The organism is Sphingobacterium kitahiroshimense, assembly GCF_025961315.1.
Classification (GTDB): Bacteria; Bacteroidota; Bacteroidia; order Sphingobacteriales; family Sphingobacteriaceae; genus Sphingobacterium; species Sphingobacterium anhuiense.
Genome location: NZ_JAOQNK010000001.1, coordinates 5997834 through 6055504, shown reverse-complemented (window position 1 = coordinate 6055504; position 57671 = coordinate 5997834). Strand labels below are relative to the sequence as shown.

The following is a 57671-nucleotide window of genomic DNA, read 5'->3' as shown; positions in this document are numbered from 1 at the left end:
CATCTTTACTATCGATAACCGAATCAAAAGACGTATCCACGGAATCTGTTTTTTCAGTCGTATGCTGTTTATTCGAGGTCTGTTGGCAACCACATGCCAATGCGGACGTCAACAAAATACCATTTATAATTTTACTATTCATATTGTTATGATTTACAATTGATTAATCATTATTACATCTACCAAAAACGCACATATATAGCTGTTACTAATAAGAGTGTTACCACAATCAATACCAAAATCGATGGCTCTACTTTGAACATTTTTTTGTCCAGTACAAATGCCTTTGGATTCTCTTTTGGACCAAATAAGCTAACACCGATCATCAAGGCTAACGTAAAAGCAAAAGCTAGTCCCATACAGATTTGAAATGGAATTTCGTAATGACCACTTTTATTGATGTAGGCTGTATACAGCCAAGTTTCAGGACCAAATACTTTTGTCGCAAATTCATTGAAAAAGATCGATAAACCAAATCCCGAAACCAATCCCGTGATTGCAGCAGGACCAGTGGTACGTTTCCAGAACATTCCCAATAAAAACATAGCAAACACACCTGGACTAATAAAGCCCGTATATTTTTGAATAAAGGTAAATCCACCGGCACCTCCAATGCCTAAGGTATCATTCCAAGTAAACAATACAGCTACAAGAATAGAAACGACAATTGTAATTTTACCTACCCACACCATCTTCGATTCAGATGCTCCGGCATTGATGTATTTTTTATAGATATCCAACGTATAAATAGTAGCAATACTATTTGCTTTACCCGCTAAACCGGCAACGATAGCAGCCGTTAGTGCCGCAAGTGCTAAACCTTTCATACCATTTGGTAAATGACCTAGAATAGCGGAATACGCATTGTCAGCATGAAATACCCCTCCTGGTGCCATCTCCTCTTGCAATGCACCATTTTTATAAAGCACATACGCGGCAATTCCAGGTAGCATGACGATAAGTGGCATCAATAACTTCAAAAGCCCGGCAAATAAAATACCCATACGGGCAGTTTTTAGATCAGCTCCCAAAGCACGTTGTGTGATGTATTGGTTACAACCCCAATAGTTCAAGTTCACAATCCAGATACCAGCTAGGTACATCCCTATCCCTGGCAACATGAGGTATTTGTTAATCTCTTCTTGTGTAGCCCCAACTCCGGGTTTATCCACGATCATTTCAAAATGCTTAGGTGAATCTTCCATGAGTTTATTAAAACCTGCCAAGACATCCTTACCAAGGCCGAAGTGCTCACTTACCAAGGTTAATGCAACGTAAGTCGTAGCGATACCTCCGATAATCAAAACCACCACTTGGATCACATCGGTAAAACCGATGACCCGCATACCTCCTAAGGTAATAATGACGGCAAAAACAGCTAAGGCCACCATAATCAAGTGAAAACTATCTCCTCCACCAGCCATACTCGATATAGCGATTGCGCCCAGGTATAAGATCGACGTTAGGTTGACAAACACATATAAGAAAAGCCAAAAAACTGCCATGATCAGACTGGTCGTTTCATTATACCGATTGTTTAAAAACTGAGGCATTGTAAAGATCTTATTCTTAAGATAAACCGGTATAAACCACACGGCTACAATAATTAAAGCCACAGCTGCAATGAGTTCGTAAGCCGCAACGGCAATACCGACTTCAAAACCATTTCCACTCATACCAATAAATTGTTCGGCAGATATATTGGAAGCAATCAATGAGGCTCCAATAGCCCACCAGGTCAATGAACCCTCTGCCAAGAAATAGTCTTTACTACTATTGTTGGCTGCTGTTTTTCTACTGTATATCCAGAAGCCATATCCGGCTACAATAATAAAGTAGACGACAAAAATAATGTAATCTACTGTTGCAAATTTATCCATAGTATTGCGATTTGCTTATGATGAAGTCCTACTCCTTTTATTAAGAAAGGCGCAGGACCATTCCGTTTATTTCTTCATTAAAAAATAGAGTTCATTCCACTTCAACTGGTTTTCCAGATGCGTTAACGTCGTGTTTTCATCAATAGCGACATACTCCAGTCCAGCAATACGGGCAAAATCTTCCAGATATTCAGGTTTTAAACTCAAACTATAAGCAGTATGATGAGCCCCACCAGCATAGATCCAGGCACTACAAGCAGTTTTCATATCCGGAAGGGGTTTCCATAGAACCCGTGCCACCGGCAATTTAGGCAACTCCTCTTTCACATCGACACCGATCACTTTATTGACGATCAAGCGAAAACGAGTTCCTAAATCAATCAGTGAGGCATTCAAAGCAGGACCACTTAAGCCATCAAACACCAAACGCGCAGGATCAGCCTTACCGCCAATTCCCAACGGATGTACTTCTATTCGAGGCTTATCAGCTGCTAAAGCTGGATCCACCTCAAGCATATGCGAACCGAGTACCATTTCATTCTCAGGATCAAAATGATATGTGTAGTCTTCCATAAAAGCTGTAGTACCCGGCAAACCAGCACCCATTACTTTACATGCACGCACCAATGCGGGTGTTTTCCAATCACCTTCTCCGGCAAATCCATATCCTTCAGCCATCAATCGCTGTACGGCTAATCCAGGCAGTTGTACAAGACCGTGAAGATCTTCAAAAGTATCGGTAAATCCTTTATAATTGCCAGATTCTAAAAACTTCCTCAATCCAAGCTCAATACGGGCTGCCTCTACCAAACTTTGGCGTTGCTCTCCTCCTGCTACTACATTAGCTGCGAGATCATAAGTGGCCTCGTACTCCTGCAGTAAAGTATCAATTTCCGATTCCGTAACCGCATCTACTACCGCGACAAGATCGCCAACGGCGTAGGTATTCACTGAAAATCCAAATTGCGTCTCAGCCGACACTTTATCCCCATCAGTAACCGCAACATAACGCATGTTATCACCAAAACGGACAAATTTCGCCCCCTGCCAATCATGCCAAGCAGCAGCTGCACGTACCCACACATTTATGCGTTCAATTACCTCCTCATCTTTCCAGTGACCAGTAACTACTTTTCTACCGATATTCAATCGGGTCACAATATGACCAAACTCACGATCGCCATGTGCACTTTGGTTTAGATTCATAAAATCCATATCCATCGTACTCCAAGGAATATCACGGTTATATTGCGTATGCAGGTGAAGTAATGGTTTCTGTAAAGCCTGCAACCCTCTAATCCACATTTTTGCAGGTGAGAATGTATGCATCCATGTAATCAAACCGATACAGTTTGCTGCAGCATTAGCTGCAGTTAAAGTACTGTATATTTCTTCACTATTTTTGACAATGGGTTTGTATACTACCTGTACAGGGATCTCCCTATGTGCCGAAAAATATTGAGCTACTTCTTCAGCATGTAAAGCCACCTGTTTTAAGGTCTCTTCACCATATAAATCTTGGCTCCCAGTAACGAACCAAACTTCCAATTTATTTAAATCGATATTCATAGTTTATAATTTCTTGATTGGCTTTAGGTCCAATCTCCTTTCAATTTTATTCGTTTATATTTGATTATTTATTCTTTTTACTCTTGCCCATAATACGAAGCTCCGCCATGCTTACGTTCATAATGCTTTTTGATCAAAGCATCTTTCAGGCGTGGCGCTTTCGCATTAATCTGTTCTGTCAACAAAGCCATTTGTGCCACCGTTTCCAAAACTGCACTATTATATACCGATTTAGCACCGGTTTTCCCCCATGTAAATGGAGCATGATTTCCTACTAAAACCATTTCAACTTCTTTATAATCGAGTTTATGTTCATCAAAATGATTTATAATCTGAAATCCCGTTTCATATTCATAATTCCCCATTATCATTTGATCATCCATGGGTGACGCACACGGAATGTCTGTTGTTAAGTGATCTGCGTGAGTCGTTCCAAAAATTGGAATATCACGTTGGCTCTGTGCCCAAGCAGTTGCATAAGTAGAATGCGTATGTGTAATACCACCTACCTCCGTCCAGTGTTTGTAAAGCACAGCATGAGTTTGCGTATCAGATGAAGGTCTCAGCTTCCCCTCTACCACACGCCCCTCAAAATCAACAATGACCATATGATCTGGAGTCAATTCATCATAGGGTACACCACTAGGTTTAATTGCAAACACGGCACGATCACGATCCGCAACGCTAACATTTCCAAAAGTAAAAAGCACCAATCCCAATTTAGGCAATTGCATATTGCAATGAAAAGCTTCTTCTTTTATGTCTGTATAAATCATTATTTTATAGTTCAAAAAATTAAAAAATCATATATATAAGAAGCGACGAATAAGGCGCTACTTCGCCACAATTAATGTTTGGTTTCTACGATAAAAGCACCAAGACTCTTGTAATGTTCATATCTTTTGGCATAGATTGCGACCATTTCTGGACGAGGCTCATACGTTTTTTCAAAACCCTGTCCCATAGCTTCCATTGCATCTTCAACCTTTGCATAAATACCAGCAGCTGTAGCAGCAAACATAGCTGCTCCCATAGCGCAAGTCTGTTCAGATTTATGAATACGAATAGGCATATTCATAACATCAGCCATCGTCTGCATGATATAAGGAGATTTCTTTGCAACGCCACCTAACCCGATTAATCCCTTCACCGGTACACCTTGCTCAACAAAACGATCTGCAATACTTTTGGCACCAAAACAAGTCGCTTCGACGATTGATCGAAAAATTCGCACTGCATCTGTCCCTAGATGAAGACCCAATAACGCACCTTTTAAAGTCTGATCAGCATCTGGTGTCCTACGTCCATTAAACCAATCTATTGCCAATTCTGAGGATTCTGTGACTGGTAGTGCTTCAGCTTTTCGACTTAACTCAGGAATCAATTGTGTATCAATTAGGTTAGCGATCTTTACTTTATCTGCTGGTGAAATATCATTAGATTGTGCAATTATATTAGCGAATGGCCATGATAGTACTTGCTTAAACCAAGCATAAGCATCGCCAAAAGCCGACTGACCCGCTTCCATACCAATCATGCCAGGGATAATCGATCCAGCCACCTGTCCACATATACCCTTTACAAGGGTTTCACCAACCTCATCATGCGGAGCGACTAACATGTCACAAGTCGACGTTCCCATCACTTTACTTAAATAATACGGCTCAATCTGTCCGCCTACTGCTCCCATATGACAGTCGAAAGCACCTACACCAACAACTACTTCAGTAGAAAGACCCAATCGGGTTGCCCATTCCTCCGAAAGTGTTCCGGCAGATTCGGCTGCAGTATGCGTATCGGTAAATAAACGATCTACCATACCATCTAAATACGGATCCAGTTCTGCAAAAAATTGATTCGGAGGAAGACCACCAAACTCAGCGGCCCATAAAGACTTATGCCCTGCTGAACAGACACTACGCTTAATGTCTTGGGCACGTTTGCCTCCTGTCAATAAAAACGGTATATAATCACAATGTTCGACCCAAGTATAGAGTGCATTGCGCACTTCCTGATCATCACGAAGCACATGCAGTAGCTTTGCCCAGAACCACTCCGATGAATAAATTCCACCAACATATTTTAAATAATCGATATCATATTTTTGAGCATGATCATTAATTTCCTGAGCTTCCCTAACGGCCGTATGATCTTTCCAAAGAACAAACATGGCATTCGGATTATTAGCAAAACGTTCAGTTAAAGCAAGAGGAATACCCTTTTCATCAACTGCTATAGGAGTAGAACCAGTTGTATCAATAGAAATTGCTTTTACAGATTTGGCAATTTCAGCATTACCTGACTTTTGAAGACATTCAAGTATTGTAAATTCCAATCCTTCAATATAATCTAAAGGATGCTGCCGAAATTGACTTGTCACCGGATCACAAAACTCTCCGCTGTTCCATCGCGGATAGTAAAAAACTGCACTAGATATCTCTACGCCATTATCCGCATCTACTAAAACCGATCGAACGGAATCACTACCGTAATCTAAGCCGATCACATAAGCTTTCTTCATTATTTGTGTTTTTGGTTTATAATATTGATTTATAATCTCTTACTTAGAAAACAAACTATTTAAATCCAGCAAGCTGAGTTGTTAATCGGAGTAATTAATGTCAAATTAACATTTATTTTTTTAAAAAATGAAATTTTAATTTATTTTTCGTTGTTTTGTATAGAAATAAAATATTAATCCGTTTATATAAATACGATATAAGTTAATCGTTATAGAATGGTTTTTTATATGAAATACTAGATAGATTGTAACAGGTACGATACATTTTGTATCTTTAATTAATTATAAACGAGATTACTCAATTATGGATTTTTACAAAAATGAGCCAAGCTTATTATTAGCTGTGGATTGTATTATTTTTGGATTTAATGGCGAATCATTAGAAATTTTACTTATTAAAAGAGGATTTGAGCCCGAACGCAATAAATGGAGCTTAATGGGTGGATTTGTTCAACCAGAAGAAAATCCGCAACAAGCATCTTCTCGTATTCTGAAGAAACTGACAGGTTTAGATGGAGTCTATATGGAAGACTGTGGCATTTTTGGCGATCCTGACCGTGAAAAATATGGACGTGTGGTCAGTATCGCACATTTCGCATTAATTGATGTACACCAATATAAACACATCATCAGTGAAGAATTTGAAGCTTGTTGGTTCCCGCTCAAAGATCACCCAGAATTAATATTTGATCACAATCAGATGATTGAGAAAGCGAAACGTGAGCTTCGAGCAAAAGCGGCACTCTACCCTATTCTATTTGAGCTATTACCAGAAAAATTCACGATTCCACAAATTGTATCACTTTACGAAAGTGTCTACGATACCGAATTGGATACACGCAATTTTAGCCGTAAGCTGCTTTCTTCGGAACTGATCATTAAACTAAAAGAAAAAGATAAGGAAAAATCTAAGAAAGGAGCATTCTACTTTCGATTAAACAAGGACATTTACAAAGAAAAAATCATGTCATTCCTAAGCTACTTACCAAGCTGGTCAATAAACAGTTAACGATCAGCTCTAAACAGTTGAATACCTTTTTTTGGCTTAAATTAATAAATGTATTAATAACATTTAAATAATAAAAGTAAGATTAAGTATAAATCTTAAACCAGAAATGCCATGACTTTAAAAAGAATCATTACATACTTTACTTGTATGGTCATCTGCTCATCCGAATTATCAGCACAAACTAAGCCTCAGCTGAACTATTTCGACCTGAACGATGTCCGCTTGCTTCAAGGCCCTTTCAAGCATGCCCAAGATCTTGATTTAAAATATCTATTAGAGATCGATGCAGATCGTTTATTAGCTCCTTTCCTACGCGAAGCTGGGCTACCTCAAAAGAAAGAATCTTATACCAATTGGGAAAATACAGGCTTAGATGGCCACATCGGTGGTCATTATATTTCTGCCCTTGCACATATGTATGCGGCAACTGACGACCTACAAATAAAAAAAAGGTTGGATTATATGCTTTCCAATTTAAAAAGTTGTCAAGACGCTAATGGCAATGGCTATATTGGTGGGGTTCCAGGTGGAAAAACCATTTGGAAAGAAATCGCACAAGGCAATATTCAAGCAAGTGGATTTAGCTTAAATGGTAAATGGGTACCGCTATACAATATTCATAAGACTTACGCAGGTCTACGTGATGCTTACCTTCTTACAGGAAATGAGGAAGCAAAAAAGATGCTGATAAAGATGACCGACTGGGCTATTATATTAGTACAACAACTTTCTGAACAACAAATTCAGGAAATGTTACGTAGCGAACATGGCGGACTCAACGAAACATTTGCGGATGTTGCAGCTATCACACAAGATCCAGCATATCTTGCACTTGCCCGTCAATTCAGCCATCATGAGGTACTAGATCCATTAATTAAACACCAAGATAAGCTTACCGGACAACATGCTAACACACAAATTCCAAAAGTATTAGGTTTTAAGAGAATCGCAGATATTGCTCAAGATGAAACCTGGGAAAGTGCTGTCCGATATTTCTGGGAAAGTGTTGTAACACAACGCTCCATTTCCTTCGGAGGCAATAGTGTTAGTGAGCATTTTAATCCGACCAATGATTTCTCGAAAATGATCCATAGCATTGAAGGCCCCGAAACTTGCAATACTTATAATATGCTACGTTTGACAAAGATGCTTCATCAAACCGATCCAAAGGGCAAATATCTAGACTATTATGAACGTAGTTTATATAATCATATATTATCTAGCCAACATCCGGAAAACGGAGGATTCGTTTACTTTACCCAAATTAGGCCTGGACATTATCGAGTATACTCCCAACCACATACAAGTATGTGGTGCTGTGTTGGATCCGGAATGGAAAATCATTCGAAATACGGCGAGATGATCTATGCGTATCAAGGTAATCATCTATATATTAATTTATTTATACCTTCACGTCTCAACTGGCGCGACCAAGAAGTCGAAATCGTCCAAGAAAACAATTTTCCAGAACAAGCAAGTACAACCCTACACATTCACCCAAAAAAGAATGGCAAAAAATTTGCACTACATGTGCGAAAACCCGCATGGTTGTCCGAAAAACCAAGTATACGCATAAATGGTAAAATCTATAAAATTGATAGAATTGAGGGCGATTTCTTCACCATTGATCGTGAATGGAAAAAAGGTGATCAAGTCGTTATTCAGCTTCCTATGGGTATACATACAGAACAGCTACCAGATCAAAGTAAATACTATAGTTTACTCTATGGTCCAATTGTATTAGGAGCGCGCACATCCGGACCATTACCCGACTTGTTATCCGACGATAGTCGGATGGGGCATGTCGCAAAAGGAATCCAGATTCCATTGAGAGACTTACCAATTCTAACGACAGAACCTTCTGCTATACCAAACCTAGTAAAACCTATTGCATCAAAGCCATTACATTTTTCATTATCGGGTCTTCGTCTTGCAAAAGAAAATATTAACATGGAACTTGAACCATTTTATAAGATTCACGACAGCCGATACATCATCTATTGGCCGCAAGCGACGGAACAAGAGCTTGCTAGTACACAGGAAAAAATGCAACGCGATGAACAAGAGAGTCTCCGTTTAAACACCCTAACCGTGGATAAAGTTGTCTGCGGGGAGCAACAACCGGAATCTGATCATTTTATTCAACAGCTGAATAGTCATGCAGGTGTATTTGACGATACCCGTTGGCGTGAAGCAGATGGCTGGTTCAGTTATATCTTAAAAAAGCAAGATGGCAAAAATGCAGACATCTATATCAAATATCTAACGGAAGAAGGTCCAAGAACGACAGAAATCATGGTAAACGATGTTATCGTTGGAAAGTTAGTGCCAGCAACAGCAACATCTGATATCAAAACAGCACGTTTCACATTGACACAGGGTCTAGAAGCAGAAAAACAATTAAACATAAAAATCAAAGGAGCAGACCAGAATAGAAGCCACAAAATTCTCGAAATTCGTATCCTCAAAAATCAATAAAAAATTGAGATAATTATGTCTATAACTGGCAATACTTTACCTTGCATGATGATATCCTGAGACTCAATACCCCGTCTCAGGGTTCATATTTTTATTGCTCCTCATCCGCCTTCAAATCAATGATTTTTTCCGTAAGCAATTTCAATACGGAATCTATGGCAATTAGATTAAAATTCCATATCTCCTTTAAAAATAAAAAAGCTCCAAGAATTTCTTCTGGGAGCCTACCAATCAACCAATTATAATCATCTTACTTCTTTACTTGCTCAGCAGATAAACCTGTTAAGCGGTCACCGACAATCGGAATCTCATTTAGCTTTGCAGTCAAACTAGTCAAATCTGAAGCGGAAAATGCATAAACAGCAGCCCAAAGATTCTCCTGCAAATGGGCTAATTTAGTTGTCCCTGGAATCGGTACGATAAAAGATTTTTGCGCTAAGAGCCATGATAGTGCCACCTGTGCAACGGTTAATCCACGGAGATCTCCAAATTCTTTAAGAGTGTCAATCAATTTCCAATTCGCAATTACATTTTCAGGCTGATACCGTGGCAATGAAGGCCTGTTATCATTATTAGGATCGTATATTGAACGCTCATTTAAGTATCCCGTAATCATCCCACGACTTAGCGGACTATACGGGACAAAACCAATCCCCAATTCTTCACATAGCGGAATCACATCCTTTTCCGGTTCACGTGTAAATAAAGAATATTCACTCTGCAAAGCTGTTAGCGGTTGCACAGCATGGGCTTTTCTTATATTGTCCACATTCGCCTCACTCATTCCAAAATGCCTCACCTTACCTGTTGCTATGAGATCTTTCACTGCACCAGCGACTTCTTCAATAGGGATATTGGGATCAACACGATGTTGGTACAATAAATCGATGTAATCTGTTTTTAAGCTTTTCAACGAATGCTCGACAACTGCTTTAATACGATCTGGATGACTATCGAGTCCTTCAGACGGTTTACCATTTTTAAAACCAAATTTAGTGGCTATAATGATATCCTTACGAAACGGAGCCAATGCCTCCCCAACCAGTTCCTCATTAAACAGGGGACCATAAGCTTCTGCTGTATCGTAAAAATTCAAACCCAATTCTGGAGAACGTCTCAATAGGTCAATCATTTCCTTTCGATCGGGAATAAAACTCCGATGATAACTCATACCCATGCAGCCTAATCCCAAAGCTGATACTTCAAGACTTTGCTTCCCTTTACCCAAAGTCCTTTTTTCTGATGAAAGATTCATTTTACTTTTGTCACTATGGTTTTCTTTTTCGGATGAACGATTACATCCTACAAGTCCTAAAGAAGAAGTTGCCAATAAGCTCGTTCCGATAAACGCTCCCTTTTTTAAGAAGTCTCTTCGATTATTCTGTTCCATATCATTTAAGTTTATTCTTTACTATTAAAAAAATCCCAAAAGTCGATTCAAGCTCTAAAGAATCCACGTTCTTGCACTTCTTCAAAAATCGACACAAATATGTAGCGTTATAAGATACAAATTACTGTTTAACTTACCATTATTACAGATTACATGCTTTAAGACTCCCATCAGACACACAACATGTTCTACGATTGCATGAATTATCATCCTATTCTTCCGAGATCGCGAGCAATTCAGCAGATAGGCGCTCACCTTGAATGGAGATCTTTGTCAGAGCAACCTCGATTTCGATCAGATCCTCGGCAGTCATCATGACGTTGGGCGCCTGAATATTATCATCAATGTAGTCGAGCTTATCCATTCCCGGGATAGGAACAATAAGACGGTTTTTACTAAGCAACCAAGCTAATGCGAGCTGCACCGTTGATATTCCTTTTTTTAGTGCCAATGCATTTAACATTTTGATTAAAGGCATATTCGCCTGCATCGCTACTTTAGTAAATCTGGGAAAGCTCGCGCGCAGATCAGTTTCAGGATCAAAGGTAGTTTCTGCTGTTATCGTACCGGTCAAAAAACCAGTACCCAAAGGGCCCCACGGTACAAAACCAATTCCCAGTTCCTCACAAAGCGGTAGCACATATTGTTCCGGCTCACGTGTCCAAATCGAATACTGGTTTTGAGCAGCAGTAACCGGTTGAACAGCGTGCGCCTTTCTGATAGTAGATGCACCCACCTCAGAAAGTCCAAAATGCTTTACCTTCCCCTCCGCAATTAAATCTCCCACCGTACCGGCGACATCTTCAATCGGAACATTCGGATCAACCCGATGTTGATAAAATAAATCAATATAATCTGTCCTTAATCGCTTAAGTGAAGCCTCCGCAACCTTACGTATATGTTCAGGTCGACTGTTCAAGCCACCTTCTTCCGAGATCATACCAAACTTGGTTGCGATAACGACCTCCTTGCGAATAGGGATCAACGCCTCACCCACCAATTCTTCATTTGTAAAAGGTCCGTAAGCCTCCGCTGTATCAAAAAATGTGATTCCTTTCTCAAAAGCTCCACGTATCACACGAACACCTTCCCGTGTGCTAACTGCCTTTCCTGTACCAAAACTCAGATTCATACAGCCCATCCCTATTGCTGACACTTCAAGTCCGCTATTTCCTAAAACTCGCTTTTTCATTTTCTTTACCCATTTAATTTGTTTAAATTCATTAGCCAATCATCATTTGTTAAATGACAGGACAAAATTCGCTAGGTTCAGTTGATTCTTGCTTATACAGATTACGGCAATTCTTACCATTATTACTGTTAACAGCCTTAGCCTATCCCGACCTATGCTATAATTGATTAATATTGAATGATAAAAAAAGAGTTATGGAAGAAATCATCAAAATAGACAGTATTGATGCCTACAATAAAATGCGTGGCATAGAAACCTTGCATCCCTTAATTACAGTAATCGACTTATCGAAAACAAAACCGATGCCTGCACAGACTTTTAACTTTGGTCTTTATGCCATCTTTCTGAAAGAATTAAAATGTGGCGAATTGAAATACGGTCGCAACAATTATGATTTTCAGGAAGGAACATTGGTTTTCATTGCTCAGGGACAAGTATTGGGCGTACAGCCTAATATCACAACCTTTCAACCCTCAGGGTGGGCACTCTTGTTTCATCCTGACCTGATCAAAGGAACTTCATTGGGAAAGAAAATCCATGAATATAACTTCTTCTCATATGATGTAAACGAGGCTTTACATCTTTCCGAAAAAGAGCGGCATATTGTTTTAGATTGCTTTACCAAAATCCAATATGAAATGGAACAAAGCATTGACAAGCACAGCAGAACATTGATTACATCCAATATTGAATTATTTTTAAACTACTGTACCCGATTCTATGACAGACAGTTTGTAACCAGGGACCATTCCAACAAGGGTATACTGGAAAAATTCGAAGATATATTAAACGCTTATTTTACCGAAGATAAATCTCAAAAGATCGGACTACCGACGGTAGCTTACTGTGCTTCAGAATTGAACCTATCTCCAAATTACTTCGGCGATATCATCAAGAGCGAAACTGGTATCACTGCGCAGGAATATATCCAAACTAAGGTTATAGATTTCGCCAAAGAAAGAATTTTTGATCACGAAAAATCAATCAGTGAAATTGCCTATGAATTAGGTTTCAATTATCCCCAGCATTTCACTCGTTTGTTCAAGCAAAAAGTAGGCATGTCCCCCTCCGAATACCGATCATTAAACTAATTTGATAAATAGTTTTAATCCACAAGTTTCTCCTCAGGACTGTCTTAAAATGATGCTAAATAAGAAGAAATACAAAAGGAAGTCTATCAAATTCTTGATCAACTTCGTCAATTCGTTTTAAAGAAGACCGCCAACGATTTATATGCATGATGATAAAGTCATTTAGTCAGTTCAATCTCAAACAAATTTCATTAACTTTATAGCTTATTAAGATCGACCATATTACATAAAACAATCTATTGGAAATGAATAAATTTGTTTATTTATCGCTTTACTTATTTGGATTTCCGTTTGCTTCCTTTGGCCAGGAAACAACGTTGACTGCCGATGAACTTTTTGTTAAAGCACGAACAGAGGCTTTTGATCAAAAAAATTATGCGGAAGCGATAAAAATCAGTAAACAGGCTTTGAAACAGGCTCCCGAATATACGGATATCAGTATCTTTTTAGGACGTCTATACACTTGGTCTGATAAAATAGATAGTGCCCGTACCATATTTTCCAAATTGGAAAGTCAAAATGTGCAAGATGAAGATTTGTACATAGCCTATGCTTCTTTAGAGTATTGGAACGATCAAGCGGCCAAAGCAATAAACTTGGTGGATAAAGGTCTTTCTTTTCACCCGACCTCAGAAGATCTTCTCCTTTTAAGGACAAAAATAGAATACAGTAATAATGCGTATGAAAGTGCTGAAAAATCAGTAAATAATCTACTAAAATTAAATCCTAAAAATGCTGAAGCAAGAGCTTTAGCAAAAAGTATCCAGGAGTATACAGCTAAAAATGCTATCGGGCTTAATTATAACTTTGTTCACTTTGACAAACAATTTAACGATAACTGGCATATTGTAGCACTTAGTTATAAAAGAGCGACCCCACTAGGATCAGTAATCTTCAGAACAAACTATGCGAATAAATTTGCTGACAATGGACTACAATTTGAAGTAGAGGCTTATCCAAGATTATCTAAAATGTTTTATCTCTATGTGGCTGGGGGTTATTCCAATAATGTAGGTATATTTCCGAAATACAGAACTGGTGTTTCTTTATATGCAAATTTACCGCACAGCTTTGAGGGTGAAGTCGGATACAGACAGCTATATTTCAGTGACAACATCTGGATGTATACAGCATCAATAGGCAAATATTATCAGAATTTCTGGTTCAACCTAAAAACGTATCTGACCCCAAGCAATGAAAATATATCACAATCATACGCTGGTACAGTTCGATACTATACCAAAGGAGCAAATGACTATTTAGGATTTCTAATCGGAACAGGAATTAGTCCTGAAGAAAACCGGAATAATCTCCTGGACCAGTCCATTTATAAGCTTAAAACATTCAAGATCGGAGCAGAATATAACTTTTCAATTAACCGTACAAATCTGTTTTCTATTTCTTCTACGTACTTCAATCAAGAGTTTAGACCTAATGAGAAGGGTAATCAAATCGATATCACAGTGGGCTATATCAAAACCTTTTAGTGTTTTGATATCGTTTGCTTAAAATAATTCTTAAAAATACTGTCAGGCAGTAGCTGTTTCTTAGTATAGAATTGCTTATTCTGACGCTTAAACAGTTCGAAACGCTTGATGAGCAGATCACGCTCCGAACCCTCAGAAAGAGGTTCCTCATTAAGTGTTGCATCTAATTTATACAACTGGCCATCCGAAATATGGTAGTCACCATAGACAAAGTCAATCAACTGATTCTTACTTTGCATCATCGCTGCTCCATTTCCTTTAGCAGAAGCTCCGATCTCCAGACCACGGCCTATCCAGGTTACCTGTCCTGGGGTATTCACCTGATAATTATTACGATAAAAAGCAAGCAGAGAAGGTGTCACATCAAAGTGACTTACCTTATGACGGAAAGTATGTGCCGCCTTTAGTAATGGTGAATAAATCATTAATGGAACATGATAGCGATCAATTTTACTTTCTAAAGGAATCTCAGGCATAGCGTGATCACCGGTTATAATAAAGATCGTATTAGCGAAATCTGCCCGCTTTTGATAATCCATGAAAAACTGTTGCAATGCATCGTCCAAGTTCAATACAGACACCAGTTGCTTCCGGTTTTGCAAAGCCCATTTTTTGCGATCAGGTGTCAGATCGCCCAGAGCTAACCGCTTATCAAAAAGTTTTTCATAAAAAGCAGCATTATTGATTAGAAAAGGATTGTGGGTAGAGAGCGTTAACAAAAGATGAAAGTAAGGTGTCTGCTGCACTTTCTGTACCTCCAACATTTTTGCGAATACCGCTTGATCCTCATACCCCCAACTTTCTCCCCCTTTTTCGGGAAGCTTTTTATATGGTTCGGCATAAGACCACTGATCGACCAAAGTATCCACTTTACTGTAAGTCATGAATTTTTCCATGAAATCAAACTTTGAATTACCGCCATAGAAAAAACCTGTATTGAATCCATTTGCTTTTAAGATATTGAACAGGTTAAAATGTGCCGGTAGAGTATCCTGTTCTAAGAAGCCATGCGAAGCAAAGGGCAACGATCCTGTCAATGTCGGCAAAACAGAAAAAGTTCTGCCTGAAGAACTTAAATTATTCTCCCAATACAAGGACTTCTTCGATAAAGAATCTAAAAAAGGTGTAAAATTTCCGATATACCCTGAAGGAGAACTATAGGCATGCCCTAATCCTTCGACCACAATAATGACCAAATTTGGGACAGATGAACTTTTTTGAAAGTAGGTCCCTAATATGTCCTTTGTATCTTCATTTCGAAGAAAAGGATAGCTTTGGTTTTCCCCTGACGTCTCTTTTTCTGCTCCAAATACCAACATTCCCGGATGTTCTTCGATATAATTGGTGACATTAGAATTTAGAAAATAACGCCATTTACTACGAGCAGCATTTTGAGCAAACTCATCACCAGATATCTTAAAAACCTTAAAGCGGTCTACAGGAATAAAACTTACAATAACTCCTAAAAATAGCATACTTAGGCCTACATAGGTGCTCTTAATCGTTTTTTTCGACGCTATCCAAAAAGGAATATAGGCACATGCGACGAGCAAGATTAATAAAGCGATATTGGTAAAACTCAGCATACCACTCGCTTCCAAAATTTGCATCATCTCGGCAGTATTATAATAAAACATATCCGCTCCCAACAAATTGCGTGATTCTGCAAAATATAAAAATAAAATATATTGCATTACCACGACAAAAGATAATAACACGATGGATAATATCCTGGCTACTGAAAGATGAACAAGTTGTACTATCAGATACACAAGACCGCAACCACTTAGTATCTGAAAAGCGAAAACGAGATTATTCAAAAGAAGTGGTATTAAACCATTTGATTGACCTAATTGTGGAAATTGCCCGTTATACCACCACCATTCTACAGCGACAGAAAGCATATACAACACTAAAAACACAAGGCTTACAGCACCATAATTTTTCAATCCAATACGCAACTGTAGACCAATCCGTTTAAAAAATGGAATATCTTCAGCCCCTTGCTGAAAACCCTGACGTTTCATATCGCCCCAGCTATGCTGTTTACGAAAATAATCCACCACACCGCGTACACCTGCACCGACTACAATTGGATGGAAATAAAAAGGTTCCAAAATAGCTGTAACTATCAATTTGGAAAGATCTTGTTTCTTGGTATACACCTGGTGACTCACCAAGTCGACCAAAATAGCGTAAATAGAATATAAGATCCCCGATGAAATAACCAGCGCAAAGAGTGCAAAGAAAAATGGCCAGTTTATAATACCGAGAAAAAGAAAAATCAGAAAAATAATATATCCTGAAAATTCAATTACAGGACCAAGGAATTCAAAGAAAAACCAATAGGGCATACTGACCATTCCTAACCGTCCGTACTTCGGGTTGAACATAAGCTTACGGTGCTTCCAAAGTGTTTCCATGGTACCTCTCATCCAGCGATTCCGCTGCTTTTTCAAAATCTCCTTAGACTCAGGCACCTCAGTCCAACATAATGGATCCGGTATGTTGACCACTTCATAAGGAAGTTTCTGTTCTTCCATATAACGGCGCATGCGTACCACCAGTTCCATATCTTCACCTACAGTTTTACTGTCATATCCACCACAGGCTAGTACAATCTGCTTATCAAAAGCCCCAAAAGCCCCTGAAATCAAGATAAGACCAGAAGCTCGGGACCAAGCCATTCTTCCCAATACAAAAGCACGAATATATTCCAAAGCCTGTGTACGTCCAAGCCAAGATTTAGGAAGGTTAACGTCAACTACTTTACCATTTTCTATACGGCAGTTATTAGCTAAACGGATGACGCCACCACAAGCAATGACCCTTTTATCAGTCTGCTCTAGGAAAGGTTTTGCAAGTTTTAAAAGTGCATCCTGCTCTAGTATACAGTCCACATCGATGCAGACGATATAATCGCCAGAAGATATATTTACCCCCACATTGAGCGCATCTGCCTTCCCGCCATTCTCTTTATCAACGACAATCAGCTTTTTGAAAGCGGCATTTTTACTTTTATAAATACCGCGGATCTCTTTGGTTTCTAGATCACCTTGTATAAAAAACGGAACAGATTCTAATGCATAAGCTTCAATAAGCTTTTCCATAGAATCATCACGACTTCCATCATTAACAATAATAATTTCTAGGTTATGGTAGTAGAGCGATAATAACGATCGTACATTTTCAACGACGGTCATACCTTCATTATAGGCCGGGGCGATTAAGCTAAAACGAGGTGCATTGACATTGGTTGCAATGAGATTATAATCGGTATAGGAATTATCATGCTTATAACGTATTACTGCACCATAGGCATAGATACCCACCCACGCAGAGATCAAAAATATAGTGGCCGAATATACAAGAAATATCCAGATCACTACTTCGTAAACAATATGTGAAAATTCTAGCATACTTTTTCCTGCAATGCGTGGTTAATAATATGTTTAAACTCATCCGGCGTGTTCTCATCCAAAGCCATATCCCGTAAATACTGACGCTCCCCTAAACTAACCAACACTTCGGCGGACCAGATTTTGATCGCAACTGCTGGATGCTCCCACAACTGTTTTTTCAAAAACGCATCACATTCCAGACTCTTGGACACCTTCATTGCTTTTAGGATCTCAATTTGAACGGCTAATGTTTCTTCTGGAAAAGCGCTCACCAATTGCTCCATCGTATTATTATTTTCAAAAGCCTCCAGTGTACGCACTACCTGTAGCTTTACAGCAGTATCATTATGCGCTAGTAATTCTAGCACTTCATTATAATAAGACAACATCTGGAATTTACGCATTAAACGCAGCGTAAAAATAACCACAGATGTATTTTCACTTCGCAACCATAAAGTAATATTGACAATTTGCGGATCGGGAATATCAATAATAGAATTTAGTAAACGAAGCTGTTGCCACTCAGAAAGAGGATGCTTCAGGTTGTCTAAAAAACTTAAACCTTCAGCTCCTTTAAAACTGACTATTCCATACTGTGCTTCTAAATATACCTGTTTCTCCCGGTGCTCGAGCAAGGATGTAAATGTAGGTAATGCACGTAAAACACGCATTGCGGTCAGCTCCTGAATCCCTCCTGCTATGTGATATGCTTTCTTTTTAATCAGATTACGCCAAGCCTCATCCTCAAGACTAAACTTATAAAATAAATGTGTAATCTCTTCTCGGGCAACACCAGAAAATTTGCGTTCTGAAGCCACTAAAAGATCTAAAAAAACACTTCTGAACGCTGGTTCCCGCAGATGCATATCAAAGGATTCATCGTTTTCAACAAAATTCTGTCCCAACACTATAGATTCAGTAATCTTATTTTCAATGATCTGTGTCCAGACTTGTCTATTAGATAAAACACGGTATTTATAAAAACTATAAAACAATACCGCAATAATCAATAGCAATACCAGCACAAATACAATAATTATGGCCAATACCAGTTCGTGAAGTGTTATTTTTTGAAACATAATAACCTTTATTTACCTGTCAGACGTTTTATCCGCAGCAGCAGTTCATTTGGACTAAAAGGTTTGACCATAAAATCTGATGCCCCTAAATCAAATGCATCTGTCACAACTTCCTCCTGTCCCATGCTAGAAAGCACAATGACCGGTATTTTTTTTCCTATTGTGTGCATGGCCGACAAAATCTCGATACCCGATGCAAACGGCATCATGATATCGGTCACAACAAGATCAAGATCCAACTCACTGATCTTTTCAATAGCTTCCTTTCCATTGCGTGTTAAAATGACAGTATGCCCCTCTTTAATTAATTTATGTTCTATTGTTCGTAAAATCAATTCGTCGTCTTCCGCTATTAAAATCAACATATTACTTTTCGTTTAAAAGGTTCGTTATTAACTGTAATCCTATTTCAATTTCTTGCTTTATATCATCCAGCAAGTCCAAGCTGGGGTTACTGGATGATAGTTCTTTTTCCAGATTAGATGTCAGTATGCTCAGTTTCTTAAGCCCCGCAGTAGATGCTGTTCCCCGCAATTTATGGAGGATCACTTTCATTCGTTCAATATCTTCCGATTCCCTGACATTTTCCAATTGAAACCATGCTTGCTTAATCTCTTTGATCACAAGATCTAAGAAAAATGATTTAAAACTAACGTCGTCTCCAATCTGCTCCTTAAGTGCATCCATATCTAGATGATCATCAACCACAGCATCTTCTTTTTGTTCAAGCACCTGTTTCTGAATAAATTGCTGCAATACCGTGTACAGATCATGTTGCCTTATCGGCTTAGGAAGAAACTCAGACATACCGGCCTCTAAACATTTTTCTCTTTCTCCACGGACATTTCCAGCAGTAATACCAATAATAGGTATAGCAGCATAACCTGTTAATAGCCTTATTTGTTTGGTCGCTTCGATACCATCTACACCAGGCATCTGCACATCCATTAAGATAAGGTCAAACTTTGAATGTAGGCATTTTTCGATTGCATCCCCTCCATTAGTAACCTCTATCAGTTCAGCATTAGGCATAATAGTCGCCATCATACGCAGATTGAGCGCCATATTTACAGAATTGTCATCGGCTAAAAGAACCCTAGCCTGTTGTTGGTAAACCGTTGTTCCACTATCACTATCCTGTCCCAAATGATTAACATCAGCCTTACTTTGCTGTATAGCTTTACGTAAAGTAAGATAAAGTTCGTCGGATCGAATAGGCTTAAGCAAACAATAGGAGCGTTCTTGTTGCCTGAAAGCAGAAATGACCTCATGCTCCTCCGACGATGTATGCAATACAATGAGTGGAATACTTTCCTCCTGTTTATAAAACAATTCCTTTATTTTTTCTATCGTCTCCAATCCGGAGAGAATAGGCATGTGATAATCCATTAAAATAACATCAAACCTTTCACCGCTCATCAGTAATTGTAAAGCCGCCAGACCATTCTCTGCAAGTACTGAATCAACTCCTCTATAAGTCAGCATATGCTGTATAATCGTACGGTTATTGGCATTGTCATCTACAATAAGAACGCGTTTTAAAGGCAGTTCCTCATCCTCTTCGATGCCACCTTCTTCATAAGCGATTTCCAGATCAAAGTAAAAATCAGATCCTTTATTCAGTTCACTCTCCAGACAAAGTTTACTTCCCATGTATTTCAATAAATTATTGGAAATGGTGAGTCCTAAACCGGTGCCTCCATAACGTTTGCTCACAGAGCTGTCTTCTTGGGTAAAGGCATCAAAAATACGTTGCTGTTTTTCTACCGGAATACCGATACCAGTATCACGAACAGAAAAACGTAATTTAATTTTGCTTTCGTCACTGCTGCGCTTTTCGATCTTAAGTTCGATCTCTCCCTTTTCCGTAAATTTAACGGCATTTCCCAAGAGATTGATCAAGATTTGCTTGATGCGTGCCTCATCTACCCAGATAGAAGCAGGTAATCCCTGCTCAATATTTAATAAGAGTTCGACATCTTTGCGCTGTGCTTGGTAAAGTACGACATTGATTACCTGATGTGCCAAATCATATACATTGAATTTATCGATATACAGTTCCAATTTTCCAGATTCAATTTTTGAAAAATCAAGGATGTCATTGATAATATTCAATAAACTGCTTCCCGACTCGTTAATATAATTGAGGTATTGCTTCTGTACATCGTTCAACGGTGTTTTGAGCAGCAGATCCGAAAATCCGATCACACCGTTCAAAGGGGTTCGGATCTCATGGCTCATATTAGCTAAAAATTCAGACTTTGCTTTACTCGCTAAGTCCGCAAGTTCTTTTGCTTTCTTCAATTCTAAATTTACAGCGACAGATTCGGTGATATTTTGAGTAAAAATAATAATACCGCCAACACTACCATCAGACAAATTCCAAGGTCTTACTTCCCAATTAAAGTGCTGTGGTTCCTCATAGTCATCAACATCAATCAATTCATCGACATTTTTATAAGATTTACCCTCAAGAGCATCATAGTAAATATTTTTTCTATTTTCCGGTATATTAGGAAAGACATCAAACAGATTCTGATCTAGAATATTATCCATATCTTTATGGAAGTCTTCCATCCATTGATGGCTGACGGATACATAACGAAAATCCCGATCAAACATCGCTACAGAAGCCGGAACATAATCCACAAATGCTCGGAGCATCGCTTCCTTACGTTCCAATTCCAGGTAAAGGTTTTTACTCGTATCAATATTTTGTATAATACCGAAAACACGCTTACAGGTTCCGTTATCGAACTCGGGAATTCCTTTAACACGTACCCAAATGATTTCAGCTTCTTGCTGTCTCAATCGCAATTCAACATCAAAAGAACAACCATGCTGCGTTGCTTCCTCAAAAATTCCCATTAGCTTAACCTGACTGTCTTCATCAAAAAATCCGACGGCATGATCAAAGTTAGGAACAAAATCTTTTCCTACTCCATGAATCAATTTTGTTGAATCGGACCAAAAAACCTGATGTAGATCCAGATTAACCTCCCATCCACCGACTTGTGCAACAGTATTCGTCTGCTCCAAAATCTGTTTCGTATGCAGGAGGTCATTTTCAAGCTGTATCCGTTCCGTCATATTAAGTGCAGTACTAACCACATAAGGTTTCCCTTCCGGATCCAGCTCGAGCATGTTATGATATAGCCAATAGATTTTTTCGCCATCCTTCGATTTTAGAATCATCATACCTGAATCCTCCCCATTTTGAAGAATACGTTTGAGATAATCATCGAAAGCCTGCAAGTGATGTGTAGGTACAAGTTGCTTTAGATTGAGATGCTTTGCTTCCTCCTCAGAATACTTTAAAAGATTACGGCCTTTCTCATTTACAGCAAGAATATTACCTTCCATGTCGTGCATACTCATTAAACCGATGGCATTCTCGAAAAAATTGCGAAACTTCCGTTCAGAAACAGCTAACTTTAATTGCTCCTCCCGTTCACTGGTAACATTTCTCCCAAATCCGAAAATTTCTAACGTTGCTGCATCGTACTTGAAGTACCATTCAATCACAACATCACTACCTCCATCCTTCGATGTTACTGTTGTATATTGTATACCTTCGGTAATATTTGCCAGATTTTTCAGACGCTGCTGAAAACTTTCATCATGATTATCCAATAATGTAAAAAAAGAGGCTCCTAACACCTTAGACTTTTCAATATTAAGTGCCTCAGAAAAAGCCGGATTCAGTTCTTTTATCCGATATTGGTCGTCCAATACGCAGATCATATTATTAGTAATATGAAATACTTCCTCAAAATATCCTGCCTGGACCTTTCTCTTTTTCCCTAAGAGAATTTTGGTTACAGCTTTCCCAAGCTGTCCTAAAGAATCTACCTGCTTAAGAGATAATGACTTAGGCTCAAACCCGATGACACAGATCGTACCAAGTGCATGCCCTTCGTCATCCAATAAAGGTACTCCCGCATAAAAACGAATATTTCCCTCTCTGATCAAAGGATTGGTGGCCGATCTTGGATCCTCAAAAGTATCTTCGATGACAAGTACATCTTTACTCATAATCGTGTACTGACATACCGTATTACGTCTTTCAACAGTATCCAACTCCATACCAACACAGCTCTGGATCCGCTGCGTATCTTCCTCCATCATGGCAATAAGTGCCGCTGGACAGTCTGTTATGAGACAGGCTGCCTGCGCAAACACATCAAGATCAGGGTCTTTCCCCAATCCCAATAGCTCATAAGATTTTAATTGGCGGATACGCTCCAATTCATTTTCCGGGACCGGGTATTGCTCCATGCCTTTAAATTATATAGTAAATAGATGTGTTCATTGAGATTGTGAAAATAACAAAAATAGTTCTCCTTTTAAATAAATAACAAATGAAAATCGGCAATAATCTTAAATTACAATATCAGAAGCATTTACTTCCCAAATTTTCAGATTTTATGCTTTGCAGAACTCTAACATAGCAAAGTTATAAAGTGCAATTACACCTTTAAAGCTGTGTAAATTCCATTATTCATGAAAGATTGTAGAATTAAAATTTCAGGTAAAATCTTGCCAATTGACAACTTAAAATCAATTGCATAATATTATTTTTGAAAAATGGAAGACTTGATCAATTATCTGCTCAAATTTGGACAACTCAACAAGAATCAATGTGCTTTAATATTAGCTAAAGCACAGCATAGACAGATCAATAAAGGAGATTTTTTTTCTGAAGCGGGTAAAGTGGCAAGAGATATAGGCTACGTCACCCAAGGAGTTTTCAGAATCTGTTATTACAATAAAGCAGGAGATAGCTTCACTCGTTATTTCGTTTACGAAAATCGCTTCGTTGCCGATACAATCAGTTTCATTGATGAGTTACCTTCAGCAGAATATATAGAAGCCGTAACCGACTGTAAACTGCTCGTTTTCTCTAAAAAAGATTTTATGGAGCTAGCCACCACCATTCCCGGCTGGTCAGACATCTTTTCCAAAATCACCTCTTATGTCCTCGAAAATAAAATGAGGGCAAGCAGCAATATGTTGGTGCAGAATGCACAAACACGCTATTTACATTTCTTAGCGCATTACCCTGGATTAGCCAACCGGATTCCACAACTGATGCTCGCCTCCTATTTAGGCATTACAGCAACATCGCTTAGCCGCATCCGAAAAACCATTAGCTAAAGGTTTTATTGCCAATTGGCAAGTGTAGCCTGACCCTTTCTCCCGAACTTTGTCGTATTAAATATTTGAACATACGATTATGCAAGTTGATGTATTATTAGGCCTCCAATGGGGCGACGAAGGTAAAGGGAAAATTGTTGATGTGTTAAGTGCAGATTATGATCTCATAGCGCGTTTTCAGGGTGGCCCCAATGCAGGTCATACGTTAGAATTTGACGGTAAAAAATTTGTATTAAATACGATTCCTTCCGGCATTTTTTTCGATCATACCATGAACCTGATCGGAAATGGAGTTGTTCTGGATCCGATCAGTTTAATCAAAGAACTGGATATGCTTAAAAAAGCCGGCCACGACTTATTGAAAAAAAGTAACCTACTGATTTCAAAAAAAGCACATCTAATCTTACCATCACATCTTTTGCTTGATGTGGCATCCGAACAAAATCTAGATACGAACAAAATAGGATCTACTTTAAAGGGTATTGGTCCGGTGTATATGGACAAAACAGGACGTAACGGACTCCGAGTAGGCGATATTTTGCTACCAGATTTTAAAAAACGTTATCAAAAATTGGTAACAAAGCATAAAGCAATGCTTGCTTCATTTTATCAGTTAGAAGTGAATACGATTCAAAATGAAACTGCTTTTTTTGATGCAATTGAACACTTGAAGCATTATCCTCTGGTGGATTCAGAACATCTGGTCAATCAGTATCTTCAGGAAGGGAAAAGGGTTTTAGCCGAAGGTGCACAGGGAAGCTTGCTTGATATTGATTTCGGATCCTACCCTTTTGTTACCTCATCCAATACCACAACAGCAGGTGCTTGTATAGGTTTAGGAATTGCTCCAAACAAAATCGGTGAGGTGATCGGTATCTTTAAAGCATACAGCACCCGTGTTGGCGGTGGTCCCTTCCCAACAGAGTTGGCCAATAAAACAGGAGAGCAGATCCGTCAGACAGGCAAAGAATTTGGTGCAGTAAGCGGTCGTTCCCGCCGTACTGGATGGATCGATTTACCTGCACTAAAATATGCCCTAATGCTGAATGGTGTGACTCAATTGGTGATGACAAAGGCAGATGTTCTCAGTGGTTTAGATCACATCTTTGCTTGCACCCATTATCGCCATCATGGTAAAGTGATCGATTATATGCCTTATGAGCTAATTACTCAACAAGCAACTCCTATATTGAAGAAAATAGACGGGTGGCATAAAGATATCAGCACAGTCACCAATGTTTCCGACATTCCACTGAAGCTCAAAACATATATTAATTTCTTGGAAAAAGAACTGCAAATTCCCATTAAATTTTTATCTGTAGGCCCAGATCGGAAGCAAACTTTGAAGCTTTATTAATGTTGAAAACACCTATAAAAATAGGTCATGAATGATAAAAGGGGGGGGGCCAACAATTTAGGACACCCCCTTTTTCAAATCAGAACGATTTGCCAACCCAAAGACATCTTCAAATAGTGCATTTCAAATCGATCGTATTTATAAATCAGGCTTAGACAAAAACGAATATTAATAACAAAAGCAGGTATCGTATGTTGTAGAGGTATGAAGATTGCAATGCTTTCGCCAATCGCTTGGCGAACACCTCCTGTTCACTACGGTCCATGGGAACAGATTACCTCATTACTTACTGAAGAACTTGTAAAATTAGGTATCGAAGTCACATTATTTGCGACTGGTAATTCAATTACCACAGCACGTTTACAGGCAGTCTGTCCTTTAGGATATGAAGAAGACCGCGATATCAATGCCAAAGTATGGGAATCTTTGCATATTTCTGAGTGCTTCGAAAATGCGCGCGAGTTTGACATTATACACAATCAATTTGATTTCCTCCCCCTTTCCTATTCCAGATTGGTGAAGACACCAGTCGTAAGCACGATCCATGGTTTTTCGTCCCGAAGTATTCTACCCGTATATAAAAAACACAATAAAGACGGACATTATGTATCCATCAGCAATGCCGATCGTGCGGAAGAATTGGACTATATTGCTACCGTTTACCACGGAATTGACCTTGGACAGTTTACATTTAACGACAAACCTCAGGATTACTTATTGTTTTACGGCAGAATCCATCATGATAAGGGAGCTAAAGAAGCTATTGCAATAGCCCAAGCCTTGGGAAAACGTCTAATCATGGCTGGTATAATTCAAGATGAAAATTACTTCAGACAGCATATCCAACCCCATTTAAAACCCGGTAAAATTGAATATATTGGTTCAGTTGGTCCGGAAAGACGCAATGAATTACTCTCTAACGCCAGTGTACTGCTACATCCTATAAATTTTAGCGAACCTTTTGGTTTATCGGTCGTCGAATCGATGGCTTCCGGCACACCGGTTGTTGCTTTTAACAAAGGCAGTATGCCCGAACTGATCGATCATGAACAAGATGGATATCTCGCTGAAAACATCGACGAGGCAATTGAAATGGTTAAAAATATCGGTTTCATCAACCGAGAAGCATGTCGGAAAAAAGTGGAGGATCACTTTTCCAAAGAAAGAATGTGTCAGAACTATTTAGCAGTATATAGAGAAATTTTAAACAGATAAATCTTATTTAAAACAAATAACCTCCAGCTTCCACTGTAGTTTCATATAGCGAGGGCTGGAGGCATATTTTATTGATTTGAAACACTTATCTTAACTTCGATATTTCCTCGAGTAGCGTTAGAGTAAGGACATACTTGATGTGCTTTTTCTGTTAATGCTTGCGCTTCTTCCAATGAGATACCCGGGATGTTGGCTTGAAGTTCAGCTGCTAATCCGAAACCACCGTTTTCCAATTGCCCTATACTCACTTTTGCCGTAACAGTGGTCTCCCCTGTTTGCACTTTTGACTGTTTAATCACTAAATTCAGTGCACTGTCAAAACACGCTGCATATCCTGCAGCAAACAGCATTTCAGGATTAGCATAATCGTCATTAGCTCCTCCTAAGGCTTTCGGCATACGCACCTCAAGATCCAACACATTATTTTCACTTTTAACCTGCCCATTTCTACCGCCAGTAGCTTGGGCACCTATTGTATACAAATTTTTCATTACTATATATTTAAATTTTTACTCTTTTTTCAATTCGACCAATCCCTGACAATAGACTTTAAATTCTATATCGGCAAAGATTTTTGCCTCTACTATTAAACAGTACAAACTTAATAAAATTATATTGTGCACAATATAATTTTCAACGACACATATATAGATTTTACTCAACATTGACAATTTTTATCAAAACCTGCATTTGCTAAAGATTTCCATGTACTTTAAGTGAATGAGTTGAATCTTGAAAGCTATCTAATCCTCGTTCACTGCTATTTGATCTATACAGAAAATTCAACAATTTACCCTATTTGTAACAAGTAAAGGCTTATGCATCCGAGTTTTTAAGATTATTAATCAACTTCCATTAGTTTGCAAATTTCATTAGTTGAGCATTTATTGCAGACAACAAATCCTCAACCAATAGCATATTTCATATATATTGCCCCACTTATTATATATTGAAAGGATAAAAAACAGCAAAGCCTCCAGGTTTGGAGGCTTTGTAGCACAACAAGTTAATCGTGTGCAATTTTATGAAAGGTTATGTCAATATAATTATAATCATCAGATAAATAAAAAAAAATCACACATTTTTTTTATTTATTCTTTTGGTTTAATTCGTTCATAAAGTTACTTCTCTACCTGTGGTCGGTGTATCGAATGTTCTGTCAAGAAAACTTTCGAAGAGACTCTTGAGCACCAATTAAATCAGATCATTAACGAAAAAAGTAATTTAACAAGTACCGTCAACAGAGGTAAAATAGTACTTAATTACGGTACGACCATCTGATGGACTTTCAACACATCATACTAGCTATTTGCGGGTTAATGATAAGCACCTTTGGTTATCTGATAGTAGGATGTTACCACAATCTTGATAGAGCTGTTTTTATAACATAATTATACTTAATTGCAAAAGTCCTCCCTCACTAATTCATAAAATTCAAGGAATTATTATACTCGTAAACCTGTTATGTAGTTATAAAGCATGGCATAAGCGTACGTAAAGCGTAGATAAAGCATAGATACAGTGTAAAAACAGCCTGTTTAACACACTTACAACGCACTTACCACGCTCTTACCACATTCCTATACCATGCATAGCCAAACATGCTTTATCTACGCTTTATTAAAGCTTCATAAATGCTCTACAGTTAGTTGAGAAGAGCTGCACATAAAATCTCTTAAGCCTACTTCTTAAAGACTTTATTCGTTTGTTTCAAATAGATTTAAAAATTCCACAAACCATCTTTAATTTATAAACTTAAAATTCCTGTTCAAGAAAGCTTCTTCGGCCTCAGTCACATGCCATGTAATCTTTCTCCTGTACTAATTTGAGATTAAATTATCTTTCTTTAACTGCTTGGCCATTGCCTTTTTATATCCCGCTAAAAAACTATCCAAAGAACCGGGATTATAACTCTCAGATTGAGTCGACCAGACGAGCTTCCCTGTGCGCACATCGTATAAATTTGTTTCGATGTAATAAGTTTTCTCTGTAGTATAGTAGCCATTGTTATAAAGGTTACCGTACCAAAAATCATAATAACCACCAAATGTTCTATAATAGCCAAAGGTGTTCACAGGATAAACAGAAACATTTGGAATGTATCTGGATTCTGACTTAGAATCAATCAGAGCAATGGTCAATATGGCTTCACTATTTGTTCCGGCTACTTTCTGCATAGCTAGATCTGAACGCTTGGGTTCCATACTTGCAAGATTAGGCGGAAAAACATCTATACTCTTTACACTCGTTAAACCTAGTGAAGTGAGTGATGAAGCAATTTCATCTTCCACTTTCTGACGAGCAGGAACATTATCTGTCATAACTGCCACAAATATTCTACTATACTTCTTCAGATCGACAGCGGGATCACGCCAAGATCCTGTAATCATACTGCTGGTTGCACAGCTGGAAAAAATAAGCACTATCGTGCAAATTTGTAAAATGAACTTTTTCATAATTATAAAATTTATTATTTCTTTTTTAACACTAATTCTCAAACTTGATTTCTAACTCATAAATTGGGACAATAGATTAATAATCGACAAATTGTTATAAAATAAATGCATTATTCGATACTTTTCGACTACTATATTTCAATCTAAGAACATAATTTAAGCCTATTTTGTTTAATAATTTTCATTACAGTACCGTCCTAAATAAATTTTAGGGCCATATAAATCCCTATCTGCTGGTGTTTCCATGCAGATTTTATTGTTACTCTCCGAATAAATCCTCCCTGTCCGTTTCAGAAAAGGTTAAACTGTCCATTTTGATCGGGCGGTTTGCCCGAAATAAACGGGTCATCGGCCCATTTCCACAGATCAATCTTCACGAAGATATTCAGCCGTATGAAATTCACCAGATTTGACAGGTTCCAGCTATATTTCGCCCTTTTCTGAATATACTTGAAGAGTAATATCCCGATCAGGGCTGTCCATATCTGGATGTAAACGGCATTCTGGGAGGTGCCTACAAAACTGGTGACCTTCAGCCGCTGCTTGAGGTGTTTAAAGAACGTCTCGATCTCCCAGCGCTCTTTGTAAAGTGCAGCTACGGTGGCAGCCTTCCACTGAAAATGATTGGTCAGGAACTCGTATTCTAAATTTTTGATGCTGTCCCAAACCCGGACAAGACGCATCTTCTTATCTCCGTACCGAGCTGCTGAGCTGCCATCCAAGGCAATAACCTGATCTTCAATCACCCCGGCTTCTTTCAGTTCATCGCTTTTCCAGGACTTCAATACCGTATATTTCATATTGGATTTGCTCCTTGTTACGAAAAAGCAGCCAGTGCTGTCCAAAACGTTCATCCAGGCGTAATCGACATAGCCCCGATCCACCACTACCACACATCCTTTGGGAAAGGATAGGGTCTTTGCCAGGGTGGATTCATGTGTTTTGCCATCGGTAATATGCACGAAGCTGGGCATACAGCCATCGTAATCCAGTACCGTATGCAACTTCACCGCACCTTTGGCACTTCGGAACCTTGCCCAATCAAACACCGACAGGCAGAGCGGGATCACCGTGGCATCCATCAGCAGCACTTTGCGTTTCAGCATGCGCAGTTCTGAGCGAAGATGCGTCTGCTTCTGCCAGAGTGTGTCCAATAACCCAATATACAGGTCGCGGAATAACACGTGGTCACGATGCGCATTCATGTAGGAAAGATTGGACTTGCTGGGCACCCTGCTGATACCCATGTGGTGCATATTGCCCGTCGTACTCCGCAAACCGTTGCTGATGTCCCTGACAGAATCTGCAGACGATAAATGGCAGAAAAGCATGCTTACCAAATGCGTCCAGCTGTTGATCCCCTTGTGGTGCTTGTCTGACTCATGCTTGCGCACCAAAAAATTGAAACCACCGCGGTCGATAAGCGAGAGAATCTGAGAAAATACATTTATATTTACCATGGTGGTGATTTGTTTTAGCAAACTAAATATAGCATTCCATGCTATATCATTCACCACCACTTTTTAAAAAACGTTTAGGACGCTACTGTTTTCATTACTATTATTAAAATGAAAAAATACTGGTTTCAAAAATGGTATCATGACTCTTTAATTTACTAAGTTTTCTAATAATGGATTTTGTAAAAAATTATATTTGTGTTTGAGTGTCACCCTAGAGAAGCTAAATTTACTGTTGAATAAACTCAATCTTTTCTTTCTGGTAAAGTACGATACCCGCCAAAAATACTCTTTTAAGGATTTGTTCTATTGGATACTATTTTTTGTTTGCATCATCTTAACTCAAAAAGTCAACGTTGATACGCTGTACTGAGAACTCTATCCTTACAAAATGGAAGACTAGCTAATCGTAAATCATAAATAGATAAAATTAAGTTTTAGGCTGTTTAAGAAAGACAAAGCCTTGTTCCATTTTATTGAAACAAGGCTTTATTTATGATATAATCACAGATAGAATTATTTTTGATATGTTTTCTTTACAAATGGTGCTTTAAGTAGATAATCTATACTTTGTTTTAGTCCAACTTCTAGATCTGCAGTTGTCTCTTCAAGCTCTACAAATATATTCTCAACACCTGCAATATCGGTATTAGCAAATATCGCATCAAAACCTACCATGCCACTCTGACCAATCTCACGGTGATCTTTAATATGCAAAGTAGTATATCTTCCAGGATATTTTTTAAAATAATCTACAGGACTTGCTTTTCCAATGATCGTCCAATATACATCCATTTCAAAAAAGACATTTTCAGGTTTAGTATGTTCAATCATGTAATCGAGCATAACCACTTTTCCTTCTACCTTTTCAAACTCATGGGCATGATTATGATATCCGTACTTAATACCATATTCACGGCAAAGTTGACCAATCTCATTGAGATATTGACATTCAGTATCAAGATCTTTTATTGTCTTTGGTAAATCTAACCATGGGGTAACGATATATTTAATTCCTGCTGCTTTGTGTGCAATGATAGTCTCTTTCCACCATGTTAAGGCTTTGGAAAAATCGCCTGAAGCTAATTCCTCTTGCGTTAAAGTTCTTGACGCATGTGAAGAAAGAACTTTCATGCCTGCTTTTTCTACATTTTTTTTGAATACTTGCGGTGTGGTATTATAAAACATACCGTCCTTATATCCTGCAGACTCAACTGATGTATAACCCATTTTAGCCAATTTTTGTAAAACTGAGAAATAATCAGCATTATACGTATCTGGCTGTACGTGACTTCCAATCATACTTCTAACAGAATATAACTGTAAACCTATTTCTTTTGTTCTTATTTGTTCTTGCGCCTGTACATTATTGAAAGTAGTACCCATACCCGTCACAGCTAAAAGAAGTGAACAGGTTAAAAATTTAAGTTTCATATATTAAGTTTTATTTTTTTTTGTCTTAAACCAATGTTATCGGTTGGTGCCTAAATTCGTCTAAGCTCTTATCTGTAGTGGCTAAATTGGTAATCAATACATCAATTTGTTCTACATCACATACTTTAAAAGATTCTGTAACTCTTAAACGATCCTGATTTGCAAGAGCTAATACATTCTTTGCTGATGCCAGCATTGCTAACTTAACTTCTGCATCTTCTTTAACTACTGCAGATATGCCAAATTTCGAATCAACCCCACATGTCCCCATGAAATACAGATCTGCAATGTAACTTCTTGCCTCATTACAAGTTGTCTGCCCTACCGTGCTTGCTGTTTGTTTATGGTATTTCCCGCCCAATAAAATCAATTCAATATTGGGATAATTTTCTAGAATTGGAATAAGCATGGCATTGCTTGTTATAATTCTAAGATGAATATCCGCAGGCAGGTAATTAACAATAGCACATATTGTTGTTCCTCCATCCATAAAAAGAGTCATTTCTTCTTTTATAAACTGCTGTGCCTTAAGAGCAATAACATCCTTCTCTCTCTTTAAATAGCTGTTTCGATCTTCGAAAGTAAGCGGATTTTTAGAACGTTGAATTGCACCACCACGCACTTTAGATAAAAGACCTATTTTATACAAATGATCAATATCTCTTCTGACAGTATCTTCGGACACATCGAGCTTTTCTGCTAATGATTCATAGCTGACCATCTCCTCACTTTCTAGTTGATTTAATATAAATTCAAATCGTTTTTCTTTTAACATAGCTACTTACTGATATAAAGATTTGCTTACAGGATTCTCTATTATTTCTAACACAACTTAATTTGCAATATTATGCATTTAAATTTTAATTCGCAAAAAATTGCAAATTAAAATATTATAAAACTAAACAAAGCCCTGAATCCTCACTTTTTGCAATTCCAACTTTAATGCTATTGAATTCGTAAAATGTATGGCAACAAATCCGAGCTTTACTGAGGCCTTTACATTTTCAATGTTATCATCTATAAAAATGCATTCTGTTGCCAGTAAATTGTATTTTTGCAACAAAATTTTATAAAGCTTTTCATCTGGTTTAATAAACCCTTCTTCACCAGAAACAACAATGCCATCAAAATCTGCAATAAAGTCAAATCGATTTTTAACCAATGGGAACGTTTCGGAAGACCAGTTCGTTAAAGCATAGACTTCATAATGTTTTTTTAACTCCTGTAGAATAGCAACAGTACCATTAATTTCACCTTTTAGCATCTCCGGCCATCGTTTCCAGAATACATCGATTTCATTTTCAAATTGGGGATACTGCTTTTTCAGCTTATACATTCCTTCGTCAAATGATCTTCCCTTATCTTGTTGCAAATTCCAATCTGTAGAACAGACATTTTCTAAGAACCACTCCATTTGATCACTTTGAAAAAATATATCCCGATATACATATCGAGGATTCCAATCTAAAAGAACACCTCCGATATCAAAAATTACAGCTTTTATCATTATTACTATGTTTAAGCCGAAATTTCTAAATTATTCCCCTCCGGATCCAGCACAACACTCTCATAATATCCGTCACCTGTAGTACGCGGCTCACTTGCAATTGTAAAACCGTCATTTCGGAACCTTTCTGTCAACAGATCAACAGCCTCAGTTCCCCCTATTGAAATAGCAAAATGTGCAATTCCTTTGTTAAAACCTCTTTTTGACGGTTCATCAAGAATATCGGGTCTGTTCATAAGTTCTAAGCGCGTAACGCAAGTACCAAACTTGAGAAAATATGATGTAAAGCCATTTTTTAAATTCCTATATTTCTCACTACATTCTAAGTTGAAATAAGTCAGGTAAAAGTTGCGCATTTTTTCCAAGTCATCTACCCAAATTCCAATGTGTTCAATTTTCATGTTCATCTTATTATTGTTTAATTGTTTTGCAAACATATGCAAGTTTATATAAATTTGCATATGTTTGCAAAACAATATGAAGTATTAGAAAATTCATTTAGAAAAATAATAATGATAGAAAATCAAACAAAAAAAGCAAAAAGAGCAACCCAATTCATTTTTTTAGTGTGTGGATTAGCAATTTCAAGCTGGGCACCAATGGTACCATATGTAAAGGAAAGATTGGATATTAACGAGGCCGAATTAGGATTATTACTTTTATTTCTTGGCTTGGGCGCCGTAATTATGATGCCAATAACAGGTCTTTTATCAAAACGCTATGGTAATAAAATTGTGATTCTATGTACAACAGCAATCATTGCTCTTACACTTCCTCTACTGCTGATTATTTCATCTGCTTCACTAATGGCATTGTGTATATTTATTTTTGGTGCCAGTATTGGCGCCATAGATGTTGCGATGAATTCTCATGGTATACTAGTTCAAAACAAATATAATCGTCCGATTATGTCTTCATTGCATGGTCTTTTCAGTTTGGGAGGCCTATTTGGATCCCTTGGTTTAGGATTTTTAATTAAAATGGGATTGATTCCTCAAATAGCAGCAATTTCAATATCACTCCTGTTATGTTTAATTGTTATTAGTCAATTCAACTATTTATTTGATCATGCTACAGAACAAAAATCTCAGATTATACATAAACCAGAAAAACAGCTAGAACATAGTTCAAAAAAACTGATTTTTAATAGAACAGTACTTTTTTTTGGTCTACTATGTTTTGCCAGCTTTCTCTCAGAAGGCGCTATGCTAGACTGGAGTGCTGTATTTTTAAAAGATATCAAAGATATTGATGTCGAATTTACCGGAGCTGGATATGCCACTTTCTCTATTGCTATGGCTAGCATGCGATTAATGGGGGATCGTTTGGTTGAAAAATTAAATGCAAAAACAATGGTCATTGGCGGTAGCCTGCTAGCAGCTCTAGGGTTGATAATAGCTATTTATTCAATCTGGATGCCTTTCGTTCTTTTCGGCTTTCTATTGTTAGGAATAGGTTCTGCAAATCTTGTCCCCTTGTTTTTTAGTGAGGCTGGCAGAATACCGACAGTCCCTACATCTGTAAGTATTCCAGCAATAACAACAATGGGGTATGCAGGTCAACTTATGGGGCCTGCTATCTTAGGATTAATTGCTCATCAATTCAATCTTGAAGTCGCATTTTTATTTTCCGCTACATTAATGGTATTAATTGCAGTCTTATATTTCTTTCGTAAGTAAAAGTGCAAATAGTAATACATGAATGAATTTGACTTTGGGTTTTAAGTTATTTTAAGACAATCGTTAATTTCTAACCTAAATATTTAAAGAAATTATTTACTGCCAATAAACCCTATGACATTGAAATTAAAAGCTACAAAAAAACCATTCAACAGAGTTTATTTAAGGGAATTATCTTAACGTCAGCTTCGCTATTTTTCAAATTATGGGTAACTAAAAAAGAACGACAAGAACAAATAAATCACTCTGCTCTTAAACTGAGTGCATAAAGGGGCTAACGAAAGTTGGCCCTTTTAATTATTAATAATAACTCGCAAAATAATAACTGCAGAAGTAAAGATCCCGATTCGATATTAAATCACGCTATGATGAGACAAATCTCAAATTTTCCATCCGATCAAAGTTGGGAATGACATGAAATTGCCGGTTCAATTTTTGAAATCAAATTATAATGGATATATTCAAACATAACTTACTCAAAATCAAACTGCAATAAGAAACACATTATCTAAACAAATTCAGCTCATTTATGAAAACACAAGAATTATTAGCAGTGACAACTATCCTCTCTGGTCTCATGTCGGGCTTCTTTTTTGCATATACATTTTCAGTAAATCTGGGACTTGCCAAACTAAATAACAAAGAATACCTCACAACGATGCAAAGTATTAACAAAGAAGTATTAAATCCAATTTTTTATATTAGCTTTTTTGGCACTTTGTTTTCACTTGTTATATCTTCGATCATATATTTCGATATTCATTCGCCTAAATTTTTTCTGATATTTTTTTCATGTATAAGTTATATAATCGGTGTATTCGGCATTACAGCTGTACGGAATGTGCCATTGAATAATAAAATAGAACTATTTGATATCTCAAAAGCATCGGAAGAATCATTACAGAAAATGAGAGTTATCTTTGAAAAGCCCTGGCTGTTTTGGAATAATATAAGGACATTAGCTTCATTCATAGCTTTCGTCTGTCTGGTCATAGCTTTGACTTTCCTAAACGACTGATTTAGATCCTTATAAAAGAGACAATATCCTATCAACAATTACACTATTTAAACAGCAATTAGCAAGATCCGCTACTAACTAAAACAGAAATACTAACTGAAGATATTTAATTTTAACACATGACCTTATTACAAACTGTACATTTTTACTCTCCTAATTTTTCAATTGTAAGACTATAATTAATAGACTAATTTTAAATTTACTGCCTTTTTGTAAAAAAAGGAGCTATTTATCATCTACTTAGTGTAATTTTGTAGTTTAAATTATATTAAAATGCCATATCAAACTGTTTTTGTTGAATTTTATGAACACGTAAAATTAAGTATCAATCAAGGAACTTTTGCAAAACTTACCTTGGCCAAAACAATTGGAGATACTGACCTTAAAAATATTTATGTCCGTCTTCATATTTTAGAAACCGGAGGGTATAAACTTGCCTTAACATTGCGATACAAAACAGAAGAAATTGAGAGCTTTCACACTCTTGATGAAGCACTGACAATTTTAAGTTCATACCTTAAAAATCCTTTTATAACTGCTTTGCTTTTCACTACCGAAATGGATCTAACATTTAAAATCAACAAAAAAAATGCAGGAAGTCTTACAGAACAGCCCCCTACATTTAAAAATGCTTCACCAGTAATGTTAGAAATGATTGAAAAAAGGATCGTAAAATTATAATTTGGATCTCCGTGAAAGGATTTAATCCTTACTGCTGGCAAAAGCTATTCATGACTATTTCAAGTAAAGGCCTGAACAATAAATGATATGGAAAATATTATAATGATCAAAATAGCGGAAAAGGTCATAAATTTCGCTTTACAAGCCGAAACAATTTATATAACAACAGGTTAATAGAGTTCTCAAACCTTACTCTCCCGGTATTTGAAAATAGGGTATGTATCACAGCTATTCTTTAAAAGTATATCTTAAAGAATAGCTTCAGAAAATTTGTTACGGTTTTTTTTTCTTAGTTGCAACGATAGAATAAATCATCGGTATTTTATTGTCCAAATGCTTAATCCGATATTTTTTAGTTTCGAACTCAATCATGTTATTAAAAACATCATAAGGCGAATAATCGTATTCCTGAAAATCCACAACTTCCATTTGGTGATTGAGCAAACTGCGCACAACTTCACTCATACTGTGATTCCAAGTTACATAAGACTGAGAGATAGTTGCATCTTTGTCTGCATAGGTTCCGTTTTCTGTTTCCACAATGGGAGCCACATTAAAATAATTATAACCAATTTTATCGAAATTATCATCGAACATCCAAACAACTGGATGAAACTCAACAAAAATAAATTTTCCTTCTGGCTTCAAAAAATGCGAAATTAATGCTGCCCATTTCTCTAAATCAGGCAACCATGTTATGGTACCATAGCTTGTAAAAACAATATCAAACTGCTTATCTAAATGATTTTCTAAATCGTACAAATCACAGCAAATAAACTGGGCATCTAAATCTGTTTCTAAAGCAATTCTTTTTGCACTTTCAATAGCTTTGTCAGATAAATCAACACCTGTAACTTTCGCACCAAGTCGACCTAATGAAATGGAGTCCTGGCCAAAATGACATTGTAAATGTAGAATACTTTTCCCTTTAATATCTCCGAGTATTTCTAATTCTATGGGATTGAGTGAGCTTGCTCCTTTTAAAAATCCTTCAAGATTGTAGAACTCTGATTTTAAATGCGTATCAGTTCTATTATTCCATGAATGTTTATTTATTTCAATATAGTTATCTTCAGTTTCCATTTAACTTTTGTTAAAAAACACAATCATTCATTAAATTATGACTTATGCCCGTTTATAATTTTCCCACCTTGGTTAAGGCTAAATTACAAAAAATTACAGGAACAATGTTGGATTTGATATGGTAAACCTGTTGGTTTCCTATAGATTCTTATCTACAATTCATTTTTCAAAGCTAACTTAGCTTTTACATAAGATGAACAAAAACACAGGCAACAGTAAGTTTTTTTTAGTATTTTATTTAATACACCTTTACTCTTCAGGAATAAGATAAATTAAACTTATTTTTGAGTATGAGCATATTTACATACCATTTAGTAAAGACATCCTATTTATCAGCTTTAAAGGCCATTTTATCTCCGCCTAAGTCATTTCATAATTCGGGATTAATTCATATGGAATGTATGACAGCAATGACATTAGGCTCTGCTATCACATCTCCTTCTCGACTTTTTTCTAAACAGGTTGCTGTATTCGCACAGTGGAACGATGAAGCATCCGTTGACCAATTCTTAATCGAAAACAAATTTGGGAGAGTATTGTCCAAAGGATGGCACACACGATTAATTTTTCTAAGGCAATGGGGGGAAATAACTAAATTCCAGATTCCGGAAGTAACACTTGAACTCGAACCTCTTGATAGCCCCGTTGTAGCAGTAACCTTAGCTCGCATGAAATTATTTGAAATTCCAAGATTTATACGCTGGGGCAAACCCGTAGAAAAACTGGTCCGTGATCATCCCGGCACTACTTTTTCTTTGGCATCGATAAGACACCCGAGAACTGTTTCTACATTTTCAATTTGGAAATCCCAAAAAGAAATGACTGATATGGTTTTAGGGCATAGTAATGTTCATGCTCCGACAAGACATGTCGATGCAATGAAGGAACGAAAACGCAAAGATTTTCACTTTGAATTTACAACTTTGCGATTTAAGCCTTTATCTGAATTTGGTGAATGGAATGGACGTAACAACCTCATACCTCTTCTATGATCAAAATAAGTTTCGCCCATCCGATGCAAAAGATTCAAGATTGGATTACACAACAATGGGTAATTCTATCCGGTCGAAAAATTGACTCAAAAAATGATAACTGGTTAATGGGTCCATTTGGTAATTTGGAAGCAATTGATAAGAACTATATCGATAAACTTGCTAAGCTAGAAAATCTAAGAATTGATACTCCATCCGAAATGCATGGATTGATACCAACAATGAGCCAACTTCATTTTTCTCCGCATGAATACGCCCGATTATCAGCTAAAGTGATTGATTTTTATGAACGAACAGGACATTATGATCTAAATGTTTCAGTAAAATGGAATTCTTTTTTTAAAGTTTTTGGATTTCTGTTAAAAAAATTATTCAGTAATAGGTTAAATCAATTAAATATCCCAATCTATGATATGCAAAATTCGGAATCTATTACAAGCGAAATAGTAAGACTTTTGGATGCCAAAACGAACCAAATTAAATATATATTCTGGCTCAGAAAAATTGCATCAACTGGCAAAGGAATATATTCTGGAGCATATGGGATCTGTCAATTGCCAAGTGGCCGGTATTGTGTAAAAGCTATTTTCCCATTACCTCATGGTAATGCCACCGTTATTATGGCTCCTAAAGTTGGCGTAAATGGTGAATTAGTATTAAATTCGTCTGGTCAACGTTTTGGTGATGCAGGTTTTTATTTTTTGCTAAAAGATTCTAAAGGTGAGCATTGGTCAAAATATATCCGTTCATTCCGTGATGAATTAATCATAAGCGAAGCTGATAAACAATTGACTGCAACACAAACGCTAACCTTATGGAATTTAAATGTTTTGAAATTTAATTATGAAATATTTCAAAAACAATAGCCTACTAATTGGCGAAAACAATCTAACTAAATAAAACGTCATTAAAATAGCGAATCAAAGAATTTCATAGTTCTAACATCCTTTATAAAATTCGAATAATTCAGAATTGTAGGTGGTCAACAGGATCAAATAAATCATTAATAGCGGAATCTAGCTCCCGCTATTATAACAAAATATAAATACAGTTTATTTTTAGGCGTCTAAATAGATACAATAAAACGAAATGTTTTACCTTTATAACCTGGATACAAGTGTGCATTAAGAATTATTAAAAAGAACTTATGGTAGAGGAGAATGTCCTATTAGTTTTATCGCTATTTTTTGTCATGGCGATGCTATTTGTAGTAAGTCAAAGGATCAAAATTTCGTATCCCATTTTATTGGTCATTGGAGGTTTAGGCATCTCGCTAATTCCAGGCATGCCCGTGATCAGTATCAATCCTGATTTGGTATTTTTAGTGTTTTTACCACCTCTCCTATTTGAAGCCGCCTGGTATACCAGTTGGGACAGTTTAAAAAAATGGCGACGATCCATTATGAGCTTAGGCTTTGGTTTAGTGTTTTTTACATCTATTGCTATCGCATACTTTTCAGTAAATATTATCCCTGGATTTACCTTGGCATTAGGGTTTTTATTGGGCGGTATTATTTCTCCCCCAGACGCTGTCGCTGCGACATCAGTATTAAAAGGTGTGAAGATTCCTAAACGTGGCATAACACTCTTAGAAGGGGAAAGCTTAGTAAACGATGCAGCCTCCTTAACCGTGTTTAGGTTTGCTGTAGCAGTGATTCTAACAGGTCAATTTGTATTTCAAAAGGCAGCCTCAGAATTTGTCATATTATCCATCATGGGGGTTGTTGTAGGTTTAGCAGTAGCGCATATATTATATTTATTCTTGCGTTATGTAGCAAAATCATCAAGTATCTCAACTCCTATTACATTGATCGCTCCTTATATCATGTACCTTCTTGCAGAGCATTTTCATTGGTCAGGTGTATTAGCCGTTGTAAGTGGTGGACTGTTTCTATCATTCCGTTCAGGCGATTATTTAAATCATCATACCCGAATTCAAACCAAGGAAGTCTGGGCTACATTAGGTTTCTTGTTAAATGGATTCGTATTTATTTTAATTGGTTTAGAATTACCAGTTATCGTTGCAGGATTAGGGCAGTATTCACAGGAAGAAGCGATTAACTATGCCTTAATTATTAGTGCCATTGTTATAGTATTGCGTATTGTCTTGGTATATCTATCAGAGTACCTCCCCCGTTTCCTCTCTAAAAAGATCCGATCAAGAGAAAAGAGCCCAGGTTGGAAATTACCACTAGTTGTAGGATGGGCAGGTATGAGAGGTGTAGTATCACTAGCTTCAGCATTGGCTATACCATTAACACTAAATAATGGAGAGCCATTCCCACACCGTAATTTAATTCTCTTTATCACCTTCGTTGTCATCTTAATTACATTAGTTTTTCAAGGACTGACACTCCCTATTCTCATCAAAATAATAAAGATGGATGATGTGGATGTGGAAGAACCTATAGAGAATCAGATTGACGAGATTCGGGTTCAATTGGCAAAAGATTCCATTGCCTATCTGGATAGCAACTACAGCAAGGAGATGGAAGAATACGAAACAATTGCAAGAATTAAAGAACAATTACAGAGAAGTATCCATGTATCTGAAAATGCTAAACTGGAAGATAGGCGTGCACAGTTGACTGCCGTAAGAAGTCTTTATAATAAAATCATGCTAGAAATAGTTGCCGTTAGAAGAAATGGACTTTACAAATTGCGAGAAGAAAAACACTACGACAGTAGCATTATCAAAGATCTGGAATATACACTTGATTTAGAAGAATCCAGATTAAAACGTAAATAGAAAAACATATTGTTTTCAGTATAATTCAAGATGGGTCATGAGTAGTAAAAATAAAGAATTGCTTTCATTTGAAGCTAAATTAGAAATTATCGGAATAAATCCGTTTGTGTTTTTACCCCAGACGGTTTTATCTGAAATATTAAGAAGAGCCCAAAAGGAAAAAGGAAAGATTCCAGTAAAAGGTCGGGTAAATAATACAGATTATAACCAGACATTGTTAAGATTTAAAGGAGAATGGCGGCTCTATATAAATACAACAATGTTAAAAAATTCACCCCAAAGAATCGGTGAACTTTTACAACTGACTATACAGCTCGATACTGCATCAAGAATTATAATTCCGCACCCCAAATTGGTATATGCATTAAAAAACAATCAGGTCGCTGAAAAACGATTCAATGAACTTACCCCATCCTTAAAATTAGAAATTATTAAATATATTTCATTCTTAAAAACTGAAGAAAGTATCAACAGGAATATTGAAAAAGCAATAAATTTTTTAATGGGGCAAGGTCCTTTTATTGGTCGGAAAACCTTAAATATTAAAGGAGACCGAGATGAGATTTAGCAGCATAGTTGATTATCAAATCCTATTTTAGTAGGAAATCTTCACGTGGAGGATTAAAAGAATCGATTAGTTCACCAGCAGATATGCACTCACAACCATGTACTATATTTCCAGGAATAATGCAACTATCCCCTTCTTTCATGACATGTACAACATCACCAATAATATAATGAAATACGCCCGATTTAACGTATGAAATTTGTGTATGACGATGTTGATGCAATTCGCCCCTAGCGCCTTCATCAAATCGAACCTTAGTGAGCATCATAAATTCATTATGTACCGCAACTTGCCTCTTAACCCCTCCTCCCAAATCTTCCCAATCATTTTCATTTTCAAAGTGAAATAATTCATTTTTCATATGCCAAACTTTTTTTATTATACGTCTTACGCTAAATATAGGAATGATTCGTTCTAAAAAAAAGTTTCTTTGAATATTAAGTACTGTCAAAGTATAACCCTGATGTTGTAGGTCAAAGACCCCGACAGCACTCCCAAATAATTAAATCACAAACTCTTTATTTTATCCAGCAAGTTTTCTTGGTTATTTCCAAAGGAATCTGTTTATATTTTTTATACAGAACAGTACCTCCAATTGCTATGAAAATGGTTGAAAACCTAAAAATATTGGCATAAACTCCCCCCAAAGCATTGGTATCGACATCAAAAATAAGCCAATACAAATTCATAAAGCAGTGTAAAAAAATTGCCGTCCATAAATTAAACTTCCATTCAGCATAAATCCAGGAAAATAAAACCGAACCTAAACATGTCAACATAAAAATTTGGATCAACTCGCCGATATCATTACCCTGATATAAATGCGCCGATCCAAATAATAATGAACCTAAAAATACAGAAGGAAAAAACCCTAGTTGTGTATACCTGTATAATTGTCCAAAAAGAAAACCACGATAAATCAGTTCTTCAAAAAAAGCAGCGGAGATTGTATTGATAATTATAGTATCATAAGAAAGTGCCTTGTTCAAGTCAAATTTGAATATAAAACCAATCAACATGGGTAATGTCGCTATTACAGCAAAGGAAATACCCCTAGATACACTGTCGGATAAACCCAATTTTTCAGGAATATGTCGATAATCTTTATGAAGAATCCCGACGGTAATAAATAAAGGTATCAATGTTATCATATATGCCGTAACATGTCCCAAGGCTTTGGAATACGTCACTGAGAATACACTTTTTAGTATTAAGGCAAAGAAATTGGCATCAATGTAAAAGTAAATTACAAACCCAATAATGAAAACTAAATAAAATCTTAATCTGTCCATAGTTGTTTTTTTATAATTACGAATATAGGCGACTTAAAACACCATGGAAAAACAAAGTGGTCGTTAGCAAATATTAGGGACGAACGGCAAACTCTTTTAAAAGAGGAATAACCGGAATAATATAATTTCTCGAAACCGTGACCTCCCTATCTATATTTTCTAATGATATTTTATATCCGGCAGTATTCCCTTTAAATTTCGTCACCTTTCTTAAATTAACAATAAAGGAGCGATGCACTTTTTGTATCGTGTCACACTCGACCTGATCCAATAATTTAGTCAAAGAAATCCGGACCATTTCTTTTTTTAGAATACCCTTTTCATAAAAATGCAGGATACAATAATTATCGGCAGCCTCTGCAAGAATAAAATCATCAACATCCATTTCCTGATGAAAATTAGCATAGTCGGAAACAATACATAGTTTCAAATTATCTTCCTCTTCTATACAATTATCTGTTTTTTCAATATGTTGATAGTTCTCTCGCACTTCATTAGATCGATCTTTATTATTGAGGTAAATAAATCGTGCCAAGATATAAATAGATGAAACTGGAATTCCTAATGCCGCAGTGTAACCAAACATATACAAAAAATTTTCAACAGAGAGCTGCACTTCACTCAAATACAATGAATTATATAAGTATGCAAATATTGAAATCAGAAATAAAATTAAAAAAGCCTTAAATAATTCCAAACCTATTGTCCATTTCTTTTTCCACTGCAAGGATAAAAGATTGACAGTACAAAATGAAAATGAAATCATTACTGCGTATGGAAATAATAACAAATATTTATAGGTATGCTCAAACTGGCTAGTTCCAAAAGGCTGATAAATAATCAATAACACATAGAATAAGATGCCTACAAGTGTTGACGTTAAAATAATTTCTTGATGTGATTCACTGTCTGGATAAGCAGCATCTAATATCATCGCTATTTTTGTTAAAAATGGTAATAACCAAATATCTAAAAGTTTAATAACACAAACAAATCCAACACTGAGAATTAATTTTTATATATGCTCCTTCATTTCATCGTGTCTAAAAGTAATAGCGATGATTTACTCCTTCCACAGGATTAATATGGACATTTACCGCTGATTCAATGGTATTTACCGAACACCGCTAGACAAAATGAAATATTTCATTCAAATTCAGCTATAATTAAACCGTTACAAAAAACATATAAGTATCTTACCCTTAATAATCACTTATGAAATTAATCGCCGCTGTTTTCCTCATTACCTTTTTTGCAATATCCTCAGTCTTAGCTCAGGTATCGGAACGAAAATTGGTGTCCATTAACAATAAAAAAATGGCTTATCGTACATTTGGACTTGAAAATAGAAAAATCGACGAACCTATTGTTGTATTTGAGAGTGGACTCGGTTCTTCTGGAGGAAGTAATGGCAGTTTATTCCCATTTATTCAAGGTAGCTTTGCAGGTATTGTTTACGATAGAAACGGAATAGGTGAATCTGAATTAGATAGTGCAGTAAAAACCGATGCCGATGTCGTAAAAAGACTTCACGACTTACTGACTACTTTAAAAATAAGCCCACCCTACCTCCTAGTTGGACATTCAATAGGCGGGCCATTTATTCGTTTGTTTGCTTCAAAACACCCTGAAGAAATAGCTGGTTTATTTTTCATAGATCCGACTGATTTTATGCTGACCAAAGAAGAGGATGATGAAGTAAAGTTTAAAACAGGAAGTAAAACAGGATATCAGGAACTTTTGAATATAAACCTTCAAAATATCATTAAAGACCCGTCCACATCGACAGGTTTCCGACATGAAGCAGAGAGAGAACTGAATGAAAGTACGCCACATTTTTTCAAAAATTATACTTCTTTACCACCACTACCTGACATTCCAGTTACCGTAATGATTGCATACAGTAAGCATATCGAACAATACGAAACAAAGATGAATGAAGAGCTAAACTTGGATATCAACTTAATCCCGTGGTGGAAAGAACTCGATCAACTTCGTATAGAACACTATGCTGAGATGATAAAAAATAACCGTAACAGCAAGCTGATCTTACTTCCAAAATACAGTCATGGTATTCATCAACAGGATCCAAAGCTGGTTGCAGAAGCCTTAATATCGATATATAACAGTACCTTACGATCCTCTAAACCCAGTAACTAGATCAAACCATCATCAGCTTATAAATAACGACCTGATCTGACCAAAACAAAAGATCATACATTAGCCATAAGGATAAAATCAAAAAACCGAAAATATAAAAAAAAAACCTCCGAAACTCTTATTCCGGAGGGTTACAAATAATGATTATAGCAGTCGCAAAAACAAGTGCTAATATGAATTTACAATTAGTTCGTTATCTTAATCGATAGCTCATTCAATAGGGCCTTAGCTTCGTTTAGATTTGAATTCCAAACTTTAGTTCTTTCTGCACTATTTAACTTCTGGATCGCCGCTTCGAAACGCTTCAAATCCTCAGTCAATCCCTTCTCCTTAAGCGCTTTCTTGACGATTTGCACTTTTTCATAATCCTGAACACCTTCGAGTGTTCTTTCATAGCGGATAGAGCTCCGCCCATTTGGATACACAATATAGGTATCACCCGCTGGCCAGGTACGGAATCGGGAATCTAAAATTGGGTTTTCTACCCATGAGTTGAATGCCCAATGCAGTAATCCATCAAAATCTGCCGCTTCAGCATACCAGCCCATATAAGCAGACTCCGCAGGATCTGAAAACGTAAATTGATTTGGAAAATTATTGCCACAATACACATAAAAAGTAGTAATCAAACCTCTTTTTTTACGATCTAGCAAATCTTCATGAGAAAAGGGATGATTTGCAGCAATACTAATATCTTTACTGTCAGGATAGCGCTGATACGTTTTCTGATTATCCGCATAAGAAACGCCTAAAGTTGGCGCCACCTTCTTCAAAAGAGATAGAGCACCATCAACTTCTTCTTTTGTGCGTTCATCCATGGCGATGTTTGTAATTCCCAACCAGCCTTTTGAATCCAAATGTTTTACAAGATCCTTTAGGAAAGGGGTCCATAATTCCTCAAATGCGGGTGTACCTGGTTTTGCAACAACATTGACAACTTCATTTTTTGCTACATCGCGATAATGTATTTCATTATTCCATGGGACAATCGAATAAATATTGATCATTTTTTTAATGCCTAGGTCCATCATAAACTGAACCCAACGGTCAAATACTTTATAATCGTAAGCCCAAGTACCGTCTGCATTTTTATTCCAAACAATCATGTCAGCATATGGATCATAAGTCTGTACATTCCATGGATCTTTATTCATGGTTGCAGTGATCACTTTCTGTCCTGCATCAGCTAACATTTTCATAACTGGTTTCATCGCTTCAAAATGGGCATCACTCCACATTTCTAATCCACGCACACGTGCTACAGCCGATGGATGTTGCCATTGATCCAAATGGAAGACCCATTCACTAGGCTTTGGCAATATATTTTCTAAAACAGTAACTTTTAATGTTAATTGGTCAGTAACCTTTCCTTTACTCTCGATGCGCACTTTAGCTTGATATTCTCCAGGGGTAGCATCACTCGGGATCTTCACTGTCAGCCAAACAGGGCGGACCTTGCTAGCTTCAAGATCGAATGATGTTAAATCATCTAGCATATCTGGTGATAATGAAGAAGCAAAGTCCTCTTTCTTCCGATATCCACAGCCAGCGGCAAATTCATCAGTCATTACGTAGCGAACAAAACGTGCTGAAGCAACATTTGAAGACATTTTAGCACCCTTTATACCTTTGAAATCTGATATAGTCACCGTAACATCCGGAGCAGTCTCTTGCGTCCATAATAACACTTGTGATGAAACACGTTCTCCACGCCAACCTACTACTTCATCGCTAACTTTCTTCTTCAAGTCAGGAACCAATGATTTAGGATACCGTTTATCAATTGTTACGAATGAGCTATGTACGCCCTTCTTAACCGCAGACCAGTCTGACAATGTATCTTTCGTTGGATCCGCCATTTCTTGAAAATTTACCATTTCAAAGGCCGGTGTCTGTGCCTTCACCGTTTGTACAGTCCATAGCGCTCCGACAAGAAGTGCTGACGCTAAAGTTGTATTCTTAAAGCTCATATTTATATAACTTATTTTTCAATTCAGATTCATCCTACCGATTTGATTACTTTTTAAACAAGTATATTTAAAAACTAATCACAAAATATATTTTCACAATATGAAGCAAACTAATTAAATTTTAAGATGTATACAAATGCTAAACAAGAACAAACGATTGCTCATTTTTATCACCCCGTTAAGTCCATACTTTTTCATTGTAAGCAGCCTCCCAAAATTGATACTCCAGTCTAGATGCTAAAACAAATGCTTCACTCATCTTATTACGAATAGCAACAGTCGTATTTGCAGCTACTTGATCACACATAGCAATAGCTTGTCGTACAGAAATAGCAAAATCTTCTCCTCCATACGTATCAATCCATTTTTGGTAAGGATTATCAACTACTTTTTCTTGTCTGGCAATAAACTCCCCCACTTCTTTATATATCCAAAAACAGGGTAAAGTTGCAGCCATCCCAACCTCTATAGGATCTAGCGCTGCTGTACTTTTTAGGTAATGCACATAATGATGGCAAACAGGCTGAATATCACCTTTCTCGGCAACACCAAAATCCTTAAAATAAGAGTCGTGCAAGGCATTTTCCACGACAATTGCATTTTCTCCAAAACGCATATAGGATAGCGCATCTTGAACATCATGTGCTCGAGCACCAATAAGGGCTAATGCTCGACCAAAATGTTCAAGATAAAGCGAATCTTGAGCCATATAAAATTGAAATTTTTCTTTAGGCAAATTTCCTGTCGTAAGTTCCTTTATAAAAGGCATGTCTAATATAGACTGATATTTATCTGAGATACTATTCCAAACCTGTTCAGACCAATTCATATTTAATTTGTTTTTGAGGATTAAAAAAATGATTTAAAGGACCATTGCCCATTCCTAATTGTACATCTGCCCCTTGCTCTATTGCCGCAAAAACATAGTTTTGCGCTAAAGAAACTGCTTCAGATATCGTATGCCCCTGTGCCAGATAAGCGGCTATTGCAGATGACAGCGTACACCCGGAACCATGGGTATTCTTTGTTTTAATTTTTTTACTTTTAAATATTTCGGGACGGCAATTTTTATCAAATAATATAGATTGCAGCGTATCCTGCTCCAGATGCCCCCCTTTTACCAAGACACGCTCACAACCTAATGCAAGGATGCTTTCCCCTGCAACGTACATATCTTCTAAAGTTTCCACTGATAACTTGGCAAGTATACCTGCTTCATCCATATTCGGTGTAATCACATCTGCTAAAGGGAATAGTAGGTCGATCATTGCTGCAATAGTTTGTTCCTCAATAAGCCGGTGGCCACTAGTAGCAACCATAACAGGATCAAATACAAGGGGTACTTTTTTATATTTCTGAAGCGTCTGCGCAATTGTAATAACCAATTGTGGTGTATGGACCATTCCAATCTTTATGGCATCAGGAAAGACATCGTCCATAATAGATTCAATCTGATCTGCTACAGCTTCAAGTGCTATGGGATAAATCTTTCGGACTCCCATCGTATTTTGCACAGGCAATGCTGTCAATACCGAGGTAGCATAGCATCCTAATGCCGAAAAAGTTTTGATATCCGCTTGTATTCCGGCTCCGCCACTTCCGTCGAAACCTGCGATCGTCAGCGTAGTTGGGTATCGGTATTTTTTCATTTTAAAATTTCATTTTTAAGTTCAAATGCTGCTTTTTCTGGATTTTCACTCCCACATATCGCAGACACTACAGCTAAACAATCGGCACCTGCCTGTATAACACGACGAGCATTTTGTATATGGATATTGCCAATAGCAACCAACGGTTTATCTGTTCGTTGTCGAATATTCACAATACCTTCTAAGCCCCATTCTGTGATGGTATCCTTTTTGGTTTCAGTATTGAATACAGGGCTGATACCCAAGTAATCGGATAATGGAATCTGCTCATTTTTCAACTGTTCAAGATTTTCAATAGAATAACCGACCAGAGGTCTTGGGCTATACCAAGCTTTTCTAATATGACTAGGAGAAATATCATGGTTACCTACATGAATACCAGCCGCACCCAATTCTTGGGCCACTTCAAGATTATCATTGATGATTAAAGGAATCCCATATTTGTCAGTGATCTCTTTCAATTGGTGGGCTTTTGCCAAGTAAAGACGGGTCGTTAGCTCTTTTTCTCGAAGCTGTATAATATCTACACCACCAATAATAGCGCGCTCCGCAACAGGAAGATAATTTATTCCACGACAATCCTGCTCTGAAATCACAAGATATAACTGATAAGGAAAAGAAGTATCGAAATCCATTATATGCTAAATTTTAATGTATTCCCAAATTCAGTTTCAGTGATGTTATATAGCTTATCAAGAAGTTTAACCTGCAGACTACCCGGTCCATCACTTTCCTTTTCAGCTAGTTCTCCAGCTACTCCCATGAGAGCCATTGCAGCAGTTACTGCCTCTGTTTTATTGGCTATTACAGCTATAAAGGCTCCAACAATCGCACTTGCAGAACATCCTAACCCGGTTACCTTTGTCATCAAAAGATGTCCATTTTTTAGATGAATCTCCTGACTCCCAGAAATCACAATATCAGTTTCGCCAGAAATACAAACAACGGAACCATATTGTCGATGAAGATCTAATGCGGCTTTAACTGCTTCACCACTTTGAGAAGTACTATCCACTCCTTTCGTCTTTATAAGATTAGATTTGTTTAGTGCAATAATTTCAGATGCATTACCTCTTATGACAGTTGGTTTTTCACGAAGCAATTCTTTTAGAATATGATCGCGATAAGATGTCGCCCCCGCTCCAACAGGATCTAAAATCCAAGGTTTCCCTAATTGAGAAGCAGTATTTGCAGCCAATAACATAGATTCTGACCACACTTCATCTAATGTTCCTATGTTAATAACAAGTGAATCGCTGATAGTGACCATCTCGACTACTTCAGATTTAGCATGAGCCATAATAGGTGAAGCTCCAACAGCCAATAAGGCATTGGCAGTATTATTCATGACGACAAAATTAGTAATGTTATGTACGAGTGGCGATTGTGCTCTTACTTGTTGGATATGCATCCAAAGTGTTTTCTCCATATTCATTTCATTTAATAAAAGATTGAATGCTTTAGGAAAAAACCACATACAAAACAGCACAGGTGTACTGTATTGCTTTTCCCTACGTCGGTATTAGCCGTGTCAGGTTCAAAGGGACTCTCTCAATTCTTTTTTAGAATACCCCTAAAGCATAACAAAGATATAAAATATAAACATTCATTCCCATCGCATGAACATTGACATTTTGAAATAATAATTATTATGTTGAGTTTATCTATAAAAAATCACATGACATAATTGTAAAAAAACACAACACATTGATTGTTTTGACATTAAAAACCATTCTGATCACAAAAAATTCCATCAACAGAAAGCAATAAATTACAAAACTGCTGTTACATGAAATAAAAATAATATAGCTGTTGCTCTCGATAATTTTAAATTTAACATCCTAATTGTTACTAGACTTAATTCTAATTTTATCGTATTAAAACAAAAACAATCGGCTATACTTACCAATTTACATCGTGATGATTCAGTAGATCACTATTTCGGTTCAGAAGCTATTTTCACCAGTTCAGTCAATTATTTCTTTCTTAAACCATCTAATCTTCTGTTATTTGTATTTGAAATTTTAATCATAAAAAAATGGTAAAGCAAGAATTCAAAGCAACAAACAATTTCAATCTATATACAGCCGTATTTGCTTTCGGTTTATTATTTATTTCATGTGGCGGACAAAAACAAGATGGATCGTATGAACAACAAGCTGTTCCTGCTGATTTCATTGAATTAAAAGAATCTCCTACTACGATCGTAGAAACTTATCCTGGTACCATAGAGGGAACAGTCAATGTCGATATTAGAGCACAAGTTTCTGGTTACCTCGAAGTAACATATGTGAAGGAAGGACAATATGTACAAAAGGGGCAATCACTTTTTAAAATTAAAAGTGATGTTTTTAATGAACAGGTGAACAACAGTAAAGCTTCGTTACAATCGGCACTAGCTGCACAGGCAAATGCACAGATTGAATTAGAAAAAATAAGACCTCTAGTTCAGGGAAAGGTTGTTTCAGACCTACAGCTAAAAACTGCACAAGCGCAATATGATGCAGCAAGTGCTCAAGTGGCACAAGCCAAATCAGCAGTGAGCTCTTCACAGTTAAACGCTGCCTTCGCAATTATCAAAGCACCAGTAAGTGGATATATAGGCCGTATTCCGAGTAGGGTCGGAAATTTGGTCACACCTTCTGATGTCAATCCATTGACAAGTTTATCTGAAATCGATCAGGTATTTGTTTACTTCAACCTCAATGAAGCAAAATTTATTGCTTTTATGAATGATAGAAAAACAGATGCCGGAATGAACACGGTAGAGATTATCATGGCCGACGGTAACAAATATAATCAAAAAGGTCAGGTTGAAATTGCAAGTGGTAACATTGATCGTAACACAGGAACGATATCACTAAAAGCGGTATTTTCAAATCCAGATAAAATTTTACGCTCAGGAGGTGCAGCGCGAGTGGTTTTAACTAAAAGTCTGAACAGTGCAATCAAGCTACCTATGGCAGCAGTGAAAGATATTCAAGACAAATTTTTTGTTTATGTCCTCGCTGACAGCAATAAAGTGGCAATGAAACCTATTGAAATAAATGGTAGAACAGGTGCAGATTATATCATCAAATCCGGCGTAAAAGCGGGCGATAAAATAGCCGTAAATAGTATTGACCAATTAACAGAAGGAATTGTAGTTCAACCTAAAGTAATCAGTCAAGACTCATTAAAAAATTAATTTTTAGACGAGTATCAACATGTTAAAAAAGATTATAGATAGACCAGTAATGGCCACCGTTATTTCGGTTGTGCTATTAATATTGGGTGTTATAGGATTATTAAGACTTCCTGTAACAAGATTTCCAGATATATCTCCACCCACCGTAATGGTTTCGGGGAGTTATCCTGGTGGGAACAGTGAGGCCGTGATCCGCTCAGTGGTAACACCACTGGAAGAGCAGATCAATGGTGTGGAAAACATGCAGTATATCAAGTCTACTGCAAGTAATGATGGTTCTTTTTCCATTTCCATTATCTTCAAACAAGGTGTCAATCCTGATCAGGCCGCTGTAAACGTGCAAAACAGAGTACAACAAGCAACGCCCATACTTCCAGAAGAAGTAATCCGGATGGGGCTTACAACCTCAAAGCAACAAAACAGTATGATCATAATTTTCAACGTGTATACGGAAGATAATGAAAAATATGATGAGTTGTTTCTTCAAAACTATGTCAACATTAATGTCATACCACAAATTAAACGTGTACCTGGTGTAGGTCAGGCACAAGTTTTTGGTTTAAAGGACTATTCGATGCGTGTTTGGCTCAATCCGCAGAAAATGGCATCTTATGGTTTAGAACCTGCTGATGTAAGTAAAGCCATTGGCACTCAAAGTTTAGAGGTGGCACCCGGTAAATTGGGTGAGGAATCGAATGCGGCATTGGAATACGTTATGCGTTATAAAGGTAAAAAGAGTCAACCTCATGAATATGAAAATATCGTTGTTAAACGTGATGGCGAACTTTTGGTACGCTTGAAAGATGTAGCACGTATAGAATTTGGCTCTCTTAGTTATAGTGGAAATACAACTATGAGTGGTAAAAATTCAGTTACTGTTGCAATTCTCCAGACTACGGGATCTAATGCAAATGACATCGAAATCGGTGTACGCGATGTATTAAAGAGTGCTTCCAAAAACTTTCCTCCCGGCGTAGACTACACGAGTTTGATGAGTACAAAAGAGCGTTTGGACGAAGCAACAGGCCAGGTGAAATCTACTTTGATTGAAGCATTTATTCTGGTGTTTATCGTCGTATTCTTGTTTTTACAAGACTTTAGATCGACCATTATACCTGCAATTGCTGTACCGGTAGCGATCATAGGAACATTTTTCTTTCTCCTTGCTTTTGGTTTCACCATAAACGTATTGACACTCTTTGCACTGGTACTTGCAATCGGTATTGTCGTCGATGATGCCATTGTGGTCGTCGAAGCCGTCCATAGTAAAATGGAAGGTACAAACATGACCGGAAAAGAGGCAACTCATAGTGCTATGGGCGAGATCACAGGTGCAGTTGTATCGATCACTTTAGTCATGTCTGCGGTATTTATACCGATTGGTTTTATGACAGGATCTGCAGGTATTTTTTATAAGCAGTTTGCCTATACATTAGCGATTGCAATTATTATATCTGCGATCAATGCATTAACCCTTACTCCTGCCCTATGTGCCTTATTATTGAAAAATAATCATGCCGAGGGTCAACATGGAGAAGTCGAAAAGAAAGGATTTGGAAAAAGATTCTTTACTGCATTTAATGCTGGATTTGAGAATTTAACAGGTAAATATATCAAAGGGTTACGGTTCTTAATTGTTAAAAAGTGGATCGGTGCAGGTTTAGTTATTGTGATTACTGCACTAGCAGGCTGGATGATGATCAGTACACCAAAAAGCTTTGTACCGATGGAAGATGATTCATTTATTATCTTCAGTTTAAGTATGCCTCCAGGTACTGCCTTAGATCGGACAACTGCCGCTGCTGCACGTATAGATGATATGTTGGAAAAAGAAGAATCAGTACAGAATAGTACCATTATTACAGGCTTCAATATTTTATCAAATAGTGCCAGTCCAGCATATGCTATGGGTTTTATCAAGTTGAAAGATAAGAAAGATCGTGGTGCGGAGAAAGATATTGACGTGATTTTAGGAAATCTAACAGCAAAGTTTGCAACGGTTAAAGAAGCTACTATTATGGCCTTTAGAAGTCCACCGATAGACGGATATGGGGTTACAAGCGGTGCCGAAATCGTGTTACAAGATAAGGCAGGGAAATCTCCCGAAAAGCTAAAACAGATGTCTGATGAGGTTATTGGGAAAATTATGCAACAACCAGGGGTACAATTTGCTTATACAACATTCCGTACGGACTTCCCGCAATTAGAACTTGAAGTTGATGAGGATAAAGCCCAACAAATGGGTGTAGAAATCAGTAATATGATGAACGTCATCCAGACCTATTTCGCAGGTGATCAGTCCATGAACTTTACACGATTTGGAAAATTCTATCGTGTCAATGTGAAAGCTGATGGAATATTCAGAACAGACGAAGATTCCTTTAATGAAATATTTGTCCGGAATGACCAAAATCAAATGGTTCCTGTGAAATCACTTGTTACCCTACATAAAGCATATGGTCCTGAATCCTTAAGCAGATACAACTTATTTAATGCGTTGACCATTAGTGTAGTGCCCCTACCCGGCGCGAGTAATGGTGAAATCATGGATAATCTGGAAAAAAATGTATTGAGCAAATTGCCTTCAGACTACGGTTACGAATGGACTGGCTTAAGTTTAGAAGAAAAGTCAGCAGGAAATCAAACGTTAATTATTTTATCGTTGTGTCTCCTATTCGTTTACTTTTTATTAGCGGCGCAGTATGAAAGTTACCTTTTACCACTAGCAGTATTGCTATCTATTCCAACAGGTATCATTGGTGCATTTGCTTCAATTAAAGCTATAGGATTGGATAATAATATTTATGTACAAGTAGGATTAATTATGCTTGTGGGGCTATTAGCTAAAAATGCAATCTTAATCATCGAATTTGCCGTACAACGTCGAGCTGCAGGTTATTCTATTGTAGAGTCTGCTATTGAGGGTGCAAAATCAAGATTACGTCCTATCATCATGACATCTCTAGCTTTTATTGCTGGTATGATTCCATTAATGTTTGCTACGGGTGGATCTGCAATGGGTAATAGATCGATCAGTACAGGTGCTGCAATAGGGATGCTTTCAGGCGTCCTATTGGGTGTATTTGTCATACCGATCCTTTATATTCTCTTTCAATATCTGCAGGAAAAGGTATCGGGTAAAAATCAAAATCAAAAAATTCAAAGCGTTGAATAATGGCATTATCTATAAATAATATAATTTACGCTGTTGGAATGGCAACTTTATTGTCATCCTGCTCTGTAAACAAAAAGTATAGTCGTCCAGAGTTGGAGACCCCACAACATTATAGGAATACGATTGCGGTGACAGGTGATAGCATTAGTCTACCCTATAAAACCTTCTTTAAAGATACTCATTTGACGGCTTTGATCGATAAGGCACTTGATAAGAACAAGGATATATCGATCGCTATGATGAGTCTTCGTCAACTGGATCTTTCCTATAAACAGGCAAAACTGGGACTTCTTCCTACAGCTGATCTTTCGATATCTGCGGCAAGGAACTATTTATCAAAAAGCTCTTTGAACGGTTCTTTGAGTGAGCAGTTTACAGGAAATCAACACATGGACGATTATTCTGCTTCTCTTAATATTTCGTGGGAAGCGGATATATGGGGGAAAGTTGCGTTGCAAAAAGAATCTGCAAGAGCAAGCTTCTTCATGCAACGTGAAAATTTATCAGCATTGCGAACACGTATTGTAAGTCAAGTCGCACAGGCTTATTACAATTTAATTACTTTGGATGAGCAACTTAAAGTTGCTTCGCAAAATATTGCTTTGAGCGATACGACTTTGCACATCATAAAACTTCAGTTCGAGTCTGCGCAAACCAATTCACTGGCAGTGGATCAAGCTGAAGCCCAGAAGAAAACTGCTGAATTATTGGTACCTCTTGCTAAGCAAAACATCGCACTACAAGAGAATGTACTGAGTATTCTTTGTGGGTCTTTTCCAGATAGCATATCACGAGCAAATACAATGGATACGACACCCTTTGTGGAAAGCTTTCCAATAGGTGTTCCTGCCGATATGCTCAGTAGACGTCCTGATGTTAGAGCTGCAGAATACGCTGTGGTAGTTGCTAACGCAGGTACTGGTCTTGCAAAGGCTCAGATGTATCCATCTTTGAGATTAACTCCTTCTATTGGAACAAATTCATTCCAGTTTGAAAATTGGTTTGATTTACCGGGTTCATTAGTAAAGAATATTGCTGGTAACATTACGCAACCTATTTTTCAAAATAAGAAGTTAAAAACAGCTTATGAAATAGCAAAAATCGAACAGGAAAAATCTGCCGAACAATTTCGTCTGGCAGTCATGACTGCTGTGAGTGAGGTATCTGATGCTTTAGCAAAAAGAGAGTACGCAAGCCAACGTATTACACTGATAGAACAGAAAAAAACGGCATTGCAAAAGGCTGTTAGTGATGCAATGTTGCTGTATAGAAGTGGAATGGCAACATATCTTGAAGTTATCACTGCACAGAATAACTCCCTTCAAAATGATCTAGAGGCCATTTCGATTCAAAAAGAACAATTTGATGCTTCAACAGATCTTTATCGTGCATTGGGTGGAGGAACAGAATAAATAATCATAGCATATCAAAAAAAAAGGATCGACATACAATCGATCCTTTTTTTTTGATAGCATAATATCCCCTATCTTACCCTTGTATCAATCCAAAACAGATCATGCATAGGCAAGACATCTTGTGGCGCAATAAGATTGTAGATTAATTCGTCAGTATCACCAGAAATATGCCAGGTATGATCATCTCCCCGAACAGCCAATACTTTTAAAATAGCATCTTCATCACAGACCCAAATATCAGATTCTACGACTGCGACATTGTGCATCATAAACCACTTATGTGCTTGAGTAGCATCAAGACAGATTAAAGATCGAGTCAAAGACTCCAAATCATTCATTCCTACAGCAACATGTTCAGGATAATGTAATTGCA

Annotated in this window: 46 protein-coding genes and 1 riboswitch (2 of these 47 cut by a window edge); of the genes, 18 read left to right on the top strand and 28 right to left on the bottom strand. The window is 37.2% G+C overall.

The window, feature by feature from the left end; genetic code table 11:
* The 5 genes from M2265_RS25850 to M2265_RS25830 form a co-directional block, all read right to left on the bottom strand.
* Positions 1-142, bottom strand: partial view of an aldose epimerase family protein gene (locus M2265_RS25850; protein WP_021188843.1) — the start only. It extends 1001 nt beyond the left edge of the window; the window shows 142 of its 1143 coding nt (coding positions 1-142); it begins with the start codon at positions 140-142; its stop codon lies off the left edge, out of view.
* Between the two features lie 37 nt (positions 143-179).
* Complete coding sequence (locus M2265_RS25845) at positions 180-1880, bottom strand: sodium:solute symporter family transporter (RefSeq protein ID WP_132773881.1); 1701 nt, start codon at positions 1878-1880, stop codon at positions 180-182.
* A gap of 66 nt (positions 1881-1946) precedes the next feature.
* The gene (araA, locus tag M2265_RS25840) at positions 1947-3449 is read right to left on the bottom strand and encodes an L-arabinose isomerase (RefSeq protein WP_132773883.1); all 1503 of its coding nucleotides are present in this window, start codon (positions 3447-3449) and stop codon (positions 1947-1949) included.
* 77 nt (positions 3450-3526) lie between these two features.
* Positions 3527-4225, bottom strand: a complete 699-nt coding sequence (locus M2265_RS25835) for an L-ribulose-5-phosphate 4-epimerase (RefSeq protein ID WP_132773885.1) — start codon at positions 4223-4225, stop codon at positions 3527-3529.
* A 71-nt stretch (positions 4226-4296) separates the two neighbouring features.
* A complete protein-coding gene (locus M2265_RS25830) occupies positions 4297-5970 on the bottom strand; it encodes a ribulokinase (protein WP_132773887.1) in 1674 nt (557 codons plus the stop codon).
* Between the two features lie 304 nt (positions 5971-6274).
* On the opposite strand from M2265_RS25830, the gene M2265_RS25825 reads away from it, so the two are divergent.
* Positions 6275-6979 (top strand): NUDIX hydrolase, encoded by a 705-nt coding sequence (locus tag M2265_RS25825; protein WP_021188845.1) that lies wholly within the window; start codon positions 6275-6277, stop codon positions 6977-6979.
* Between the two features lie 111 nt (positions 6980-7090).
* Positions 7091-9457 (top strand): glycoside hydrolase family 127 protein, encoded by a 2367-nt coding sequence (locus tag M2265_RS25820; RefSeq protein WP_132773889.1) that lies wholly within the window; start codon positions 7091-7093, stop codon positions 9455-9457.
* A 250-nt stretch (positions 9458-9707) separates the two neighbouring features.
* Here M2265_RS25820 and M2265_RS25815 read toward each other — a convergent pair whose 3' ends face one another.
* Entirely contained in the window at positions 9708-10847 is a 1140-nt protein-coding gene (locus M2265_RS25815) for an aldo/keto reductase (protein WP_132773891.1), read from the bottom strand.
* A gap of 211 nt (positions 10848-11058) precedes the next feature.
* Positions 11059-12039, bottom strand: coding sequence for an aldo/keto reductase (locus M2265_RS25810; RefSeq protein ID WP_132773893.1), 981 nt, complete (start codon positions 12037-12039; stop codon positions 11059-11061).
* A 194-nt stretch (positions 12040-12233) separates the two neighbouring features.
* Here M2265_RS25810 and M2265_RS25805 point away from each other — a divergent pair, with 194 nt between their 5' ends.
* Positions 12234-13130: a helix-turn-helix domain-containing protein gene (locus tag M2265_RS25805; RefSeq protein ID WP_021188850.1), complete on the top strand. Its 897-nt coding sequence runs from the start codon at positions 12234-12236 to the stop codon at positions 13128-13130.
* Positions 13131-13375: 245 nt separating this feature from the next.
* Positions 13376-14617 (top strand): YaiO family outer membrane beta-barrel protein, encoded by a 1242-nt coding sequence (locus tag M2265_RS25800; protein WP_132773895.1) that lies wholly within the window; start codon positions 13376-13378, stop codon positions 14615-14617.
* On the opposite strand, the gene M2265_RS25795 is transcribed toward M2265_RS25800, so the two are convergent.
* From M2265_RS25795 to M2265_RS25780, 4 genes are read right to left on the bottom strand one after another with little or no spacing between them, the layout of a single operon-like run.
* Positions 14614-18036, bottom strand: coding sequence for a sulfatase-like hydrolase/transferase (locus tag M2265_RS25795; protein ID WP_132773896.1), 3423 nt, complete (start codon positions 18034-18036; stop codon positions 14614-14616). The genes M2265_RS25800 and M2265_RS25795 overlap by 4 nt on opposite strands.
* On the bottom strand, positions 18030-19097 hold the full coding sequence (locus M2265_RS25790) for a hypothetical protein (RefSeq protein ID WP_132773898.1): 1068 nt from the start codon (positions 19095-19097) through the stop codon (positions 18030-18032). Before M2265_RS25790 ends, M2265_RS25795 begins: the two co-directional genes overlap by 7 nt.
* A gap of 8 nt (positions 19098-19105) precedes the next feature.
* Complete coding sequence (locus M2265_RS25785; RefSeq protein ID WP_132773900.1) at positions 19106-19462, bottom strand: response regulator transcription factor; 357 nt, start codon at positions 19460-19462, stop codon at positions 19106-19108.
* Between the two features lies 1 nt (position 19463).
* Complete coding sequence (locus M2265_RS25780) at positions 19464-23375, bottom strand: response regulator (RefSeq protein WP_132773902.1); 3912 nt, start codon at positions 23373-23375, stop codon at positions 19464-19466.
* 309 nt (positions 23376-23684) lie between these two features.
* Between M2265_RS25780 and M2265_RS25775 the strand changes: the two genes are divergently transcribed.
* From M2265_RS25775 to M2265_RS25765, 3 genes are all read left to right on the top strand, one after another.
* Entirely contained in the window at positions 23685-24254 is a 570-nt protein-coding gene (locus tag M2265_RS25775; protein WP_132773904.1) for a Crp/Fnr family transcriptional regulator, read from the top strand.
* Positions 24255-24333: 79 nt separating this feature from the next.
* Positions 24334-25611, top strand: coding sequence for an adenylosuccinate synthase (locus M2265_RS25770; protein WP_132773905.1), 1278 nt, complete (start codon positions 24334-24336; stop codon positions 25609-25611).
* Positions 25612-25815: 204 nt separating this feature from the next.
* Positions 25816-26826 (top strand): glycosyltransferase family 4 protein, encoded by a 1011-nt coding sequence (locus tag M2265_RS25765; RefSeq protein WP_021188855.1) that lies wholly within the window; start codon positions 25816-25818, stop codon positions 26824-26826.
* A 68-nt stretch (positions 26827-26894) separates the two neighbouring features.
* Here M2265_RS25765 and M2265_RS25760 read toward each other — a convergent pair whose 3' ends face one another.
* The 7 genes from M2265_RS25760 to M2265_RS25730 form a co-directional block, all read right to left on the bottom strand.
* Positions 26895-27317 (bottom strand): organic hydroperoxide resistance protein, encoded by a 423-nt coding sequence (locus M2265_RS25760; RefSeq protein ID WP_021188856.1) that lies wholly within the window; start codon positions 27315-27317, stop codon positions 26895-26897.
* Positions 27318-28646: 1329 nt separating this feature from the next.
* Positions 28647-29282, bottom strand: a complete 636-nt coding sequence (locus tag M2265_RS25755) for a DUF4136 domain-containing protein (RefSeq protein ID WP_031287059.1) — start codon at positions 29280-29282, stop codon at positions 28647-28649.
* A 290-nt stretch (positions 29283-29572) separates the two neighbouring features.
* Positions 29573-30742, bottom strand: coding sequence for an IS4 family transposase (locus M2265_RS25750; protein WP_132773957.1), 1170 nt, complete (start codon positions 30740-30742; stop codon positions 29573-29575).
* Positions 30743-31255: 513 nt separating this feature from the next.
* Complete coding sequence (locus M2265_RS25745) at positions 31256-32173, bottom strand: sugar phosphate isomerase/epimerase family protein (RefSeq protein ID WP_132773866.1); 918 nt, start codon at positions 32171-32173, stop codon at positions 31256-31258.
* Between the two features lie 25 nt (positions 32174-32198).
* Complete coding sequence (locus M2265_RS25740; protein WP_132773865.1) at positions 32199-32948, bottom strand: DeoR/GlpR family DNA-binding transcription regulator; 750 nt, start codon at positions 32946-32948, stop codon at positions 32199-32201.
* A gap of 123 nt (positions 32949-33071) precedes the next feature.
* Positions 33072-33680, bottom strand: a complete 609-nt coding sequence (locus tag M2265_RS25735; protein ID WP_021188122.1) for an HAD family hydrolase — start codon at positions 33678-33680, stop codon at positions 33072-33074.
* A gap of 11 nt (positions 33681-33691) precedes the next feature.
* A complete protein-coding gene (locus M2265_RS25730) occupies positions 33692-34087 on the bottom strand; it encodes a VOC family protein (protein WP_243655518.1) in 396 nt (131 codons plus the stop codon).
* A gap of 54 nt (positions 34088-34141) precedes the next feature.
* On the opposite strand from M2265_RS25730, the gene M2265_RS25725 reads away from it, so the two are divergent.
* The 3 genes from M2265_RS25725 (at position 34142) to M2265_RS25715 (ending at position 37058) form a co-directional block, all read left to right on the top strand.
* On the top strand, positions 34142-35359 hold the full coding sequence (locus M2265_RS25725) for an MFS transporter (RefSeq protein WP_243655517.1): 1218 nt from the start codon (positions 34142-34144) through the stop codon (positions 35357-35359).
* A gap of 529 nt (positions 35360-35888) precedes the next feature.
* A complete protein-coding gene (locus M2265_RS25720; RefSeq protein WP_021188119.1) occupies positions 35889-36377 on the top strand; it encodes a DUF1772 domain-containing protein in 489 nt (162 codons plus the stop codon).
* Positions 36378-36650: 273 nt separating this feature from the next.
* The gene (locus M2265_RS25715; protein ID WP_132773863.1) at positions 36651-37058 is read left to right on the top strand and encodes a hypothetical protein; all 408 of its coding nucleotides are present in this window, start codon (positions 36651-36653) and stop codon (positions 37056-37058) included.
* A 273-nt stretch (positions 37059-37331) separates the two neighbouring features.
* Here the strand turns inward: M2265_RS25715 and M2265_RS25710 are convergent, their stop codons facing one another.
* Complete coding sequence (locus M2265_RS25710) at positions 37332-38141, bottom strand: class I SAM-dependent methyltransferase (protein WP_132773862.1); 810 nt, start codon at positions 38139-38141, stop codon at positions 37332-37334.
* A 290-nt stretch (positions 38142-38431) separates the two neighbouring features.
* Here M2265_RS25710 and M2265_RS25705 point away from each other — a divergent pair, with 290 nt between their 5' ends.
* The 4 genes from M2265_RS25705 (at position 38432) to M2265_RS25690 (ending at position 42450) form a co-directional block, all read left to right on the top strand.
* Complete coding sequence (locus M2265_RS25705; protein WP_132773860.1) at positions 38432-39133, top strand: hypothetical protein; 702 nt, start codon at positions 38432-38434, stop codon at positions 39131-39133.
* Between the two features lie 23 nt (positions 39134-39156).
* A complete protein-coding gene (locus M2265_RS25700; protein WP_021188115.1) occupies positions 39157-39999 on the top strand; it encodes a hypothetical protein in 843 nt (280 codons plus the stop codon).
* A gap of 281 nt (positions 40000-40280) precedes the next feature.
* Positions 40281-41882 carry a Na+/H+ antiporter gene (locus M2265_RS25695; RefSeq protein ID WP_132773858.1) on the top strand — a complete coding sequence of 534 codons (1602 nt, stop codon included), beginning with the start codon at positions 40281-40283 and terminating at the stop codon, positions 41880-41882.
* Between the two features lie 37 nt (positions 41883-41919).
* The gene (locus tag M2265_RS25690; protein ID WP_132773857.1) at positions 41920-42450 is read left to right on the top strand and encodes a YdeI/OmpD-associated family protein; all 531 of its coding nucleotides are present in this window, start codon (positions 41920-41922) and stop codon (positions 42448-42450) included.
* A 22-nt stretch (positions 42451-42472) separates the two neighbouring features.
* Here the strand turns inward: M2265_RS25690 and M2265_RS25685 are convergent, their stop codons facing one another.
* From M2265_RS25685 to M2265_RS25675, 3 genes are all read right to left on the bottom strand, one after another.
* Entirely contained in the window at positions 42473-42811 is a 339-nt protein-coding gene (locus M2265_RS25685) for a cupin domain-containing protein (RefSeq protein WP_132773855.1), read from the bottom strand.
* A 157-nt stretch (positions 42812-42968) separates the two neighbouring features.
* Complete coding sequence (locus M2265_RS25680) at positions 42969-43742, bottom strand: CPBP family intramembrane glutamic endopeptidase (RefSeq protein WP_132773853.1); 774 nt, start codon at positions 43740-43742, stop codon at positions 42969-42971.
* A 73-nt stretch (positions 43743-43815) separates the two neighbouring features.
* Positions 43816-44676 carry a LytTR family DNA-binding domain-containing protein gene (locus M2265_RS25675; protein WP_132773852.1) on the bottom strand — a complete coding sequence of 287 codons (861 nt, stop codon included), beginning with the start codon at positions 44674-44676 and terminating at the stop codon, positions 43816-43818.
* 281 nt (positions 44677-44957) lie between these two features.
* Here M2265_RS25675 and M2265_RS25670 point away from each other — a divergent pair, with 281 nt between their 5' ends.
* A complete protein-coding gene (locus M2265_RS25670; RefSeq protein ID WP_132773851.1) occupies positions 44958-45902 on the top strand; it encodes an alpha/beta fold hydrolase in 945 nt (314 codons plus the stop codon).
* Between the two features lie 185 nt (positions 45903-46087).
* Here the strand turns inward: M2265_RS25670 and M2265_RS25665 are convergent, their stop codons facing one another.
* The 5 genes from M2265_RS25665 to thiM all read right to left on the bottom strand — a co-directional run bounded on the left by M2265_RS25665 (position 46088) and on the right by thiM (position 50950).
* Entirely contained in the window at positions 46088-47872 is a 1785-nt protein-coding gene (locus tag M2265_RS25665) for a DUF4091 domain-containing protein (RefSeq protein WP_132773849.1), read from the bottom strand.
* A 178-nt stretch (positions 47873-48050) separates the two neighbouring features.
* The gene (gene tenA, locus M2265_RS25660) at positions 48051-48701 is read right to left on the bottom strand and encodes a thiaminase II (protein WP_132773848.1); all 651 of its coding nucleotides are present in this window, start codon (positions 48699-48701) and stop codon (positions 48051-48053) included.
* Positions 48688-49521: a bifunctional hydroxymethylpyrimidine kinase/phosphomethylpyrimidine kinase gene (gene thiD / locus M2265_RS25655; RefSeq protein ID WP_132773846.1), complete on the bottom strand. Its 834-nt coding sequence runs from the start codon at positions 49519-49521 to the stop codon at positions 48688-48690. The genes tenA and thiD overlap by 14 nt, the downstream gene beginning before the upstream one ends.
* On the bottom strand, positions 49518-50156 hold the full coding sequence (gene thiE, locus M2265_RS25650) for a thiamine phosphate synthase (protein WP_132773845.1): 639 nt from the start codon (positions 50154-50156) through the stop codon (positions 49518-49520). The genes thiD and thiE overlap by 4 nt, the downstream gene beginning before the upstream one ends.
* Positions 50156-50950, bottom strand: coding sequence for a hydroxyethylthiazole kinase (gene thiM / locus M2265_RS25645; protein ID WP_197086323.1), 795 nt, complete (start codon positions 50948-50950; stop codon positions 50156-50158). The genes thiE and thiM overlap by 1 nt, the downstream gene beginning before the upstream one ends.
* Positions 50951-51012: 62 nt before the next feature.
* Positions 51013-51106, bottom strand: a riboswitch (TPP riboswitch).
* Positions 51107-51559: 453 nt separating this feature from the next.
* Between thiM and M2265_RS25640 the strand changes: the two genes are divergently transcribed.
* The 3 genes from M2265_RS25640 to M2265_RS25630 are packed head-to-tail and all read left to right on the top strand — an operon-like array spanning position 51560 to position 57295.
* Positions 51560-52708: an efflux RND transporter periplasmic adaptor subunit gene (locus M2265_RS25640; protein ID WP_021188106.1), complete on the top strand. Its 1149-nt coding sequence runs from the start codon at positions 51560-51562 to the stop codon at positions 52706-52708.
* Positions 52709-52727: 19 nt separating this feature from the next.
* Positions 52728-55883 carry an efflux RND transporter permease subunit gene (locus M2265_RS25635; protein ID WP_132773843.1) on the top strand — a complete coding sequence of 1052 codons (3156 nt, stop codon included), beginning with the start codon at positions 52728-52730 and terminating at the stop codon, positions 55881-55883.
* Positions 55883-57295, top strand: a complete 1413-nt coding sequence (locus M2265_RS25630; protein ID WP_132773841.1) for an efflux transporter outer membrane subunit — start codon at positions 55883-55885, stop codon at positions 57293-57295. The genes M2265_RS25635 and M2265_RS25630 overlap by 1 nt, the downstream gene beginning before the upstream one ends.
* 71 nt (positions 57296-57366) lie before the next feature.
* On the opposite strand, the gene M2265_RS25625 is transcribed toward M2265_RS25630, so the two are convergent.
* A protein-coding gene (locus M2265_RS25625; protein ID WP_021188104.1) for a hypothetical protein crosses the window boundary here: on the bottom strand, positions 57367-57671 show its end. Its footprint extends 421 nt past the window's final position; 305 of the gene's 726 nt are visible here — the last part of the coding sequence; its start codon lies off the right edge, out of view; its stop codon occupies positions 57367-57369.

Excerpts from the sequence above, each read along its gene's own strand:
- M2265_RS25710 (WP_132773862.1), bottom strand. The coding sequence starts at position 38,141 with ATGGAAACTGAAGATAACTATATTGAAATAAATAAACATTCATGGAAT.
- M2265_RS25735 (WP_021188122.1), bottom strand. The coding sequence starts at position 33,680 with ATGATAAAAGCTGTAATTTTTGATATCGGAGGTGTTCTTTTAGATTGG.
- M2265_RS25670 (WP_132773851.1), top strand. The coding sequence starts at position 44,958 with ATGAAATTAATCGCCGCTGTTTTCCTCATTACCTTTTTTGCAATATCC.
- M2265_RS25755 (WP_031287059.1), bottom strand. The coding sequence starts at position 29,282 with ATGAAAAAGTTCATTTTACAAATTTGCACGATAGTGCTTATTTTTTCC.
- M2265_RS25760 (WP_021188856.1), bottom strand. The coding sequence starts at position 27,317 with ATGAAAAATTTGTATACAATAGGTGCCCAAGCTACTGGCGGTAGAAAT.
- M2265_RS25720 (WP_021188119.1), top strand. The coding sequence starts at position 35,889 with ATGAAAACACAAGAATTATTAGCAGTGACAACTATCCTCTCTGGTCTC.
- M2265_RS25685 (WP_132773855.1), bottom strand. The coding sequence starts at position 42,811 with ATGAAAAATGAATTATTTCACTTTGAAAATGAAAATGATTGGGAAGAT.
- M2265_RS25825 (WP_021188845.1), top strand. The coding sequence starts at position 6,275 with ATGGATTTTTACAAAAATGAGCCAAGCTTATTATTAGCTGTGGATTGT.
- M2265_RS25665 (WP_132773849.1), bottom strand. The coding sequence starts at position 47,872 with ATGAGCTTTAAGAATACAACTTTAGCGTCAGCACTTCTTGTCGGAGCG.
- M2265_RS25770 (WP_132773905.1), top strand. The coding sequence starts at position 24,334 with ATGCAAGTTGATGTATTATTAGGCCTCCAATGGGGCGACGAAGGTAAA.
- M2265_RS25630 (WP_132773841.1), top strand. The coding sequence starts at position 55,883 with ATGGCATTATCTATAAATAATATAATTTACGCTGTTGGAATGGCAACT.
- M2265_RS25705 (WP_132773860.1), top strand. The coding sequence starts at position 38,432 with ATGAGCATATTTACATACCATTTAGTAAAGACATCCTATTTATCAGCT.
- M2265_RS25740 (WP_132773865.1), bottom strand. The coding sequence starts at position 32,948 with ATGTTAAAAGAAAAACGATTTGAATTTATATTAAATCAACTAGAAAGT.
- araA (WP_132773883.1), bottom strand. The coding sequence starts at position 3,449 with ATGAATATCGATTTAAATAAATTGGAAGTTTGGTTCGTTACTGGGAGC.
- M2265_RS25780 (WP_132773902.1), bottom strand. The coding sequence starts at position 23,375 with ATGGAGCAATACCCGGTCCCGGAAAATGAATTGGAGCGTATCCGCCAA.
- thiE (WP_132773845.1), bottom strand. The coding sequence starts at position 50,156 with ATGGATTTCGATACTTCTTTTCCTTATCAGTTATATCTTGTGATTTCA.
- M2265_RS25730 (WP_243655518.1), bottom strand. The coding sequence starts at position 34,087 with ATGAACATGAAAATTGAACACATTGGAATTTGGGTAGATGACTTGGAA.
- M2265_RS25690 (WP_132773857.1), top strand. The coding sequence starts at position 41,920 with ATGAGTAGTAAAAATAAAGAATTGCTTTCATTTGAAGCTAAATTAGAA.
- M2265_RS25775 (WP_132773904.1), top strand. The coding sequence starts at position 23,685 with ATGGAAGACTTGATCAATTATCTGCTCAAATTTGGACAACTCAACAAG.
- M2265_RS25790 (WP_132773898.1), bottom strand. The coding sequence starts at position 19,097 with ATGTTTCAAAAAATAACACTTCACGAACTGGTATTGGCCATAATTATT.
- tenA (WP_132773848.1), bottom strand. The coding sequence starts at position 48,701 with ATGAATTGGTCTGAACAGGTTTGGAATAGTATCTCAGATAAATATCAG.
- M2265_RS25830 (WP_132773887.1), bottom strand. The coding sequence starts at position 5,970 with ATGAAGAAAGCTTATGTGATCGGCTTAGATTACGGTAGTGATTCCGTT.
- thiM (WP_197086323.1), bottom strand. The coding sequence starts at position 50,950 with ATGGAGAAAACACTTTGGATGCATATCCAACAAGTAAGAGCACAATCG.
- M2265_RS25805 (WP_021188850.1), top strand. The coding sequence starts at position 12,234 with ATGGAAGAAATCATCAAAATAGACAGTATTGATGCCTACAATAAAATG.
- M2265_RS25810 (WP_132773893.1), bottom strand. The coding sequence starts at position 12,039 with ATGAAAAAGCGAGTTTTAGGAAATAGCGGACTTGAAGTGTCAGCAATA.
- thiD (WP_132773846.1), bottom strand. The coding sequence starts at position 49,521 with ATGAAAAAATACCGATACCCAACTACGCTGACGATCGCAGGTTTCGAC.
- M2265_RS25835 (WP_132773885.1), bottom strand. The coding sequence starts at position 4,225 with ATGATTTATACAGACATAAAAGAAGAAGCTTTTCATTGCAATATGCAA.
- M2265_RS25640 (WP_021188106.1), top strand. The coding sequence starts at position 51,560 with ATGGTAAAGCAAGAATTCAAAGCAACAAACAATTTCAATCTATATACA.
- M2265_RS25820 (WP_132773889.1), top strand. The coding sequence starts at position 7,091 with ATGACTTTAAAAAGAATCATTACATACTTTACTTGTATGGTCATCTGC.
- M2265_RS25725 (WP_243655517.1), top strand. The coding sequence starts at position 34,142 with ATGTTTGCAAAACAATATGAAGTATTAGAAAATTCATTTAGAAAAATA.
- M2265_RS25815 (WP_132773891.1), bottom strand. The coding sequence starts at position 10,847 with ATGGAACAGAATAATCGAAGAGACTTCTTAAAAAAGGGAGCGTTTATC.
- M2265_RS25800 (WP_132773895.1), top strand. The coding sequence starts at position 13,376 with ATGAATAAATTTGTTTATTTATCGCTTTACTTATTTGGATTTCCGTTT.
- M2265_RS25750 (WP_132773957.1), bottom strand. The coding sequence starts at position 30,742 with ATGGTAAATATAAATGTATTTTCTCAGATTCTCTCGCTTATCGACCGC.
- M2265_RS25680 (WP_132773853.1), bottom strand. The coding sequence starts at position 43,742 with ATGGACAGATTAAGATTTTATTTAGTTTTCATTATTGGGTTTGTAATT.
- M2265_RS25715 (WP_132773863.1), top strand. The coding sequence starts at position 36,651 with ATGCCATATCAAACTGTTTTTGTTGAATTTTATGAACACGTAAAATTA.
- M2265_RS25675 (WP_132773852.1), bottom strand. The coding sequence starts at position 44,676 with ATGATATTAGATGCTGCTTATCCAGACAGTGAATCACATCAAGAAATT.
- M2265_RS25700 (WP_021188115.1), top strand. The coding sequence starts at position 39,157 with ATGCAAAAGATTCAAGATTGGATTACACAACAATGGGTAATTCTATCC.
- M2265_RS25795 (WP_132773896.1), bottom strand. The coding sequence starts at position 18,036 with ATGCTAGAATTTTCACATATTGTTTACGAAGTAGTGATCTGGATATTT.
- M2265_RS25785 (WP_132773900.1), bottom strand. The coding sequence starts at position 19,462 with ATGTTGATTTTAATAGCGGAAGACGACGAATTGATTTTACGAACAATA.
- M2265_RS25765 (WP_021188855.1), top strand. The coding sequence starts at position 25,816 with ATGAAGATTGCAATGCTTTCGCCAATCGCTTGGCGAACACCTCCTGTT.
- M2265_RS25845 (WP_132773881.1), bottom strand. The coding sequence starts at position 1,880 with ATGGATAAATTTGCAACAGTAGATTACATTATTTTTGTCGTCTACTTT.
- M2265_RS25635 (WP_132773843.1), top strand. The coding sequence starts at position 52,728 with ATGTTAAAAAAGATTATAGATAGACCAGTAATGGCCACCGTTATTTCG.
- M2265_RS25745 (WP_132773866.1), bottom strand. The coding sequence starts at position 32,173 with ATGAAACTTAAATTTTTAACCTGTTCACTTCTTTTAGCTGTGACGGGT.
- M2265_RS25695 (WP_132773858.1), top strand. The coding sequence starts at position 40,281 with ATGGTAGAGGAGAATGTCCTATTAGTTTTATCGCTATTTTTTGTCATG.